The sequence below is a fragment of the Achromobacter agilis genome (assembly GCF_900496965.1).
Classification (GTDB): domain Bacteria; phylum Pseudomonadota; class Gammaproteobacteria; order Burkholderiales; family Burkholderiaceae_B; genus Achromobacter; species Achromobacter agilis.
On sequence record NZ_UFQB01000036.1, the window covers coordinates 1 to 54,558 of the forward strand.

The 54,558-nt window shown below is 67.6% G+C and carries 54 protein-coding genes; 36 read left to right on the plus strand and 18 right to left on the minus strand.

From position 1 onward, the window contains the following. Positions 1-705, plus strand: a 705-nt coding sequence (locus AGI3411_RS27875; protein WP_208748193.1) for a 2-oxo acid dehydrogenase subunit E2, incomplete at its 5' end; no start/stop codon positions are given. A gap of 8 nt (positions 706-713) precedes the next feature. After that, positions 714-2,111: a dihydrolipoyl dehydrogenase gene (gene lpdA, locus AGI3411_RS27880; RefSeq protein ID WP_129530558.1), complete on the plus strand. Its 1,398-nt coding sequence runs from the start codon at positions 714-716 to the stop codon at positions 2,109-2,111. A 43-nt stretch (positions 2,112-2,154) separates the two neighbouring features. Here the strand turns inward: lpdA and AGI3411_RS27885 are convergent, their stop codons facing one another. From AGI3411_RS27885 to AGI3411_RS27895, 3 genes are all read right to left on the minus strand, one after another. Further along, the gene (locus tag AGI3411_RS27885; protein WP_129530559.1) at positions 2,155-3,036 is read right to left on the minus strand and encodes a LysR family transcriptional regulator; all 882 of its coding nucleotides are present in this window, start codon (positions 3,034-3,036) and stop codon (positions 2,155-2,157) included. Between the two features lie 746 nt (positions 3,037-3,782). Continuing rightward, positions 3,783-5,645, minus strand: coding sequence for a dihydroxy-acid dehydratase (gene ilvD, locus AGI3411_RS27890; RefSeq protein WP_129530560.1), 1,863 nt, complete (start codon positions 5,643-5,645; stop codon positions 3,783-3,785). Between the two features lie 106 nt (positions 5,646-5,751). Further along, the gene (locus AGI3411_RS27895) at positions 5,752-6,579 is read right to left on the minus strand and encodes an AraC family transcriptional regulator (RefSeq protein ID WP_129530561.1); all 828 of its coding nucleotides are present in this window, start codon (positions 6,577-6,579) and stop codon (positions 5,752-5,754) included. A 318-nt stretch (positions 6,580-6,897) separates the two neighbouring features. Here AGI3411_RS27895 and AGI3411_RS27900 point away from each other — a divergent pair, with 318 nt between their 5' ends. Further along, positions 6,898-7,962 (plus strand): 2-isopropylmalate synthase, encoded by a 1,065-nt coding sequence (locus AGI3411_RS27900; protein WP_129530562.1) that lies wholly within the window; start codon positions 6,898-6,900, stop codon positions 7,960-7,962. Here AGI3411_RS27900 and AGI3411_RS27905 read toward each other — a convergent pair. Further along, entirely contained in the window at positions 7,883-8,773 is an 891-nt protein-coding gene (locus AGI3411_RS27905; protein WP_129530563.1) for a LysR family transcriptional regulator, read from the minus strand. The two genes, AGI3411_RS27900 and AGI3411_RS27905, sit on opposite strands and share 80 nt — an antisense overlap. 106 nt (positions 8,774-8,879) lie before the next feature. On the opposite strand from AGI3411_RS27905, the gene AGI3411_RS27910 reads away from it, so the two are divergent. Together AGI3411_RS27910 and AGI3411_RS27915 are read left to right on the plus strand one after the other, a co-directional pair. Continuing rightward, positions 8,880-9,425 (plus strand): GNAT family N-acetyltransferase, encoded by a 546-nt coding sequence (locus AGI3411_RS27910; RefSeq protein ID WP_129530564.1) that lies wholly within the window; start codon positions 8,880-8,882, stop codon positions 9,423-9,425. Further along, entirely contained in the window at positions 9,422-10,597 is a 1,176-nt protein-coding gene (locus AGI3411_RS27915) for an MFS transporter (RefSeq protein WP_129530565.1), read from the plus strand. The genes AGI3411_RS27910 and AGI3411_RS27915 overlap by 4 nt, the downstream gene beginning before the upstream one ends. Positions 10,598-10,609: 12 nt before the next feature. Here AGI3411_RS27915 and AGI3411_RS27920 read toward each other — a convergent pair whose 3' ends face one another. Genes AGI3411_RS27920 through queC form a run of 3 tightly spaced genes read right to left on the minus strand, consistent with a single transcriptional unit; the run spans position 10,610 to position 13,261 of the window. Then, entirely contained in the window at positions 10,610-11,203 is a 594-nt protein-coding gene (locus AGI3411_RS27920; RefSeq protein ID WP_129530566.1) for a hypothetical protein, read from the minus strand. After that, positions 11,200-12,501, minus strand: a complete 1,302-nt coding sequence (locus AGI3411_RS27925; protein ID WP_129530567.1) for a YcxB family protein — start codon at positions 12,499-12,501, stop codon at positions 11,200-11,202. The genes AGI3411_RS27920 and AGI3411_RS27925 overlap by 4 nt, the downstream gene beginning before the upstream one ends. 40 nt (positions 12,502-12,541) lie before the next feature. After that, entirely contained in the window at positions 12,542-13,261 is a 720-nt protein-coding gene (queC, locus tag AGI3411_RS27930) for a 7-cyano-7-deazaguanine synthase QueC (RefSeq protein ID WP_129530568.1), read from the minus strand. 193 nt (positions 13,262-13,454) lie between these two features. Between queC and ppc the strand changes: the two genes are divergently transcribed. From ppc to AGI3411_RS27950, 4 genes are all read left to right on the plus strand, one after another. Then, positions 13,455-16,304, plus strand: coding sequence for a phosphoenolpyruvate carboxylase (gene ppc / locus AGI3411_RS27935; protein WP_129530569.1), 2,850 nt, complete (start codon positions 13,455-13,457; stop codon positions 16,302-16,304). Positions 16,305-16,860: 556 nt separating this feature from the next. Further along, the gene (locus tag AGI3411_RS27940; protein WP_129530570.1) at positions 16,861-17,796 is read left to right on the plus strand and encodes a 3-hydroxyacyl-CoA dehydrogenase family protein; all 936 of its coding nucleotides are present in this window, start codon (positions 16,861-16,863) and stop codon (positions 17,794-17,796) included. Between the two features lie 180 nt (positions 17,797-17,976). Beyond that, complete coding sequence (locus tag AGI3411_RS27945; protein ID WP_129530571.1) at positions 17,977-19,317, plus strand: short-chain fatty acid transporter; 1,341 nt, start codon at positions 17,977-17,979, stop codon at positions 19,315-19,317. 185 nt (positions 19,318-19,502) lie between these two features. Further along, complete coding sequence (locus tag AGI3411_RS27950; RefSeq protein WP_129530572.1) at positions 19,503-20,231, plus strand: SDR family NAD(P)-dependent oxidoreductase; 729 nt, start codon at positions 19,503-19,505, stop codon at positions 20,229-20,231. Between the two features lie 47 nt (positions 20,232-20,278). On the opposite strand, the gene AGI3411_RS27955 is transcribed toward AGI3411_RS27950, so the two are convergent. Further along, positions 20,279-21,061 (minus strand): IclR family transcriptional regulator, encoded by a 783-nt coding sequence (locus AGI3411_RS27955; RefSeq protein WP_129530573.1) that lies wholly within the window; start codon positions 21,059-21,061, stop codon positions 20,279-20,281. Between the two features lie 191 nt (positions 21,062-21,252). On the opposite strand from AGI3411_RS27955, the gene AGI3411_RS27960 reads away from it, so the two are divergent. From AGI3411_RS27960 to AGI3411_RS27985, 6 genes are read left to right on the plus strand one after another with little or no spacing between them, the layout of a single operon-like run. Then, positions 21,253-21,942, plus strand: a complete 690-nt coding sequence (locus AGI3411_RS27960; RefSeq protein ID WP_129530574.1) for a 3-oxoacid CoA-transferase subunit A — start codon at positions 21,253-21,255, stop codon at positions 21,940-21,942. Next, positions 21,939-22,583, plus strand: a complete 645-nt coding sequence (locus AGI3411_RS27965) for a 3-oxoacid CoA-transferase subunit B (RefSeq protein WP_129530575.1) — start codon at positions 21,939-21,941, stop codon at positions 22,581-22,583. Before AGI3411_RS27960 ends, AGI3411_RS27965 begins: the two co-directional genes overlap by 4 nt. Positions 22,584-22,640: 57 nt before the next feature. Beyond that, positions 22,641-22,916, plus strand: a complete 276-nt coding sequence (gene catC / locus AGI3411_RS27970; protein ID WP_043546701.1) for a muconolactone Delta-isomerase — start codon at positions 22,641-22,643, stop codon at positions 22,914-22,916. 12 nt (positions 22,917-22,928) lie between these two features. Further along, complete coding sequence (locus AGI3411_RS27975; RefSeq protein WP_129530576.1) at positions 22,929-23,225, plus strand: YciI family protein; 297 nt, start codon at positions 22,929-22,931, stop codon at positions 23,223-23,225. Positions 23,226-23,279: 54 nt separating this feature from the next. Then, entirely contained in the window at positions 23,280-24,059 is a 780-nt protein-coding gene (gene pcaD / locus AGI3411_RS27980; RefSeq protein WP_129530577.1) for a 3-oxoadipate enol-lactonase, read from the plus strand. A 5-nt stretch (positions 24,060-24,064) separates the two neighbouring features. Beyond that, complete coding sequence (locus AGI3411_RS27985) at positions 24,065-25,105, plus strand: cyclase family protein (protein ID WP_129530578.1); 1,041 nt, start codon at positions 24,065-24,067, stop codon at positions 25,103-25,105. Positions 25,106-25,180: 75 nt separating this feature from the next. On the opposite strand, the gene AGI3411_RS27990 is transcribed toward AGI3411_RS27985, so the two are convergent. Continuing rightward, the gene (locus AGI3411_RS27990; protein ID WP_043547174.1) at positions 25,181-25,519 is read right to left on the minus strand and encodes a PsiF family protein; all 339 of its coding nucleotides are present in this window, start codon (positions 25,517-25,519) and stop codon (positions 25,181-25,183) included. A 346-nt stretch (positions 25,520-25,865) separates the two neighbouring features. Between AGI3411_RS27990 and AGI3411_RS27995 the strand changes: the two genes are divergently transcribed. Continuing rightward, the gene (locus AGI3411_RS27995) at positions 25,866-26,204 is read left to right on the plus strand and encodes an FxLYD domain-containing protein (protein WP_043546706.1); all 339 of its coding nucleotides are present in this window, start codon (positions 25,866-25,868) and stop codon (positions 26,202-26,204) included. Here AGI3411_RS27995 and AGI3411_RS28000 read toward each other — a convergent pair. Next, a complete protein-coding gene (locus AGI3411_RS28000; RefSeq protein ID WP_129530579.1) occupies positions 26,191-27,417 on the minus strand; it encodes an MFS transporter in 1,227 nt (408 codons plus the stop codon). The genes AGI3411_RS27995 and AGI3411_RS28000 overlap by 14 nt on opposite strands. A 226-nt stretch (positions 27,418-27,643) precedes the next feature. On the opposite strand from AGI3411_RS28000, the gene AGI3411_RS28005 reads away from it, so the two are divergent. Further along, positions 27,644-28,294, plus strand: coding sequence for a carbonic anhydrase (locus tag AGI3411_RS28005; protein WP_129530580.1), 651 nt, complete (start codon positions 27,644-27,646; stop codon positions 28,292-28,294). A 45-nt stretch (positions 28,295-28,339) separates the two neighbouring features. On the opposite strand, the gene AGI3411_RS28010 is transcribed toward AGI3411_RS28005, so the two are convergent. Continuing rightward, the gene (locus tag AGI3411_RS28010) at positions 28,340-29,017 is read right to left on the minus strand and encodes a GntR family transcriptional regulator (protein ID WP_129530581.1); all 678 of its coding nucleotides are present in this window, start codon (positions 29,015-29,017) and stop codon (positions 28,340-28,342) included. Positions 29,018-29,222: 205 nt separating this feature from the next. Between AGI3411_RS28010 and AGI3411_RS28015 the strand changes: the two genes are divergently transcribed. From AGI3411_RS28015 to AGI3411_RS28065, 11 genes are all read left to right on the plus strand, one after another. Continuing rightward, positions 29,223-30,017 carry an SDR family NAD(P)-dependent oxidoreductase gene (locus tag AGI3411_RS28015; RefSeq protein WP_129530582.1) on the plus strand — a complete coding sequence of 265 codons (795 nt, stop codon included), beginning with the start codon at positions 29,223-29,225 and terminating at the stop codon, positions 30,015-30,017. Between the two features lie 79 nt (positions 30,018-30,096). Beyond that, a complete protein-coding gene (locus AGI3411_RS28020; RefSeq protein ID WP_129530583.1) occupies positions 30,097-31,311 on the plus strand; it encodes an ABC transporter substrate-binding protein in 1,215 nt (404 codons plus the stop codon). A gap of 67 nt (positions 31,312-31,378) precedes the next feature. Beyond that, positions 31,379-32,281 (plus strand): branched-chain amino acid ABC transporter permease, encoded by a 903-nt coding sequence (locus tag AGI3411_RS28025; protein WP_129530584.1) that lies wholly within the window; start codon positions 31,379-31,381, stop codon positions 32,279-32,281. Beyond that, on the plus strand, positions 32,278-33,279 hold the full coding sequence (locus tag AGI3411_RS28030; RefSeq protein ID WP_129530585.1) for a branched-chain amino acid ABC transporter permease: 1,002 nt from the start codon (positions 32,278-32,280) through the stop codon (positions 33,277-33,279). Before AGI3411_RS28025 ends, AGI3411_RS28030 begins: the two co-directional genes overlap by 4 nt. Then, a complete protein-coding gene (locus AGI3411_RS28035; RefSeq protein ID WP_129530586.1) occupies positions 33,276-34,040 on the plus strand; it encodes an ABC transporter ATP-binding protein in 765 nt (254 codons plus the stop codon). Before AGI3411_RS28030 ends, AGI3411_RS28035 begins: the two co-directional genes overlap by 4 nt. Then, positions 34,033-34,752: an ABC transporter ATP-binding protein gene (locus AGI3411_RS28040; RefSeq protein ID WP_129530587.1), complete on the plus strand. Its 720-nt coding sequence runs from the start codon at positions 34,033-34,035 to the stop codon at positions 34,750-34,752. The genes AGI3411_RS28035 and AGI3411_RS28040 overlap by 8 nt, the downstream gene beginning before the upstream one ends. A 17-nt stretch (positions 34,753-34,769) precedes the next feature. Next, positions 34,770-35,522, plus strand: coding sequence for an SDR family NAD(P)-dependent oxidoreductase (locus tag AGI3411_RS28045; protein WP_129530588.1), 753 nt, complete (start codon positions 34,770-34,772; stop codon positions 35,520-35,522). A gap of 9 nt (positions 35,523-35,531) precedes the next feature. Continuing rightward, a complete protein-coding gene (locus tag AGI3411_RS28050) occupies positions 35,532-36,260 on the plus strand; it encodes an SDR family NAD(P)-dependent oxidoreductase (RefSeq protein WP_129530589.1) in 729 nt (242 codons plus the stop codon). 5 nt (positions 36,261-36,265) lie between these two features. Beyond that, a complete protein-coding gene (locus tag AGI3411_RS28055; RefSeq protein ID WP_129530590.1) occupies positions 36,266-37,975 on the plus strand; it encodes an FAD-dependent oxidoreductase in 1,710 nt (569 codons plus the stop codon). A gap of 24 nt (positions 37,976-37,999) precedes the next feature. After that, the gene (locus AGI3411_RS28060) at positions 38,000-38,599 is read left to right on the plus strand and encodes a glutathione S-transferase (RefSeq protein ID WP_129530591.1); all 600 of its coding nucleotides are present in this window, start codon (positions 38,000-38,002) and stop codon (positions 38,597-38,599) included. Positions 38,600-38,775: 176 nt separating this feature from the next. Beyond that, on the plus strand, positions 38,776-39,345 hold the full coding sequence (locus AGI3411_RS28065; RefSeq protein ID WP_129530592.1) for a hypothetical protein: 570 nt from the start codon (positions 38,776-38,778) through the stop codon (positions 39,343-39,345). 80 nt (positions 39,346-39,425) lie between these two features. Here the strand turns inward: AGI3411_RS28065 and AGI3411_RS28070 are convergent, their stop codons facing one another. Further along, complete coding sequence (locus AGI3411_RS28070; RefSeq protein ID WP_129530593.1) at positions 39,426-40,760, minus strand: DUF3100 domain-containing protein; 1,335 nt, start codon at positions 40,758-40,760, stop codon at positions 39,426-39,428. A gap of 257 nt (positions 40,761-41,017) precedes the next feature. Here AGI3411_RS28070 and AGI3411_RS28075 point away from each other — a divergent pair, with 257 nt between their 5' ends. From AGI3411_RS28075 to AGI3411_RS28090, 4 genes are all read left to right on the plus strand, one after another. Further along, the gene (locus tag AGI3411_RS28075) at positions 41,018-41,953 is read left to right on the plus strand and encodes a LysR family transcriptional regulator (protein ID WP_129530594.1); all 936 of its coding nucleotides are present in this window, start codon (positions 41,018-41,020) and stop codon (positions 41,951-41,953) included. Positions 41,954-42,029: 76 nt separating this feature from the next. Then, a complete protein-coding gene (locus AGI3411_RS28080; RefSeq protein ID WP_062683649.1) occupies positions 42,030-42,221 on the plus strand; it encodes a DUF2970 domain-containing protein in 192 nt (63 codons plus the stop codon). A gap of 435 nt (positions 42,222-42,656) precedes the next feature. After that, entirely contained in the window at positions 42,657-44,399 is a 1,743-nt protein-coding gene (locus AGI3411_RS28085) for a nitrite/sulfite reductase (protein WP_129530595.1), read from the plus strand. After that, entirely contained in the window at positions 44,392-44,937 is a 546-nt protein-coding gene (locus tag AGI3411_RS28090) for a DUF934 domain-containing protein (RefSeq protein ID WP_129530596.1), read from the plus strand. The genes AGI3411_RS28085 and AGI3411_RS28090 overlap by 8 nt, the downstream gene beginning before the upstream one ends. A gap of 21 nt (positions 44,938-44,958) precedes the next feature. Here the strand turns inward: AGI3411_RS28090 and AGI3411_RS28095 are convergent, their stop codons facing one another. After that, positions 44,959-45,720, minus strand: coding sequence for an IclR family transcriptional regulator (locus AGI3411_RS28095; RefSeq protein WP_129530597.1), 762 nt, complete (start codon positions 45,718-45,720; stop codon positions 44,959-44,961). Positions 45,721-45,823: 103 nt separating this feature from the next. Between AGI3411_RS28095 and AGI3411_RS28100 the strand changes: the two genes are divergently transcribed. The 4 genes from AGI3411_RS28100 to AGI3411_RS28115 are packed head-to-tail and all read left to right on the plus strand — an operon-like array spanning position 45,824 to position 49,940. Then, entirely contained in the window at positions 45,824-46,804 is a 981-nt protein-coding gene (locus AGI3411_RS28100) for a Bug family tripartite tricarboxylate transporter substrate binding protein (RefSeq protein WP_129530598.1), read from the plus strand. A gap of 27 nt (positions 46,805-46,831) precedes the next feature. Then, entirely contained in the window at positions 46,832-48,349 is a 1,518-nt protein-coding gene (locus AGI3411_RS28105; protein ID WP_129530599.1) for a class I adenylate-forming enzyme family protein, read from the plus strand. Continuing rightward, entirely contained in the window at positions 48,346-49,134 is a 789-nt protein-coding gene (locus AGI3411_RS28110; RefSeq protein ID WP_129530600.1) for a citryl-CoA lyase, read from the plus strand. Before AGI3411_RS28105 ends, AGI3411_RS28110 begins: the two co-directional genes overlap by 4 nt. Continuing rightward, positions 49,131-49,940 carry an SDR family NAD(P)-dependent oxidoreductase gene (locus AGI3411_RS28115; protein WP_129530601.1) on the plus strand — a complete coding sequence of 270 codons (810 nt, stop codon included), beginning with the start codon at positions 49,131-49,133 and terminating at the stop codon, positions 49,938-49,940. The genes AGI3411_RS28110 and AGI3411_RS28115 overlap by 4 nt, the downstream gene beginning before the upstream one ends. Before the next feature lie 12 nt (positions 49,941-49,952). Here the strand turns inward: AGI3411_RS28115 and AGI3411_RS28120 are convergent, their stop codons facing one another. The 5 genes from AGI3411_RS28120 to hemA all read right to left on the minus strand — a co-directional run bounded on the left by AGI3411_RS28120 (position 49,953) and on the right by hemA (position 54,229). Beyond that, a complete protein-coding gene (locus tag AGI3411_RS28120; protein WP_129530602.1) occupies positions 49,953-50,516 on the minus strand; it encodes a UbiX family flavin prenyltransferase in 564 nt (187 codons plus the stop codon). Between the two features lie 7 nt (positions 50,517-50,523). Continuing rightward, positions 50,524-50,850 carry a Grx4 family monothiol glutaredoxin gene (gene grxD / locus AGI3411_RS28125; RefSeq protein WP_129530603.1) on the minus strand — a complete coding sequence of 109 codons (327 nt, stop codon included), beginning with the start codon at positions 50,848-50,850 and terminating at the stop codon, positions 50,524-50,526. 94 nt (positions 50,851-50,944) lie between these two features. Then, positions 50,945-51,769, minus strand: a complete 825-nt coding sequence (prmC, locus tag AGI3411_RS28130; protein WP_129530604.1) for a peptide chain release factor N(5)-glutamine methyltransferase — start codon at positions 51,767-51,769, stop codon at positions 50,945-50,947. A 13-nt stretch (positions 51,770-51,782) separates the two neighbouring features. Beyond that, entirely contained in the window at positions 51,783-52,865 is a 1,083-nt protein-coding gene (prfA, locus tag AGI3411_RS28135) for a peptide chain release factor 1 (protein ID WP_129530605.1), read from the minus strand. Between the two features lie 89 nt (positions 52,866-52,954). Further along, a complete protein-coding gene (gene hemA / locus AGI3411_RS28140; RefSeq protein ID WP_129530606.1) occupies positions 52,955-54,229 on the minus strand; it encodes a glutamyl-tRNA reductase in 1,275 nt (424 codons plus the stop codon). Positions 54,230-54,558: the final 329 nt, after the last annotated feature.

The window sequence follows — 54,558 nt, forward strand, 5'->3', positions numbered from 1 at the left end:
GCCGCGCCCCTGGCCGGCCGCCCCGCGGCCCGCCGCGTGCCGCATACCGGCATGCGCCGCGCCATCGCCCGCCGCCTCACCGAAAGCAAGCAGAACGTGCCGCACTTCTACCTGACAGTGGACTGCCGGATGGACGCGCTGATCGCGCTGCGCGCGCAGGCCAACCAGGGCGGCGCCGTGAAGCTGTCGGTCAACGATTTCATCGTGCGCGCCGCCGCGCTGGCGCTGCGCGAAGTGCCCGAGGTCAACGCCAGCTGGCACGACGACGCCATCGAATACCATGCCGGCGCCGACATTTCGGTGGCGGTGGCTACCGACGGCGGACTGGTCACGCCCATCGTGCGCGACGCCGACGTCAAGCCGCTGTCCGCCATCGCCGGCGAGATCGTCGAGCTGGCCGGACGCGCCAAGATCAACCGCCTCAAACCCGAGGAATTCACCGGCGGCTCACTGACAGTGAGCAACCTGGGCATGTACGGCATCGGCCAGTTCGCGGCCATCATCAACCCGCCTCAGGCCGCGATCCTGGCGGTGGGCGCGGCAGAGCGGCGCCCCCTCGTGGACGAGAACGGCGCGCTCGCCGCCGCTTCCGTCATGACCGTGACGCTGTCGGCCGACCACCGCGTGGTGGACGGCGCCGTGGGCGCGCGCTGGCTGGCGGCATTCCGCAAGCTGATCGAAAACCCCGTGCGCATCCTCCTGTGAGCCCCGCCATGACGAAGACGACGTTTGATCTCATTGTGGTGGGCGGCGGGCCGGCCGGCTACGTGGCCGCCATCCGCGGCGCCCAATTGGGCATGTCGGTGGCGCTGGTAGAGCGCGCCGAGCTGGGCGGCATCTGCCTGAACTGGGGCTGCATCCCGACCAAGGCCCTGCTGCACAGCGCCACCGTGCTGCGCGCGTGCCGCGAGGCCACCCACTACGGCGTGGCGGGCGCGGACGCGGCCCGTCCCGACCTAGCCGCCATGGTGGCGCGATCGCGCAAGGTGGCGGGCCGGCTGGGACAGGGCGTTGCGCACCTGATGAAGAAGAATGGCGTGGCCGTGTTCGCGGCCAGCGCCAAGCTGGCTGGCGCGGGCAAACTGGCGCTGGACAACGGCGCCACGCTATCGGCCCCGCACATCATCCTGGCCACCGGCGCGCGCGCCCGCGAACTGCCGACGCTGCCCGTGGGCGAACGCATCTGGGCCTATCGCCAGGCGCTGGCGCCCACGGAGATCCCGAAATCGCTGTTGGTCGTGGGCGCGGGCGCCATCGGCGCGGAGTTCGCCAGCTTCTACCGCGCCGTGGGCGCGGAAGTCACGCTGATCGACATGACCGCCGACATCCTGCCGCAAGAAGATGCCGAAATTTCACAGCTGGCCCGCAAGGCCTTCGAAAAACAGGGCATCCGCGTGCAGACGCAATGCGCCGTGAAGGCCTCGTCGCCGACCGCCTCGGGCGTGAAGGTCGTGCTGGACCAGCAAGGCCGGCAGAGCGAACAGGAAGTCGACCGCGTCATCGTCGCGGCCGGCATCGTGGGCAACGTGGAAAACCTCGGGCTGGAACGGACTCGCGTCAAGGTGGAGAAGACCCATATCGTCACCGACGGCCTGTGCCGGACGGACGAGCCGGGCGTCTACGCCATCGGCGACGTGGCCGGCGCCCCCTGGCTGGCCCACAAAGCCAGCCACGAAGCCGTCCTGTGCGTGGAAGCCATCGCCGGCAAGACCGCGCATCCCATCGATCCGCTGCGCATCCCCGCCTGCACGTATTCCTATCCGCAGGTGGCCAGCATCGGCATGACCGAAGCGCGTGCGCGCGAGCACGCCCAACGCACGGGCGGCGAGATCCGTGTCGGCAAGTTCACCTTCGCCGGCAACGGCAAGGCGATCGCCATGGGCGAGGATCAAGGCCTGGTGAAGACGGTGTTCGACGCCAAGACCGGCGAACTGCTGGGCGCGCACATCATCCATCCCGAAGCGTCCGAACTCATCACGGGCTATGGCGTGGCGGCTTCGCTGGAAGCCACCGAGGAAGACCTGATGCACACCGTATTCGCGCATCCGACCCTGTCGGAAACCCTGCACGAATCGGTGCTGTCGGCCTTCGGCCGCGCCCTGCACGCCTAGGCAGGAAATCGGGCCGCGCCTGGGCGCGGCCCGGCTTTGCGGATCACATCCGCGCCGCGAAGAAATCCAGGAAGCACGCAATGCGCCGCGACAGCTGCGTGTTGCGGTGATACACCGCGTGCATGGGTTGCAGATAGTCGGTGTGCTCGGATTCCATTAGTTTCACCAGCCTGCCGGCCTTGATGTCCTCGCGCACCACGAAGTCGGACAAGCAGGCGATGCCCACCCCGCGCAGCGCCAATTGCCGCTGCGTTTCCCCGCTGGACGTCGCCAGCGTCGGCACGGCCAGATAGCTCGACCCGCCCCCATGGCGCAAGGGCCACACGTTCAAGCTTTCGGGCTGCGTGAACCCCAGCACCTCGTGCCCCGCCAGATCGCCCACCGTCTCCGGCGCGCCGCGCCGGGCCACATAGTCCGGGCTGGCCATCACCCAGCGCGGCGACGGCCGCAGCGTGCGCGCATGCAGCGTCGAATCCATCAATGGCCCCATGCGCAGCGCCACGTCGGTGCGATGCTCCATGAGATCCACGATGCGGTCGTTGCTGGTCAGCTCGAGCGAAATCCCGGGATACTCGCGCCGGAAATCGCCCACGTGGGGCACGACGCAATGCAACATCACCGGCACCGACGCATCCACCCGCAATCGCCCCGCCGGACGCTGGTGCATCATGCGCATGCATTCCTCGGCCTCTTCCAGCGACGCCACGATCTGGCGGGCCTTGGGGAGGAAGTGCTTGCCCTCTTCGGTCAGCTCCATGCGGCGGGTGGTCCGGTTCAGCAGCGTAACGCCCAGGTCTTCTTCCAGCCGCGACAGGCCCCGGCTGACGCCCGAAGCGGTATGACCCAGCACTTCCGCCGCCGCGCTCAGCGAGCCGGCGTCCACCACTCCCAGGAACAGCCGCAAGGCATCAGAGTTCAGGGACATGGGAAGGGCTCCTTTGTTTGGGGACGGCTTGCGGCCAGTTCTCGAGGCAATGCCGGTTTGGCGTCGCGGGGGGCAGAAACTTGAAGCCACACCGGTTTATCTCGTGGGTGTCAGACACCCGGGAAGCATGGATAGCAACCTGTTCGGGCATCTCGTAAGGGTGTCAGACACTTGGGCCATACCGGTTTATCTCGTGGGTGTCAGACACTTGAGATTCGGCCGCCGCAACAATCGCCACTTTAACTCCGCCGCCGGATGGATGGCGCGCGCGAGGGGCGTTTTCCGCGCAAATAATTCCCTGCCGCGCGGCGGCCAGCGGCGGGCCCCGCAAACCCCGTCACTGACCACCGCGCCAGCAACGCAACAAGCCAAGACGGCGCCAGCCCGTCGGGGCGGGTGGCGGGAATGCGAGCAACCTCGATGCGCCCGAGGGAATCCGAAGGAGTCGCCGAAGGCGAGGACGAGGATGAGGATGAGGACGGGGCAGTCCGGCGCCCGGGCACCGGACCGCGATCGTGAGCGCGAGCGCGAGCATCCCCGCCATCCGCCCCGGCGGGCGACCCACGAACGCCTCCCTTTCCGAGCAGATAAAGAAACAACGCTCCAGCAACGCCCTCCACGCAGACAAGAAAAGACGCCCCCCTCCAAGCAGACAAAAACCTGGCGTCCCAACAATACCCCCGCCCGCGGAGCCCAAAAAAAAACGGCGCCCCAACAAGGCGCCGTTCTTCAAAAGCAGCCAGCAATCAACGCTTCTGCTTCAACTGGGACAAATCCCGTACTGCCCCGCGATCCGCCGAAGTCGCCAACGCGGCATAAGCCTGCAGCGCCTGCGAGACCACGCGCTCGCGGCCCACGGGCTCCCAGCCGTCGGCGCGCGCATCCATCGCGGCGCGGCGGCGTGCCAGTTCCTCGTCGGAAACGGCAAGGTGCATCTTGCGGTTCGGAATGTCGATTTCGATCACATCGCCCTCTTCCACCAGGCCGATCGTGCCGCCTTCCGCCGCTTCCGGCGACGCGTGGCCGATCACCAGGCCCGACGAGCCGCCCGAGAAACGGCCATCGGTGAACAGCGCGCAGCTCTTGCCCAGGCCCTTGGACTTCAGGTAGGACGTGGGATACAGCATTTCCTGCATGCCCGGACCGCCCTTGGGGCCTTCGTAGCGGATCACCACCACGTCCCCCGGAACGATCTGGTCGCCCAGGATGCCGTCGACGGCGGCGTCCTGGCTTTCGAAGACGCGCGCGCGGCCGGTGAAGACCCATTGCGATTCGTCCACGCCGGCCGTTTTGACGATGCAGCCCTTTTCAGCCAGGTTGCCGTACAGCACGGCCAGGCCGCCGTCCTTCGAGTAGGCGTTTTCCTTGCTGCGGATGCAGCCGGTCTTGCGATCGGTGTCCAGCGTCAGGAAGGTTGCGTCCTGGCTGAAGGCCACCGTGGTCGGGATGCCACCGGGCGCCGCGCGGTAGAACTTCTGCGCCTCTTCGCCCGCGCCGCCGGCCACGTCCCAGTTGCGGATGGCGTCGCCCAGCGTGCCGCTGTGCACGTTGCCGCAGGACAGGTCCAGCAGATCGGCGCGCGCCAACTCGCCCAGGATGCCCAGGATGCCGCCTGCGCGGTGCACGTCTTCGATGTGGTACTTGTCGGTCGCGGGCGCAGCCTTGCACAGGCACGGCACCTTGCGCGAAATGCGGTCGATGTCAGCCATGGTGAAGTCCACGCCGGCTTCCTGCGCCGCGGCCAGCAAGTGCAGCACCGTGTTGGTGGAGCCGCCCATGGCCACGTCCAACGCCATGGCGTTCTGGAACGCGCTCTTGGTGGCGATGCTGCGCGGCAGGACCGACGCGTCGTCTTCCTGGTAGTAGCGGCGGCACAGGTCGACGACCAGGCGGCCGGCCTGCTCGAACAGTCCCTTGCGCCACGCATGCGTGGCCACGATGGTGCCGTTGCCCGGCAGCGCCAGGCCGATGGCTTCGGTGAGACAGTTCATCGAGTTGGCCGTGAACATGCCGGAACAGGAGCCGCAGGTGGGGCAGGCGCTGCGCTCGACTTCGGCCACGTCCGCATCCGACACGTTGGGATCGGCGGCCTTGATCATGGCGTCGATCAGGTCGATCTTGGCGACGACCTTGCCGTCGGCGGGCGACTTCACCTTACCCGCTTCCATCGGGCCGCCGGACACGAACACGACCGGGATATTGAGGCGCATCGCGGCCATCAGCATCCCCGGGGTGATCTTGTCGCAGTTCGAGATGCAGACCATGGCATCGGCGCAGTGCGCGTTGACCATGTATTCCACCGAATCGGCGATCAGTTCGCGCGAGGGCAGCGAATACAGCATGCCGCCGTGGCCCATGGCGATGCCGTCGTCCACGGCGATAGTGTTGAATTCCTTGGCGACGCCGCCTGCGGCTTCGATTTCCTTGGCGACCAGCGCGCCCAGATCGCGCAGATGCACGTGGCCCGGCACAAACTGCGTGAACGAATTCACTACAGCGATGATGGGCTTGCCGAAATCGCCGTCCTTCATGCCGGTGGCGCGCCACAGGGCGCGGGCGCCGGCCATGTTGCGGCCGTGGGTCGAGGTGCGGGAACGGTAGTGCGGCATGATTTGTCTCAGGCTGATTCTGTTAGCGTGGGCGGCAAAACGGTAAATAATACGCTGGTTCCGGGCCGTGCCGCTTGCCGGCCGCCCCGGGGGCCCTTCGCGGCCATCAGGCGGACGCCACGCCGCGGGCGGCAAAAGCGCTGGGCGGCTCGCCCACTGCCTTGCGGAACATAGCGGCGAACGCGCTGGGGCTTTCATAGCCCAGGTCCAGCGCCACTTCCAGCACGCGCTCGCCGCGCGCCAGCCGCTCCATGGCCGCCAGCAGGCGCGCCTGCTGCCGCCAGCGCCCGAACGTCATGCCCGTATGCCGCAGGAACAGGCGATGCACGGTCTTCGGATCCACGCCCAGTTCGCGCGCCCAGTCCGCCGCCCCATCCTGGCGTTCCGGATGGCGCACGATGGCGCGGCAGATGCGCGCCAGGCGCGGCTCGGCGGGTTGCGGCAGGTGCAGGGGCAGCACGGGCTCCTGGCGCAATTCGTCCAGCAGCAGCATCATCAGGCGCCCGTCGCGGGTATCCGGCGCCCAGTCCAGCGGCACGTCGGCCGCCGCAACCATCAATTCCCGCAGCAGCGGCGAGATCGACAGCACGCAGCACTCCGCGGGCAGGTGCGCGGCCGCCCCCGGCTCGACGAACACGGTGCGCATGCGCGGCTCGCCGCTCATGCGGATCCCGTGCGGCATCCAGGCCGGCACCCAGACGCCGCGCGTGGGCGGCACCACCCAAATCCCGGCGGGCGTATCCACCACCATCACGCCCGAAATCGCGTAGACCAGTTGGGCGCGCCGGTGCCGGTGGCGGCGGATGCGATGGCCGTCTTCATAGTCCACGGCCAGCCCAGCCACGGGACGTTTCGAGGATTCGTAGGGAAAAAGGTCCAGGTCCGCGGGCTTGCGGGGCCCGCGGACGGAAGCGGCGGAGGCTGGCTTGTCCATTTTGCGACGATTATTGCCCAAATGGCGTTAGACGGTCTTTTCCAGTGTACCTATCATCCTGGCATTCCCTCCCGCATTCCCCCACGCCCGACACGACCATGCCCCGTCAGCCCGAGCCCGCCGCCCTCCTCGCCGCCCTGGCGCCGGCCGGGTACGCGCGGGCGCTGCGACTAGCGCGCGGTTGCCGGGCCTTGCGCTCCGTGGCCGCCCGGCAGCCCTGGGCCCCCGACGGGTCCTGACGCCACCTCCCCAGACTGGCCGTCCCGCCTCCAACTGCGGGCGGCCGCCATGCGCCGCGCGCCGCGGCCGGAGGTTTCCATGCTTGAACAACCCCAGCACAAGTACCGTCCCACCCTGCCCTTCACCCGCGACTATGCCGAACGCGCCTGGCCATCGCGCCGCCTGACCGCGCCGCCGGTCTGGATGAGCACCGACATGCGCGACGGCAACCAGGCCCTGATCGAACCGATGGACGCGGCGCGCAAGCTGCGCTGCTTCGAACAGCTGGTAGCCGTGGGGCTGAAGGAAATCGAAGTGGCCTTCCCCTCGGCCTCGGACACCGACTTCAATTTCGTGCGCACACTGATCGAGGAACGGCGCATCCCCGAAGATGTGACCATCGAGGTGCTGACCCAGTCGCGCCCGGACCTCATCGAACGCACCTTCGAATCACTGCGCAGCGTGCCCCGCGCCATCGTGCACCTGTATGCGCCCATCGCTCCGCAATGGCGCCGCATCGTGTTCGGCATGAGCCGGGCCGAGATCAAGGAGATCGCGTTGGCCGGGACGCGCCAGATACGCGCCCTGGCGGACGCCCGCCCCGGCACGCGCTGGATCTACGAGTATTCCCCGGAGACCTTCAGCCTGGCCGAGCTGGAGTTCGCGCTGGAAATGTGCGATGCCGTCAGCGCCGCCTGGGGCCCCACGCCCGAAGACAAGATGATCATCAACCTGCCGTCCACGGTGGAATGCACCACGGCCAATGTCTACGCGGACCAGATCGAATGGATGCACCGCCATCTGGCGCGCCGCGACAGCATCATCCTGAGCGTGCATCCGCACAACGACCGCGGCACTGCCGTGGCTTCGGCGGAACTGGCCGTGCTGGCGGGGGCCGACCGGGTGGAAGGATGCCTGTTCGGCAACGGCGAACGCACCGGCAACGTGGACCTGGTGACGCTGGCCATGAACCTGGACCTGCACGGCATCCGCAGCGGCCTGGACTTCTCGGACATGGCCGCCGTGCGAGCGTGCATCGAGGCCTGCAACCAGCTGCCGGTGGACGTCTTCCACCCCTATGCGTTCACGCACGCAACGCCAGCAGCGACTCCTGCAGATACCTCAGGCCCCGGCTCAGCGGCTTATCCTTGCGCAGGACGATAGCCAGGCTGCGCGACAGGCGCGGCGCCAGCGGCCGGACCTCGAGCGCCGGGCGCTGGCCGGCGCCGGACACCGACAGCCTGGGCAGCACCGCGCAACCCAGGCCGGCCCCGACGATTTCCTTCATGGCTTCGGTGCTGCCCAGCTCCATGACGGGCTTGGCGGCCACGCCCGCGGCCTCGAACCAGTCGTCCACCAGCCGCCGCGTGCGCGCGCCGGGCTCGAACAGCACCAGCGGCAGCCGCGCCAGCGCCTGCGGCGTGGCGGCGGCCGGGATGGACGCCGGATCGCCGGCGGGAAAGATCGCCACGAATTCGTCCTCCAGCACCGGGGTTACCTGGAACATGCGCCCCGGCGCCGGCAGCGTGACCAGCCCGATATCCAGCGTGTTGTTCTCCAGCCCGCGCAGCATGTCCGCCGTATTGCCCGTGCTGGCGACGATGTCCAAGGCCGGAAAGCGGCGCCGCAGGGCGGCCAGCACGGGCGGCAGCAGATAGGTGCAGGCGGTGGCCCCCGTGCCCAGCCTGACGCGGCCGGACACCTGGGACGCATGCGCCGTCATGGCGAGTTCGGCCTGCGCCAGCGCGGCATCGATGACGCGGACGTGCGTCAGCAGTTCCAGGCCGGCCGCGGTGGGGCCGGCGCGGCGGCCGACACGTTCCACCAGTTTCAGGCCGAAGCGCCGCTCAAGCTGGCGGATCTGCAGGCTGACGGCGGGCTGCGTCACGCCGCCCCGTTCCGCGGCGGCGGAAAAACTGCCCAGTTCGACCACCAGCGCGAAGGTGCGCAGCTGATCCAGATTAAGACCACGCATCGCGGTTACCCAAAGTTTTGCTTATGAAAATCATAATAAACCAAAGCTTTATTAATACATTTGCTTGCGCGACACTGGCATCTCGCCGTTTCCTCTTGTCCTCTCCATGCCATCCCACGCCACCACCGTCCTCGTGCGCAACAGCGCGCCCGCCGATCTTCCCGCCATCAAGGCCATCTACGCCCATCATGTGCAGCACGGCGCGGCCTCGTTCGAACTGGAGCCGCCGTCCATCGAGGAAATGCGCCAGCGCCGCACTGCGGTGCTGGAAAAGGACATGCCCCACCTGGTGGCCGAGATCGCCGGCGAGATCGTGGGCTATGCCTACGTCACGCCCTACCGCCCGCGCCCGGCCTACCGCCACACGGTGGAGGATTCGGTGTACGTGAAAGCCGGCCGCGCCGGGCTGGGCATCGGCGGCAAGCTGCTGGCCGAGCTGATTGCCCGCTGCACCGCCGCCGGCTGGCGGCAGATGCTGGCCGTGGTCGGCGACAGCCGCAACGCGGCATCGCTGGCGCTGCACGCCAGCCAGGGCTTCCATCCCGTGGGCACGCTCCGGTCCGTGGGACACAAGCACGGCGAATGGCGCGACACGGTGCTGATGCAGCGCGCGTTGGGCGAGGGCGACGCGACGCCGCCGCAGCGGCCGTGATCCCGCCCCGCGCCATCGTCTGCCTCGGCCTGACCCAACTGGTCGGCTGGGGCGTTACCTTCTATCTGATCGGCGCCCTGGGCCCGGCCATGGCGGCCGACCTGGGCTGGAATGCCGCCGCCATCTACGGCGGCTTCTCGGCCGCCATCGTGGTGATGGCCATGGTGTCGCCGCTGGCCGGCAAAGCGGTGGACCGCTGGGGCGGGCATCGGGTCATGCCCGTCGGCGCCATCGTGGCCGCGCTGGGCTGCGCGGCGCTGGCGGCCGCGCGCGGCCTGCCGCTCTATTACCTGGCGTGGGTCCTGCTGGGAATCGGCATGCGGCTCTGCCTGTACGACGCGGCCTTCGCCTCCCTGGCGCGGGCAGCCGGCCCGACGGCGCGGCGGCCCATGTCCCAGATCACGCTGTTCGGCGGACTGGCGTCCACGGTGATGTGGCCGGTGGGCCATGCGCTGTCGGGCTGGCTGGGCTGGCGCGGCGCGGTGCTGACATACGGAGGGCTGGCGCTGGCCACGCTGCCGCTGTACCTGGCGCTGCCGCGCGCACGCTACGCCGCCCCGGCCGGCGGCAAGGACAAGGCCTCCACGGGGCTGGCCCGCAGCCCGGCGGAACGCCGCCTGGCGGGAGGGCTGTACGCGATGATCGCCATGCTGACCAACTTCCTGGCGGCCGGCAACGCGGCGCACCTGATCTCGATGCTGTCCGGCCTGGGCCTGGCCGCGGCGGCCGCCGTCAGCGTCGCCGCCCTATGGGGCGTGGGCCAGTTCGCGGCCCGGCTGGCCGACGTGGCGCTGGGCTCGCGGCTGCACCCGCTGACCCTGACGCTGGCGGTCTGCGCGGTCCTGCCGCTGTGCTTTCTGCTGGCGCTGCTGTCCGGCGGCAATCTCTATGCCAGCGCCGCCTATGCGCTGCTCTACGGCGCCTGCAACGGCCTGCTGACCATCACGCGCGGCACCTTGCCGCTGGCGCTGTTCAACTTCCGCAGCTATGGCGCGCTGGTCGGCGCCCTGCTGGTTCCCAGCTTCCTGCTGACCGCGGCCTCGCCGGTGGCTTATGCCTATATGGTGGACGCCCACGGCGCGCGCGGCGCGATGGCGCTGTCGCTGGGCCTGGCCGCGACGATCTGCGCGGCGGCGTTCGCGCTGAGGTGGAAGTTCATTGCGCGATGCTGATCGGTGGGCGCCTCAGTGCGGCGCGGACACCCCCGCGTTCGACTGCATGCTCTTCATGATCTGCAGGCCGCTCGAATGGCGTTCTTCGCCGGTCTCGCAGGACTTGCAGATCACGCCGACATAGCGGCCGTCGATGACGGTTTCGGCATACAGGCCCGACTTGTAGTTGTGCCGCGCATCCGTCTCGACCCGATACCATTCCCGATCGCCGATGCGCACGCGTTCCAGCGGCTTGCGAATCCCGGCATCCGGGCCGGTCGCGCGCAGCACGGCACGCAGGCGGGAATAGCGCTTGAGCGGCGACGCGTACATCTCGCGCAGCTTGCCGGCATCGCCATCGCCTTCCATCTGGCCGTCGCGCGTCAGGATGGTGCAGGTCTCTTGCGTCTGCTCGCAGGCGTCGCTTTCGCAGGCAAACTGCACCCGGCGCAGGCCGGTCTTCGAAACAACGCCTTCCGGCGATCCCTCCAGCACCCAGCCTTCGGGCAGCTGGATCGAGAGCCCAGGAGGCATGGCGATGGTCTCGGCCCTAGCGGCCTTCGTCAGCCCTGAAACCGCCAGCGCCGCGCACAGCGCGGCAAGGTGAATGGCGCCCGGCTTGCTCATACGTTTGTTCCTGTCCGATGATGGCCCCCGCCGGCGCGGCGGCCGATGACGCGCTCGACAATGACCAGTTGGTCGCTGTCGAGCACGCGCAAGGGCAAAAACAGGGGTTCGCTTTCCCGCCGGAATGCGATCAGATGGCTGCCTCGGCGCTCGATGCCGTCGAAGCGGGCCATGTCGAAGCTGCTGCGCCAGCCATCCTGCAAGATGTCGAGCCTGTCGTCGTAGAGCCGGACCTCGCACGCTTCGGCCGGAACCTGCTTCTGCAGCCGTCGCGCCAGCGTCTGTGCGTGGCGGCGCTGCGCCCAGGGCTGCAGCACGACGATGGCGGCGAGCAGCGTCCAGAAGCCGAGCGCATATTGCCAAAAGGTGCTTGCGAACATCTCGATGAAGAGCGGAAAGGCGTAGCGGAAGGGCACCCGGTCGGGATCCAGCAGCCAGAGAAAGCAAAAGAACAGCGGGACGATGAGAGCGGTGAGCAGGAAGGCCAGCATGAAACCGCGGCGGCGCCGCCGCCGCATGCCGGGACGTTCCATTTGCCAACCGAGCGCGATGGCGCGGTCTTCTTCGGTGAACGTGAAGCGGGATGCCAGCAGCGGTTGCGGGTCGCAGGCCGCGTCTGCTTCCGGCAGGCTGCGAGCCGCCACGCCGGCGCCGGCATGGCAGGAGGCGGCCCATCCCTTGATATGCGCGATCTGCTCGGCAGACAGGACACGCAGTGGCAGGGCGTAGGCGTCCTCGATATTCCTGAGCCGGATGAAGAGATGCGCGGGGCCTTGCGCAACGCCCTCGATGCGCGAGCACGCGAGATGGGTTGTCCGCCCTGGCTGAGTCACGGTCAGGCCGTCCGGCTCGAAACGATAGGCCACGGAGACGGGTTGGTCGAGCTGCTCGTCGCGGCACCAGCGCTTCAAGCGGCCCCGGACGAGCGCGGGCTGGATCGCATAGTAGGCCAGAACGGGGATGGCGATGAACAGAATGGAAAGGCCGCCCAGGCCGAACAGATCGTTGAAAAAGCGGGAGGCGAAGCCGTCGATGCCCGGCCGCGCGCTTTTCTGCCAGGAGGAGGCGCCGATCATCACAAGCAGCAGAAGCACCACCCACGCAAGAATGTGCAGCGGGCGCCGCCGCGCTGCCGAAAACAAGTCGGAATAGACGAATTGCGCCGCCGCTACCCGGACCGGCAGGTCGATCGGCGCCACAATCGAGAAAGTGCCGGCCGGCTCCGGGCCGGCGTTCCCGTCCGGGCCTCCGCCGCGCGATGTCTGCTCCCCGTTTCGGACAACGCCCTGTTCAAGCATATGGTCTCCATGGTTGCCGGCTGCGAACGGCCGGATCGCCTCACTCCTGCGCGGCGGAAGCAATCACCCATTTCTCCCAGCCGATCTTCCTGAGTTTGCAGGCCGGGCATTCCCCGCAGCCGTATCCCCAGTCATGCCGCGCGCCGCGCTCACCCAGGTAGCAGGTGTGGCTTTCCTCGACGATGGTTTCGACCAGGGCGTCGCCGCCCAGCCGGTGCGCCAGCGCCCAGGTTTCCGACTTGTCGATCCACATCAGCGGCGTCTCGATCGTCACCCTGGACCCCAGGCCCAGGCCCAGCGCCACCTGTTGCGCCTTGATGGTGTCGTCGCGGCAGTCGGGGTAGCCGGAAAAATCGGTTTCGCACATGCCGCCTACCAGCACATCCAGCTGGCGGCGGTAGCCCAGCGCGGCGGCCAGTGTCAGGAACAGCAGGTTGCGTCCGGGCACGAAAGTATTGGGCAGGCCGTTGGCCTGCATCTCGATGGCGCGGTCGCTCGTCATGGCCGTGTCGCCCACCTGGCCCAGCACCTTCAGGTCCAGCAGATGATCTTCGCCCAAGCGCGGCGCCCAGTCGGGGAAATTCTCGCGGATGTCGCGCAGCACGTTCAGGCGCGCGGACAACTCGATGTGATGGCGCTGCCCGTAATCGAACGCTACGGTTTCCACATGGGCATACCGGTCCAGCGCCCAGGCCAGGCAGGTGGTGGAATCCTGGCCGCCCGAAAACAGCACGAGCGCGCGACGTTGATGGTTTTGCATAGATGGGGCTTTGGGGAATAAGAGGGAAGCGGGACTTGCTGTAGCGTAAACAGGCCTTTAGCGAACTTTAACGCAGCCCCGGCGCTTTGCCGTAAGGAAGCCTGCGTAAAATCGATCAGGTTTTATTTACGGTTTACCTGCAACACCCCTTACTCACCCTTGCCCTCCAGCAGCCCGACGGATCCCCCGCCCGATGAAAGCTATCCGCCAGCAGTCCGATTCAGCAGAACCCTTGCGTCACGATATCCGGCTGTTAGGCCGATTACTCGGAACCGTTATCGAGGAATGCGAAGGCAAGCGCGTCTTCGACACCATCGAAACCCTGCGCCGCACCGCCGTGAAATTCCGCCGCGAAGGCAACGACGCGGACGGCAAGCTGCTGGAGCAGCGCGTCAAGCGCCTGCAGGGCAGCGACCCCAATTCGGTCGCCCGCGCCTTCAGCTACTTCCTGCACCTGGCCAACATCGCCGAAGACCGCGACCAGAACCGCCGCCAGCGCGTCCGCGCCATCGCCGACGACGCCCCGGCGCGCGGCAGCCTGCGCGAAGCGGTGCAGGTGCTGGGCAAGCAAGGCGTGGGCGTGGCGCGCATCCGGCGCCTGCTAGCCGACGCTTGCGTGATGCCCGTGCTCACCGCGCACCCTACCGAAGTGCAGCGCAAGAGCACGCTGGACGTGCACCGCGAAATCGCCGCCGCGCTGATGCAGCGCGAAGGCCCGCTCACCCCGGAAGAACTGGCCGACCTGGACGCCTCGCTGCTGGGCCGCGTGGCCACGCTGTGGCAGACGCGCATGCTGCGCTATACGCGGCTCACGGTGGCCGATGAAATCGAGAATGCGCTGTCGTACTATCGCAGCACGTTCCTGCAGGTCATTCCGCGCCTCTACGGCGACCTGTCCAAGCTGCTGAACCGCGAAGCCGCCAAGCCCTTCTCCGCCCCGCCCCCGCCGCTCGAACCCTTCCTGCGCATGGGCAGCTGGATCGGCGGCGACCGCGACGGCAATCCGAACGTCGACGCCGGCACCTTGGAACGCGCGCTGCTGCGCCAGGCCACCGTGCTGTTCGAGCACTATCTGCAGGAAGTGCATGCGCTGGGCGCCGAGCTATCCGTCACCACCTTGCTGATCGCGGTGGACGCCGAGCTGCTGGCGCTGGCCGAGGCCAGCGGCGACGACTCGCCCCACCGCCGCGACGAACCCTACCGCCGCGCGCTGGTCGGCGTGTACGCCCGGCTGGCCGCCACCGCGCAGCGCCTCACGGGCCAGGATCTCGCCCGCCGCAGCACCGTCGCCGCGCCTCCCTACGGCACGCCGCAGGAGCTGTCCGCCGACCTCGCCACTATCGCGGCGTCGCTGGCCGCCCACCACGGCTCGCCCATCGGCAAGCTGCGCCTGGCCGGCCTGCAGCAGGCCGTGGAAGTCTTCGGCTTCCACCTGGCCACGGTCGACCTGCGCCAGAGTTCCGACGTGCACGAGCGCGCCCTGGCCGAACTGTTCGCACGCGCGGGCGTGCAGCACAACGGCAAGCCGCTGGACTACCTGGCGCTGAGCGAGGACGAACGCGTGGCCTTGCTGCGCGCCGAACTGGCGCAGGCCCGCCCGCTGGCCTCGCCCTGGATCGCCTACAGCGAAGACACCACGCGCGAACTGGCCGTGCTGCGCGCGGCCGCCGCCGGCCGGGCCCGCTACGGCAAGCAGGCCGTGCGCCAGACCATCGTGTCGCATACCGAAACGCTGAGCGATCTGCTGGAAGTCATGGTGCTGCAGAAGGAGGCCGGCCTCATCGCGCCCGCCGGCCAGGAGATCACGGCCGAGGACGGCCTGATGGTGGTGCCGCTGTTCGAGACCATTCCCGACTTGCAGCGCGGCGCCAGCATCATGGCGGCCTGGCTCGACCTGCCCGAAATCCGCCAGCGCGTGAAGCAGGCGCAGAACGGCGCGCAGGAAGTCATGCTGGGCTATTCGGACAGCAACAAGGACGGCGGTTTCCTGACGTCCAACTGGTCGCTCTACCAGGCCGAACGCGCGCTGGTCGACGTGTTCTCGGCCCGCCACGTGCGCCTGCGCCTGTTCCATGGGCGCGGCGGCTCGGTGGGGCGCGGCGGCGGTTCCAGCTTCGACGCCATCCTGGCGCAGCCGCCGGGCACCGTCGCCGGCCAGATCCGGCTGACCGAGCAGGGCGAAGTCATCCAGAGCAAATACAAGGATGCCGAGGTAGGACGCTGGCACCTGGAGCTGCTGGTCGCGGCCACGCTGGAGTCCAGCCTGGCGCCGCGCGCCGAGGCCACCAGCGCCGAAGACGCGCACATGGCCCATCACGGCCCGGCCATGTCCTTCATGTCGGAGGCCGCGCAGCGCACCTACCGCGGACTGGTCTACGACACGCGGGGCTTCTCCGACTATTTCTTCGCCGCCACGCCCATCAGCGAAATCGCGGGCCTGAACATCGGATCCCGGCCCGCATCGCGCAAGAAAGGGCAGCAGATCGAAGACCTGCGCGCCATTCCCTGGGGCTTTTCCTGGGCGCAGTGCCGCTTGATGCTGACCGGCTGGTACGGCATGGGATCCGCCATCGAGGCCTACCTGGAAGCCGGCGCTCCCGGCGCGCCGCGCTCGCGCCGCAGCCGCCTGGCCCAGCTGCGCGAAATGGCGCGCGACTGGCCCGCCTTCCGCACCTTGCTGTCCAACATGGAGATGGTGCTGGCCAAGTCCGACCTGGCGATCGCGGCCCGCTACGCGCAACTGGTGCCGCAGCGGGGCCTGCGCGAACGCATTTTCGGCGCCATCAGCGCCGAGCATGCGCGCTCGCTCTCCATGCTGAAGCTGCTGACCCAACGCGAACTGCTAGCCGACAACCCCACGCTGCAGGCCTCGCTACGCGAGCGCTTCGCCTACATCGACCCGCTGAACTACCTGCAGATCGAACTGATCCGCCGCCACCGCGCCGCGCAGAGAAATCCGCAGGCAGAAGTCGACAAACGCGTGCAGCGCGCGATCCACCTGACGATCAACGGCATCGCGGCGGGGCTGAGGAATTCAGGGTAAAAGGCAGGAATGTGTGGGTGTCAGACGCTACGGCAGTGTCTGACACCCTTACGGCAAATCACCACAGGCTCGCGGTAACTTTTCCCGGGTGTCAGACACCTACAGGGCAGAACATCTTCCCGCCTGTGTCAGACACCCGGCAAGACCTCATCCATCAGTAGCGCCGTCTCGTACGGGTGTCAGACACTTACTAGAGTGCCCCCGCGTCAGGCACCAGGCCCGCGCGCAGTGTCTGACACCCCTACGGCAAACCGCCACAAGCTCGCGGCAATCTTTCCCGGGTGTCAGACACCTGCCCCATCTCGATGGCTGTCAGCCACCCACCCTCCCCACACGCGTCCACCAGACGAACACCCCTAATCCCCGATTTGTCCACCCCCCGCGACTTTTAGTACTATCTCTTTCAGAAATTCTATATACGCACAAATGTTCGTATATAGAACATAAAGATTTTTCTGGCCAGGCGCACAGGAAGGCACATCCGGAAGAGACAGAAAGCACCCTGGTTCCGCACGTGCCCGCCGCAAGCCCGGCGTATCAGCCCAAGCGAACCATCATGGATACTCCCCTCAAGAATCTCGCCATCATCGGCGCAGGCGCCATGGGCAGCGGCATCGCCGCCCTCTTCGCCTCGAAGGGACTGAACATTGTCCTCATCGACCCGATGGAAGGCGCCCTTGAGCGCGCGCTCAAGACCATCGACCGCCAGCTGAACGTCTACGCGCCGGGCGGGGTCCAGGAGGCCATGCAGCGCATCCAGGTTTCCCCCGGCCTGGAAGCGGCCTGCAACAGCGACCTGGTCATCGAGGCCGTGCCGGAGAATCTGGAGCTCAAGCGCGGCATCTTCGCCAAGCTCGACTCCCTGTGCCCCGCGCGCACCCTTTTCGCCACCAACACCTCCGGCCTGTCCATCAACGCCATCGCCAGCGCCGTCGTGCGGCGCGACCGCTTCGTGGGCACTCACTTCTTCACCCCCGCCGACGTCATCCCGCTGGTGGAAGTCGTCCGCAACGACGACACCTCCGAGGACACGGTGGCCCGGGTAATGGCCACGCTGCGCTTTGCCGGCAAGCGGCCGGTGCTGGTGCGCCAGGACATCCCCGGCTTCATCGCCAACCGCATCCAGCACGCGCTGGCCCGCGAGGCCATCTCGCTGCTGGAAAAGGGCGTCGCCAGCGCCGAGGACATCGACGAAGTGGTCAAGTGGAGCCTGGGTATCCGCCTGGCCCTGTCGGGCCCGCTGGAACAGCGCGACATGAACGGCATCGACGTGCATTACGCGATCGCCAGTTATCTCTACAAAGACCTGGAAAACCGCACGGAACCCTCCGAGCTCCTGAAAAGCAAGGTCGAAAGCGGCCAGATCGGCGCCAAGAACGGCCAGGGCTTCTACACCTGGAGCCCCGAGCGCCGCGAGCGCGTGCTGCGCGAGAAGAGCGCCGCGCTCGGCGAACTCGCCGCCTGGCTCAACGGCAAGGCCGGCGGCTCCTGACGGCTGCGCCAGCAAGCATTCACTACATAAGGCGCGGGGCTTCCCGCCACCGGCGCCAGCGGGCCACAAGCCCAACCACACAAAGAAAACCAATCGTCCCACCCGCCCCCGCCGACACCCGGCGCCGGGCGGCGCAAGACACGAGAAAACTTAGCCCGACCGGAGTTTGTAGGAGGCACCATGAATAAACTGGCTTCATTCTTTACGGAGCTGATGCGCAAGTATCTGCCCGATCCCTTCGTCTTCGCGATCGCGCTGACCTTGCTCACCGTGCTGCTGGCCATGGGCATCGAAGGCAAGGGCCTCGGCGACATCACCCGCGCCTGGGGCAACGGCTTCTGGAGCCTCCTGGCCTTCACCACCCAGATGGCGGTGATCCTGGCGATGGGCTACGTGCTGGCCACCGCGCCGCTCACCGACCGCATGCTCAACCGCATCGTCAGCCACGTACACAAGCCGCACACCGCCATCATCGTGGCGACGCTGGTCGGCGGCATCGGCAGCTACCTGAACTGGGGCTTCGGCCTGGTCATCGGCGGCATCGTCGCGAAGAAGCTGGCGCTGAAGGTCAAGGGCGTGCACTATCCGCTGATCATCGCGGCCGCGTACAGCGGCTTCACGATGTACGGCCTGGGCCTGTCGGCCAGCATCCCCGTGCTGGTGGCCACGCCCAACCACCCCACCGCCAAGCAGATGGGCACCATCCCGCTGTCGGAAACCATCTTCTCGGTGCCCATGCTGATCACCAGCCTGGTCATCATCGTAACGCTGCCGCTGCTCAACGCCTGGCTGCACCCGAAGAAGGGCGAGAAGATCATTGAAGTGGATCCGGCCATCGACCGCGACGCCGCCTCGTCCGCCTCCGCCGAAGACATGCTGGAAAAGGGCACCCTCGCCTCCCGCCTGAACAACAGCCGCATCCTGAGCCTGCTGATCGGCGCGCTGGGCGTGGCCTACGTGGTGTTCCACTTCATCGACGGCGGCTCGCTGGACCTGAACCTGATCAACTTCATCATCCTGTTCCTGGGCATCATCCTGCTGGGCACGCCGGCCGCCTACGTGGCCAAGCTGACCGAAGGCATCAAGACGATCTCCGGCATCATCCTCCAGTACCCCTTCTACGCCGGCATCATGGCCATCATGGCCGCGTCCGGCCTGGTGGCCACCATCTCGCAGGTGTTCGTCGACGTCGCAACGCCCGAGACCCTGCCGTTCTGGGGCCTGATCAGTTCCTTCGTCATCAACTTCTTCGCGCCCTCGGCCGGCGGCCACTGGGTCATCCAGGGTCCGTTCATGATCGACGCCGCCAAGGAAATCGGCAGCGCGCTGAACCAGACCACCATGGCTGTCATGCTGGGCAACGCCTGGAACGACCTGGTGCAGCCTTTCTGGATCCTGCCGGCGCTGGCGCTGTCCAAGCTGAAACTGCGCGACGTGATGGGCTATACCGTCATCATGATGCTGTGGGTGGGCGTGATCCACATCACCGCCGTGCTTCTCTGGGGCTACCTGACGCACTGACCCCCCCGTACGCGCTTACGCGCGCCCCCCAGGGGGCGACACCTGCAGACCGGCGGAGCCGGATCTGGCGGTGTCCCGGCTCGGGGGAGACGTAGATAGCTCGGGGGAGACGTAGATATATTGGGACGGTGGTGTACTAGCCCAGGCTAGGGGCCGGAATTTGGGAATTGGAACGGGAAACTGATATGAGCAAACCTACTGCGTATCTCGTGACCGGCGGCAGCGCCGGCATTGGGGCGGCGATTATCCGCATGCTGCTGGAGGCCGGGCACAAGGTCGTGAACATCGACTACAAGCTGCCCGAGAATCCGCCGGCCGGGCTGGTGTCGTATCAGGCCGACCTGACCGATGAAGCGCGCACCAAGGAAGTCGCCCGCGAGGTCACCAGCGCCTACAACATCGTGGGCCTGGTCAACAACGCGGGCGCGACCCGCCCCGGCACGGCCGACACAGCCACGCTGGCCGACCTGGACTACGTGGTGAACCTGCACCTGCGCACCGCGCTGATCCTGGTCCAGGCGGCGCTGCCCGCCATGCGGGAAGCCGGCTTCGGCCGCATCGTGAACATGTCCTCGCGCGCAGCGCTGGGCAAGCCGGACCGCGTGGTCTATTCGGCCACCAAGGCCGGCCTCGTGGGCCTGACGCGCACGCTGGCCATGGAGCTGGGCGGCGACGGCATCACCGTCAACGCCATCGGCCCCGGCCCCATCGCGACCGACCTGTTCACCAAGAGCAATCCTGCCGGCGCCCCGCAGACCGAACGCATCATCAACAGCATCGTGGTCAAACGCCTCGGCACGCCGGAAGACGTGGCGCGCGCCGCGATGTTCTTCCTGTCGCCGGACAACGGTTTCGTCACCGGCCAGATGCTGTATGTCTGCGGCGGAACGACGCTGGGCGTGGCCCCCATCTGAAGCCCGCGATGCGCACGCCGTCCGCCGCCCCGCCCTGCCTGCCCCGCCTAACGGCGCAGCAGGGCGTGGTTGATCTGGTCGGCGGCGCGGCGCAGGGGCGGCAGGAACGCGTCCAGCATCGCTTCGCGCGAAAAGCGGTTGGCATGGCCGCTGACGTTCATCGCGGCGATCACGCGGCCGCTGCGGTCCATGATCGGCACCGCCACGGACTGCAGCCCCGGCTCCAGTTCCTGCGCGACGCAGGCATAGCCGTCGGCGCGCACACCCGCCAGCACACGCTTGAGCTCGGCGACGTCCGTCACGGTATGCGGTGTGTAGGCCTTGATCTGACTCATCGCCAGCACCCGGTCCAGTTCGCCGGCCGCCAGGCCGGCCAGCAACACGCGGCCCATCGACGTCACCCAGGCCGGAAGCCGGCTGCCCACGGCCAGATTGATCGTCATCACCTTGTGGGTGGACAGGCGCAGGATGTAGACGATATCCGCGCCCTCCAGCACCGACACGGAGCAGGATTCCCGCGTCTGCTCGGCAACCTCTTCCATGTACGGCAGAGCCAGGTTCCACAGCGGCGTGCCGGACAGGTAGGCGTAGCCCAGTTCCAGAATGCGCGGCGTCAGGGCGAATTTGCGGTCGTCGACGGTCACGTAGCCCAGGTGTTCCAGCGTCAGCAGGATGCGGCGCGCACCGGCCCGCGTGAGCCCGGTCACCGCCGCGACCTCGGACAAGGTCATCTGCGAGCGGTCGGGGCCGAAGGCCCGGATCACGGACAGCCCGCGCGCGAAGGACTGCACGTAGCTGTCGCTGGGTTGCTGGGTTTCTTGCTCAGCCATCTGTATGCACCAAGAGAAAAAAGCTCGCCGCCGGCGAGCCATCCGTTGCCGTCGCGGCAACGCCAGACAATGGGAATCGGCCTGCGCCGGGCAGCCTTGACGCTATCCGATCCCCATGAAACGATGTTCTTCAGTTGAACGAAAGTTCTACTGAAGAACAAATTATGACACGCCACCTATGAGCAAACATCATGATTTCTAAGCTTGTTGCAAGCGCGGCGGCCGCCCTCGCGGACGTACCCGACGGCGCCACCGTCATGATCGGCGGCTTCGGCACGGCCGGCCAGCCCATGGAACTGATCGACGCCCTGCTGGAGCAGGGCGCGAAGGACCTGGTCATCATCAACAACAACGCCGGCAACGGCACCACCGGCCTGGCCGCCCTCCTGGGCGCCAACCGCGTGCGCAAGATCATCTGCTCGTTCCCGCGCCAGGTGGACTCGCAGATCTTCGACGGCCTGTACCGCAGCGGCAAGATCGAGCTGGAACTGGTGCCCCAGGGCAACCTGGCCGAGCGCATCCGCGCCGCCGGCGCCGGCATCGGCGCGTTCTTCTCGCCCACCGGCTACGGCACTCCGTTGGCCGATGGCAAGGAAACCCGCGAAATCAACGGCCGCCAGTACGTGCTGGAGTATCCGCTGCACGCCGACTATGCGCTCATCAAGGCCGAGCGCGGCGACCGCTGGGGCAATCTGGTCTACCGCAAGACCGCCCGCAACTTCGGCCCCATCATGGCCAGCGCCGCGCGCGTCGCCGTGGCCCAGGTTCGCGAAGTGGTCGAACTGGGCGAACTGGACCCCGAAACCGTCGTGACCCCCGGCATCTTCGTGAAGCGCGTCGTGCAGATCGATGTCCAACCGGCCGCCAAGGAGCAGCAATGAGCACCAAACTGACCCGCGACCAGATCGCCGCCCGCGTTGCGCAGGACATCCCCGAAGGCGCCTACGTGAACCTCGGCATCGGCCTGCCCACGCTCGTCGCCAACCACCTGCCCGCCGACCGCGAAGTCATCCTCCACACCGAAAACGGCATGCTGGGCATGGGCCCCGCGCCGGCCAAGGGCCTCGAGGACTATGACCTGATCAACGCCGGCAAGCAGCCCGTGACCGAGCTGCCCGGCTGCTCGTTCTTCCATCACGCCGATTCGTTCGCAATGATGCGCGGCGGCCACCTGGACATCTGCGTGCTCGGCGCCTTCCAGGTGTCGCAGCACGGCGACCTGGCCAACTGGCACACCGGCGCGCCCGACGCCATCCCCGCGGTGGGCGGCGCGATGGACCTGGCCATCGGCGCCAAAGACGTGTTCGTGATGATGGAATTGCAGACGCGCGAAGGCCAGAGCAAGCTGGTCGAGGCCTGCACCTACCCGCTGACCGGCGTGCGCTGCGTCTCGCGCGTATACACGGACGTGGCGGTGTTCGACATCCGCGCCGACGGGGTCACCGTCATCGATATGTTCGGCGACACCACCGCCGACGAGCTGCTGCGCCTGACCGGCCTGCCGCTGAAGTTTTCCCGCTGAGTTTTTGCCGATACGCCGCCCCGGCGCGTGCCAGGGCGGCATCAAGGAGAGTCCATCATGTTGTTCATGGTTCAAATGCAGGTCAATCTTCCCGTCGACATGCCCGCCGACCGCGCCGACAAGCTGAAGGCCGACGAAAAGGCCCTGGCGCAGCAGCTGCAGCGCGACGGCAAGTGGAAGAACCTCTGGCGCGTGGCCGGCCGCTACGCCAACGTCAGCATCTTCGACGTGGAAAGCAATGACGAGCTGCACACGCTGCTGTCCTCGCTGCCGCTGTTCCCGTATATGGATATCAACGTCACGGCGCTCGCGCGCCATCCCTCCGCGATCTGACAGGAGCCGTCCATGCCGTACATCATCGAGACCTTCGACAAGCCCGATCACCAGGAAGTCCGCCAGCGGCACCGCGCCGCCCACCTGGAGTTCCTGGATGCCAACAAGGGCCTGCTGCTGGCCTGCGGCGCCAAGCTGCAGGATGACGGCAAGGACGCCGGCGGCGGCCTGTACATCGTTGATCTGGACACGCGCGAAGCCGCGCAGCAGTTCATCGATGCCGACCCGTTCTCCAAGGCCGATCTGTTCGACCGCGTGACCATCACGCGCTGGCGCAAGGCCTACGTCGACGGCGTCTGCCACCTGTAATGCCTGCACGGCCGCCTCCGGGCGGCCGTTGCCTTATCCCCTAGGAATTCCCCAATGTCTTACGCCGATCTCAGCCAGGCACGGCTGTATTACGTCATCGATGGCCCCGCCGACGCGCCGGCGCTCGTGCTCTCCAATTCGCTGGGCACTTGCTCCGACATGTGGGCCCGCCAGATCCCCGAACTGAGCAAGCACTTCCGCGTGCTGCGCTACGACACTCGCGGCCATGGGAAATCGTCGGTTCCCGAAGGCGAATACAGTTTCGAGCAGCTAGGCAACGACGTGGCCGAGCTGCTGGCGCACCTGAACATCGAACGCGCGCATTTCTGCGGCCTGTCGATGGGCGGCCCCACCGGCCTGTGGCTGGCGCTGGCGCGCCCCGAACTCGTCGGCAAGCTGGTCCTGTGCAACACCGCCGCGCGCATCGGCTCGGCCGAAGGCTGGAGCGCCCGCATCGCCGCGGTGGCCGAGCAGACGCTGGAAAACATGGCGCCCACGCTGGTCGAGCGCTGGCTCACTGACGGCTACCGCGCCGCCGAGCCCGGCCTGACCCAGGTGCTGATCGACATGCTGCGCCGCACGCCGGACGCGGGCTACTCAGGCAATTGCGCCGCGCTGCGCGACGCCGATTTCCGCGAACAGGTGGCCTCCATCTCGGCGCCCACGCTCGTCATCAGCAGCACGCACGACCTCGCGGCCACGCCCGCGCAAGGCCGCGAGCTGGCTGGCGCCATCCCGGGCGCGCGTTATCTTGAATTGAATACCTCCCACATCTCGAACTGGGAGCAACCGGAAGCCTTCACCCGCGCGGTCGTCGACTTCCTGACGGAGTAGACCTCATGCAGCGCTGGAAACACCGGCCCGAAGGTTCCAATTGGGGCGACTTCGGGCCCGACGACCAACTCGGCCGCCTGAACCTCATCACCGAGGAACAGGTCCTGAAAGGCGCGCGCGAAATCCGCGCCGGCAAGACCTTCTGCCTGTCACTGCCGCTGGACCTGCCGGGCGGCAACGTGCTCAACCCGCGCCGCCATCCGCCGCAGCTGAGCCCCACCCGCCTCGCGGACACGCCCTACCTGAACTTCCCGCTGCGCAACGTCAACCCGGACGCGGTGGACGTGCTGAGCGACGACCAGGTGCTGCTGTCCATGCAGTACTCCACGCAATGGGACGCGCTGGCGCATGTGGGCGCCCTGTTCGACGCCGATGGCGACGGCAAGCCCGAGCTGCGCTACTACAACGGCTTCCAGGCCGGCGTGGACGTCGTCGGCCCGGCCGATGCCGAACATACCGGCTGCGGCTGCAATAGCGGCGGCCCGTCCGCCGCGCTGAAGCTGGGCGTGGAAAACCTGGCGCAGAAAGGCATGCAGGGACGCGGCGTGCTGGTGGACCTGTTGCGCCACTACGGCCCCGGCCGCACGCTGATCGGCCACGCGGAGCTGATGCGCGTCCTGGATGCCGATGGCATCAGGGTCGAACCCGGCGACATGCTGGTGCTGCGCACGGGCTATGCCGAGGCGGTCGTCGCCATGAACGGCGCGCCCGACGCGGAGGTGCTGCACAGCTACGGCGCCGCGCTAGACGGCACCGACGCCGCGCTGCTGCAGTGGATCACCGACAGCGGCATCGCCGCCATCTGCGCCGACAACTACGCGGTGGAAGCCTACCCGGCCCGCGAAAAGACCGGACCGCGCGCCATGCTGCCGCTGCACCACCACTGCCTGTTCAAGCTGGGCCTGCCGCTAGCCGAACTGTGGTACCTGAAGGACCTGGCCGACTGGCTGCATGCCAACGGCCGCCACCACTTCATGCTGACGGCGCCGCCGTTGCGCCTGCCGCACGCGATCGGCTCGCCGGTGACGCCGATCGCGACGGTGTAGATGGGTGTCTGACACCCCTGAAACGCCCGTTGAATACAACGTGCAATCCCGTGGGTGTCAGACCCCGGCCAAGTGCTAGCCCTTCAGGCAGGTGCTCATGAAGGTCTTGCGCTTGTCGCCGGTCAGCTTCTGCTCTCCGGCCTGGGCGTTGCAGTCCTTCATCTTCTGCTGCTGCGGCGTCAGCTGTTTGGCTGGCGCCGCGGTCTCGCCCTTCAGGCAGCTGCTCATGTAGGCCTTGCGCTCGTCGCCCTTTTTGCCTTCCGCGGACTTGTTGCAGTCCGCCATGCGCTGCTGTTGCGGCGTGGGCGTCTTGGCGGGAGCGGGCGTGGCGGCGGGGGTCTGGGCATAGGCGGCCCCGGCGAAGCAGGCGGACAACAGGATGGCAGAAGCCAACTGGCTGGTACGGGAAAGCATGGTTCCTCCCTTGGGCGTCCGCGCGCCCGGAATCTGGCGCGATGGCGGGCCGCACGATCCGCCGGCCAATTCGCCGGCCCGGTCATCATCGAACAAACCGGACGCCCGCGCAAGATCCCCGAAAGTCAAGAATCGCCAAGGCTTACGCCGCCCTGAAGCGCCTGCGCGCAAGCCATCGCGGCAGGCCGAAAACCCGCGATTGCGCGATATTCCCATGCTCCTGCCGCATTCGCCGCCGAATTTGCGGCCAAGGCATGCAAGCCGTTACCCATTCATCCGTTTGACCCGTTGTGCCGGCGGCCGGAAAGGTGTGAGATACACATGCCTGCCTACACGGGAGACCGCCATGAAAACCGCCCTAGCCGCTTTCGCCCTGCTCGCCGGCCTGTCTTGCGCCGCCAGCGCGCAAGGCCCGGTCTATGGCGTCACGCTGGGCAATGTCCAGGCCGTGCGCGACGTCAACCAGAACGTGTCGGCAATCACCGGGCTGCTCGCCAACCAGTCCGCCCGCCCCATCAATAGCGTGCTGCTGACCTTCGTGCTTTACGACGAACAGGGCCGCGAGGTGGGCCGCGTGCGCGACGGCATTTCCGGCCCTCTGGCGCCCGGGCAAATCAAGCAGATCAGGGCGGTGACGCCCCTGCAATTCACCCGGGTCACGGCGCTGGACGTCAACGCCTGGTAGCGGTGCCCAGCGGCGCCGCCGCCCTGGCGCGGGCCGGCCAGACCGCCGCCAGCGCCAGCAGCCCCGCAATCAGCGCATAGGGCGCGCCGGGGTCTGCGTCGTACACCAGCGTGCCGGCCAGCGGCCCCGCGATGATGCCCAGGCCCTGGGCGGCGGCGACAGTGCCGGCCGCGGCGCCTTGCTCGTTCGTGTTCACGGCGTTGGCGGCCAGAGCCGTCACCGAAGGGAAGACCCAGCCCATGCCCGCCGCCGCGACGAAATAACCTATCCACAGGAACGGCTGCGTCGCCGCAAACAGGATCGAGCCGAAGCCAAGGGCGGAAACCGCGCAGCCGATGCGGATCAGCCGCTCCGGCGGCCAGCCCAGCCGGCGGACCAGCAACTGGGCCAGGATCAGCGCCACCCCGACCGCCGTCAAGGCAATGCCCGCGGCGCGCGCGGCGGCGGCCGCATCCAGGTGCAGGCGGTCCAGCGCGAAGAAGCCCACCACGACCTGCGCAACGATGACGCAGAACATGGACGTGAACGCTACCGCCATGGGACGGCGCAGGCGCGCGTCGCCGATCTTCAGCGAGGCCGCGTCCGGCGCGGCATGGCGCTCGGCGCGCGGCAGCCAGCGCCACAGGACGGCCAGGGACGCCACCGGCAGCACCGTTGTGATGACCAACGGCAATTCCAGACCATGGACAGCGAGCATGCCCGCCACGCCAGGCCCGGCAACCATGCCCAGACCGCTGGCGGCGCCCAGCATCGCCAAGGCGCCTGCGCGCTGCCCGGGCGGCACGTAGTCGGCGATCAGCGCCGCCCCGGTCGCCGGCACGGCCGCGTAGAAGCCGCCGACCAGGCCCCGCAGGACCACCATGCCTGCGAAGGCCAACCAGACCGGCAGCGGATTGCGCAAGGCGAAGATCAGGAATGCGCACAGGGCGGCATAGGACAGCACGAACCCTCCCAGCCCTTGGAGAATGATGCGCCGGCGCCCCAGCCTGTCGCTGGCCGCCCCCCAGCGGCGGGCAAACAGCACCCAGGCGATGCCTCCCACCGTCACCGCCAGGCCCGCTTGCCAGGGCGCCAGCCCGAGCGACCGCGCTATCGGTCCTATCAGCGCCACGAAAGACATCAGCGCCAGCGTGCACGCGAAGGTCTCGAACATCAGGGGCTTGATGCTGAAAGCGCCGGCCACCGGCGCCCGCTCATCGGATTCAAGACTCATGGAGGGTTCACCATATAAATAATGATAATCATTCTCGTATATAGCGTATGGCTTGCCTTGTCCAGGCCAAAAACCCTTGCCGCTTCAGGGTCTAGCCCCGGGAACACCGGGCCAAGTGTGGGAAAATCCTATGTCGACTCGATGAAAAGGGGCTTCCAAACGAAGCCCCTTGTTGCGTGTGTCGGCGCGCCAGCATGCCTGGCTCCGCTACGAGGACGAAAAGATCATGTTTCCAAAAAGACTCTCTGAAGGCTACCAATCATTCCTGCAGGGCCGCTTCCACTCGGAAAGCAGCCGATACAAGAAGTTGGCCGAAACTGGGCAAAGCCCGGAAATCCTGATCATCGGATGCTGCGACTCCCGCGTCTCGCCCGAAGTGATCTTCGATGCCGGCCCCGGCGAAATGTTCGTGATCCGCAACGTCGCGAACCTGGTCCCGCCCTGTGATCCCGACTCCGAATCCTCGTACCACGGCACCAGCGCCGCCATCGAATTCGCCGTCAACGGCCTGAACGTCAAGCACATCGTGGTGCTGGGCCACGCCTCCTGCGGCGGCATCCGTTCCTTCTTCGACGACGCCAAGCCCCTGTCCAAGGGCGATTTCATCGGCAAGTGGATGTCGCAGATCGAACCCGTGGCCGAACGCCTGGGCCCCGCCACCGGCGACCGCCAAGCCAATCTGAAGCGCCTCGAGCTGGCGACGGTGGAACACAGCCTGAACAACCTGATGACGTTCCCGTCCATCCGCCGCCGCGTGCAGAAGGGCGAGCTGGAGCTGCACGGCACGTACTTCGGCGTGGCCACGGGCGTGCTGTTCCTGCGCGACTCCAAGACCGGCGAATTCAATCCCTGCCTGGAAACCGGCATCGTCGGCTAGGTGCGGCCGGCTAGGTGCGGCCGGCCAGGCGCGGCCGCGCGGGCCTCACACCCGGTAGGCCTGCGCCAGCCTCTCGTAGTTGTTCTTCAGGATGATGCCCGCGTAGTACACATGCTCGCGCATCAGGTCTTCCGCGCGCGCGCCGTCCCGGGCGATGATCGCGCTGACGATCCGGTGGTGGTCGTCGTGCGAGCGCAGGATGATGCCGTGGTCCTCCCACAGGATGATGCGGTCCGATGCGTAGGGGATGGCCTGCGCCTGGGTGGCGAAGCGCTTCACCCACGGGTTGCCCGCCGCCTCAAGAATGCCGTTGTGCAGCGTGATGTTCACCTGCTGGTACGGCAGGTGGTCTTCGGGCAGCAGCACCCCCTTGCCCAGGATCCGGTCGCCGTCGTCCAGGCAATTCTTCAGCACCGCCACCGCGTCGTGCGATAGCCCGCGCAGGGCAGCCTGGCGGCAGGCCAGCCCCTCCAGCGCGGCGCGCACCTCGTAGGCGGCAACGATCTCCCCGATGTCGTAGGCGCGGACGGTGTATCCGCGCTTGGGCAGGTGCTCCAGCAAGCCTTCGTTGCCTAGCGTCGCCAGCGCGGCGCGCACCGGCGTGCGCGACACCCCCAGCTTCTCGGCCAGCGGGATTTCTTCAAGACGGGCGCCAGGGTTGAATTTGCCATGCAGCACCCAGTCCCGCAGCGTATCGGTCACGTGTTGAGATAGCGTATCCATGCCTTCATTGTATACATGAAGAATACTTGCGCCACCTTGTCAAGAGTCCGCTCTCTCGCTTTCCCTAAGGTTTCTGTCCTAAATCAAACGGCGTTCAGGGTAAGCCCCTATACCTCGCAGCACTCCATGTATACATAATCGCAAAAAATTAACGATAGCGGCCATGCCACCCCCAAGGCTTGCGGCACGCCACCGAGGAGACAGCATGTCCAATGTATCCACGCCCGCCGAATCCGGCGCCACTCCCCGTCTCGCGCTGGTAACCGGCGGCGGCGGCGGCATCGGAGCCACCGTCTGCCAGGAGCTGGCGCTGGCCGGCTTCCGCGTCGTGGTCTCGGACGTGGATGCCGGGCGCGCCGGCCGCGTGGCCGACGAACTCGGCGCGCCGCACGCCGCCCATGCCTTCGACGTCAGCGACGAAGCCTCGGTCGAGCGCGCATTCGACGAGATCGAAACCCGGCATGGCCCGATCGCCGTCCTGGTCAGCGCGGCCGGCCTGCTGCTGTTCCAGGAAAACGGCGAGCGTCCGCTGATCAAGGACACCACGCTGGACATCTGGGAACGCAGCTTCGCCGTCAACGCGCGTGGCGTCTTCCTGTGCGGACGCGCCTACTTGCGCCGGCGCGAAGCCGCGCCGGTGGCCCATGGCCGCATCATCACCTTCACGTCGGTGGCCGCGCAGCTCGGCGGCTATCGTTCCAGCGCTTCGTACATCGCCGCCAAATCCGCCGTGCTGGGCCTGACCAAGGCCATGGCGCGCGAATCCGCGCACCTGGGCGTCACCGTCAACGGCATCGCGCCCGGCCTGATCGACACGGACATGCTGCGCAGCACGGTCACCAGCAGCGGCGCGCTCGCCGCGGCCGCCCAGGCGATTCCGCTGGGCCGCATCGGCACCGTGGACGACGTGGCCGCCGCCGTGCGCTTCCTGGCCTCCGAAGCGGCCGGATACATCACCGGGAGCGTCATCGACGTGAACGGCGGCTACCGCATGCAGTAGGAAATTCCGGCGGCCCGCCCGCCTACGCAGCAAAGCGCCGCACCAACACAGGCGCGCATCCAGAAACGGGAGACAAAGCATGAATCAACGTAGTCGCTACGCGACGGCTGCCGCGCTGTGCGCGTGGGCCCTATCCGCAGGCGCGCAGGCGCAGCAAGCGCCCGGCGTCACCGACAAGACCATCAGGATCGGCATGTTCGCGCCGCTGTCCGGCAGCGGCATGGCCTACGGCTTCGACGTCGTGAACGCCGCCAAGATGTGGTACGCCAAGGTCAACAAGGACGGCGGCGTGAACGGCCGGCAGATCGAGCTGGTCATCGAAGACGACCGCTGCAACGCCAACGACCTGGTCGCCGCCGTGAAGAAGCTGAACGAGCAGGACAAGGTGTTCCTGCTGAACGGCGGATCCTGCTCGGCCGCGGTGGTCGCCTCGCGCGAATACGTCGAACGCGAGAAGGTGCCGCTCGTCATGCTCAACGCCTCGGGCGACGGCGCCCTCTATCCGCCCTCCAAATACATCTACGGCGCCTTCTCGATTTCGCAGCACGCGGTGGGCGGATCGATGGTGCAGTTCGCATCGGAACACCTGAAGGCCAAGAAGATCGGCTACATCAATCACGACGACGCGTATGGGGGCTGGAACCTGGAGGCCGCCCAGGCCCAGGCCAAGCAGCTCGGCGATCCGGTCCTGCAAGTGCAGTCAGTGAACCCGAACATCACCGACGTCACCGCCCCGATGCTGAAGATCCGCGCGGCCAACCCGGACGTGCTGCTGCTGACCACCTACGCCCGCCCCGCCGCTCTCATCATCAAGAAGGCGCAGGAACTGGGCTGGAACAAGCCCATCGTGCTGGCGGTGAACGGCACGGCCGACCTGAAGCAGCTGGTGGAGAACGTGGGCAACAAGGACGCGTTCAAGAACGTCTACATCCAGGACGTGCTTTCCGACCTGCCGGGCGGCCCCAAGCTGACCTGGGTGTACGACATGTACAAGCAGTCCTATCCCGACCTGGCCGCCAAACCGGGCCATCCGCAGTCATACATGCCCTATGGCCTGCCGCCGGCGATGGCGGTCGTGAACGCGCTGAAGGCCGCCGGCCCGCAGCCCACGCGCGAAAAGGTGCTGCAGGCGCTGGAGACGATGAAGTTCGACTCCGAGGTCATGGCAGGCCCCATCGAGTTCGGCCCGGGCGACCGCGCCGCGCAGGAATCCGCCATCTATATCAAGTTCGACGGCACCAATATGTCGCTCGTGCCCGGCGCATTCAAGAGCACCTGGCAATACCAGAAGTAGAACCTCGGCCCGAAACAGGTCCGGCCCGCGCGGCGGCGCAGCGCTGCGCGGGCGGCCGGAGAACATCATGAGCTTTGCCGATATCTGGCTGTTCCTGCAGCAGGGGGTGCTGTCGGGACTGGTGACCGGCAGCGTGTATGCGCTGCTGGCGGTCGCCGTGGTCATCATCTTCAAGACCACCGACGTGCCCAATTTCGCACAGGGCGAAATTTTCATGGTCGGCGGCTACATCGCCCTGTTCCTTACGCTGGTGATGGGCTGGCCCTACCTGGCCGTCATCCCCGTCACGCTGGCCATGGTCGCCCTCGTGTCGGGCCTGTTCCAGCGCGTAGTGATGGAACGCGTCATCGCCTCGAAGGGCGTGGGCGTGCAGATGGTCATCGCCACGCTGGGCCTGGCCTACGCGCTGAAAGGCATGGTGCGCCAGACGGGCTTGGGCGACACACCTCGCTCGCTGCCGCCGCTGGCGCCGACAGACGCCGTCATCATCGGCGATGCGGTGCTGACCCAGCTGGATATGGTGATCTTCGCCGTGGCGGTGGGCGTCATGCTGCTGCTGTTCTTCATGTTCACCTACACCCGCGTCGGCCGCGCGATGCGCGCCGTCGGCATGAATCCGAAGGCGGCCCGTCTGGTGGGCGTGAACCTGGCGCGCATCCGCATGATGGTATGGGCGCTATCCGGCCTGATTTCGGCAGTGGCCGCGCTGCTCATCACGCCCAAGATCCTCATCACGCCGGACATCGGCCACATCGCCATCCTGGCCTATGCCGCCGCGATCGTAGGCGGCATCACCAGCCTGCCCGGCGCGGTGGTGGGCGGCTTCGTGATCGGCGTGGCCGAAAACCTGGTGGGGCTGTTCATCTCGACCAACGCCATCGTGGTCGCGCCGTTCGTCGCCATCATGGTGGTGCTGCTGCTGCGTCCCCAGGGCCTGTTGGGCGGAAAACTGCAGGTGAAGAAAGTATGAGCAACAAGATCGACCGCATTCTCCTGGCGCTGATGGCCGCGGTGCTGACGGCCCTGCCCTTCGTGGCCAGCGGCTACGTCATCTATGTCGTCAACCTGCTGATGGTGTTCGTCGTGCTGGCCCTGGGCCTGCATGTCGTCATCGGCGAGACCGGCCAGTTCGCGCTGTCGCACGCCGCCTTCTATGGCGTGGGCATCTATACCGCCGGCCTCATCAACAACCAGTGGCACCCGCCGTTCTTCATCTCCATCATCGCGGGCGGTCTGCTGGCCGCGGCGCTCGGCTACCTGATCGGCGCGCTGGCGCTGCGCATGCGCGACATCTATCTTGCGCTGTCGACGTTCGCGTTCGGCGAAGCCATGCAATGGGTATTCCTGAACTGGCAATCGGTCACCAACGGGTCGAACGGCTTCCGGATCTCGCCGGCGACGCTGTTCGGCTACGAACTGGCTACCGATCTCAAGGCCTACCCCTTCGTGGTGCTGATCGCCGCGCTCCTGCTGGCGGCAACCATCGCCCTGTCGCGTTCGCAGCTCGGCTCGGCCTTCCGGGCCGTGCGCGAAAGCGACGTCGCGGCGCAGGCCATGGGCGTGAACATCAATGCCATCAAGCGCACCGCCTTCACCATTTCCGCCGCCTATGCCGGCATCGCGGGCGGCATGTACACGACATTCGCGTCGTTCATCCATCCCGAAAGCCTGGGCTTCCAGACCACCATCCTGATCCTCACGATGGTCGTCGTGGGCGGCATCGGTTCCGTGCGCGGCGCCATTGCCGGCGCGATCGGCTTCGGCCTGATCTCCGAGCTGCTGCGCCAGGCCCTGTCATTCCAGGAGATCATTTACGGCTTCATTCTGATGGGCTTCATGATGTTTGCGCCGAAGGGTCTGTTCGCCGGCCGCGATGCGCGCCGCCGCGCCCCCTCCCCCGCAGCGCCCGCCACGGCGCAGCGCCCCGCCGCCGGCACCGCCAAATCGACGCAAAGGAGCGCGGTATGAGCACCCATCCCTATCTGGACGTGCAGGGGCTGACCGTGAAGTTCGGCGGGCTGACCGCCATCAATGGCCTGTCGATGCAGGTGGAGCGCGGCCGCATCCACGCGCTGATCGGCCCCAATGGCGCCGGCAAATCCACCACCTTCAACTGCATTTCGCGCTATTACCGCCCAAGCAGCGGCAGCATCCGGTTCGACGGCGCCGACATCACGGCGAAGAAGCCACACGAAATGGCGACGCTGGGCGTAGCGCGCACCTTCCAGAACCTCGAACTCTTCGGCGCGCTCAGCGTGCGCGAAAACGCCTTGCTCGGCACCTACGCCCACGGCGCGAACACCCCGGGCAAGCTGCTGCGTCCGGCGATGGCCGAAACGCGCGAGCGCGTCGAGCACCTGCTGGAACGCGTGGGCCTGGCCGATTTCCTGGACACCCCCGCATGCAGCCTCGACTTCGGCAGGCAGAAGATGCTGGAGCTGGCGCGCGCGCTGGCCATTTCCCCCAAGCTGTTGCTGCTGGACGAACCCGCGGCGGGCCTGCGCAACCGCGAGATCGAGACGCTGGACCGCCTGCTGACCGAGCTATGCGAACGCGACGGCATCACAGTGCTGCTGGTGGAACACGTCATGCAGCTGGTGATGTCGATCTCGGATCGCATCACTGTCATGTCCTTCGGCGAGAAGATTGCCGAAGGCACGCCCGCGGAGGTGCGCAGCAATCCCCGCGTGATCGAGGCCTATCTGGGCAAGGGAGCCGCCGGTGCCTGAAATTCTGCTTGAAGTCGAGGCGGTATCGGCCGCCTACGGCAACATACGCGCCCTGCAGGACGTATCGCTGAAGGTACCGCAAGGCGCCATTGTCGCGCTGCTGGGCGCCAACGGCGCGGGCAAGTCCACCACGCTGAACGTCGTTTCGCGGCTCGTCGCCGCCACCGCGGGCAGCGTGCGCTTTGCCGGCGAGCCCATCCACCGCCTGCCGGCGGATGCGGTCGTCGGCCGCGGCATCGTCCAGGTTCCGGAGGGCCGCGAGATCTTCCGCGAAATGAGCGTACGCGAAAACCTGGAAATGGGCGCGTATCTGCGCGACGACCGCGCGGCCGTCAGGCAGGACCTGGACATGGTCTGCGACACCTTCCCGCGGCTGCGCGAACGTTTCGAGCAACGGGCCGCCACGCTCTCGGGCGGCGAGCAGCAGATGCTGGCCACCGGCCGCGCCATGATGGCCCGCCCGCGCATGATCCTGCTGGACGAGCCGTCGATGGGGTTGTCGCCGCTGGTGGTCGAACAGATCTTCGACATCGTGCTGCGGCTCAACCGCGAGCAGGGCATCACCATCCTGCTGGTGGAGCAGAACGTGAAGCTGGCGCTGTCGGTGTCCAGCTACGCCTACATCCTGGAGAACGGCGAAATCGCGCTGGAAGGAGAATCCTCCGCGCTCGCCAGCGACGAAGGCGTGCAGCGCGCCTATCTCGGCGCCTAGCGCCACAAGGAAAATCCATGATTTCGATGCAAGAAAAACGGGTCCTCGTCACAGGCGCCGGGCGGGGCCTGGGCGCCACCATCGCGCAGGGCTTCGCCCGGCAGGGCGCCATGGTCATCGTCGCCGACGTGGACGCCGCGCTGGCCGCGCGCGCCGCCCAGGCCATCCGCGCCGAAGGCGGCCAGGCCTGCGACGCCGTGCTCGACGTGACCCAGGCGGATGCCGTCCGCGACTTTGCCGCGCAATCCGCCGCGCGCCACGGCAACCTGGACGTCCTGGTCAACAACGCCGGCATCTCGGCGCGCGCGCCGTTCGACGACCCGCGCACGCCCGAAATCTGGGATCGCGTCATGCAGGTGAATCTGCAGGGCACCTTCAACGTCACCCATGCCTTTGTCGAACAGCTCAAGGCGACACGCGGCGCCATCGTGAACCTGTGCTCCATCGTGGCCTATGGCTGCAGCATTTCCACGGCGGGCTATGTGGTGTCCAAGGGCGGCGTGCGCTCGTTCACGGAAGTGCTGGCACGCGACCTGGCGCCGCATGGCGTACGCGTGAACGCGGTGGCGCCGGGCCTGATGGAAACCGAGATGACGGCGGGCCAGCGCGCGCAGGCGCACGGCACCGACTGGTACATGCAGCGGGCGCCCATGGCGCGCGCGGGCCGGGCCGATGAAATCGTCGGCCCCGTGCTTTTCCTGGCCTCTGACATGGCCAGCTACGTGAACGGCGTGGTGCTGCCCGTGGACGGCGGCTACCTCGCCGTATAGGGAGATACCATGAATCTGGGTACGGCATTGGTCACCGGCGGCGCCAGCGGCATGGGCCTGGCGATTGTCGAACGCTTGGCGCAAGACGGCTTTCACGTGGTGATGGCGGACCGCAATGCGGAACTCGCGGAGCGGGAATCGCGCGCGCTCCGCCAGCTGGGGCTGGCAGTCGAATACCGCGTCGTCGACCTGACGGACGAGGCCGCCACGCGCGCGCTGGTCCGCGAGCTCGTCCCGCTGAGCGCGCTGATCAACAACGCGGGCGTCTTCGACGAGCGCAAATTCTTCGACGTCGACAGCGGCGACTACCGCCGCGCGTTCGAGATCAACCTGCTGGCGGTGGCGACGCTGACGCAGGAAGCCGCCCTCGGCATGGCGCCGGGTGCCAAGATCGTCAACATCGCCTCGCGCGCCTACCTGGGCGCGAAGAACCATCCCCATTACGTGGCCTCCAAGGCGGCGCTCGTGGGGTACACGCGCGCCGCGGCCATGGAGCTGGCGCCGCGCGGCATCCTGGTCAACGCCATCGCCCCCGGGCTCATCGATACGCCGCTCCTGCGCAACCTGACGTCCGAGCGCCTGGCCGCGCAACTGGCCTTGCAGCCCACCGGCCGCGCGGGCCAGCCGCGCGACATCGCCAATGCCGTGTCCTTCCTGGCCGCGCCGCACATGGACTTCATCACGGGCCAGGTCATTTTCGTGGACGGCGGCAAGTCGCTGGGCGGATCGGGAGCGTAAGCCGCATGGACAGCATCAATTGGGACAGGGAAGTCGACGCGCTGATCGTCGGCGCGGGCGCGGGCGGCATGACGGCGGCGCTGACGGCGCATGAGGAAGGGCTGGACGTGCTGCTGGTCGAAAAGACCGGCCGCATCGGCGGATCGACCGCCATCTCCGGCGGCGCGCTGTGGATTCCGCTGAACGCACAGACGGACGCGGCCGGCCACCCCGACAGCTTCGAGAAGGTCTGGACCTATCTGGAAGCAACCGTGGGCGCCGCGGCGTCCGACGACATGAAGCGCGCCTATCTGGACGCCGGTCCCCGCATGATGGACTACCTGGCTTCCCGCGGCCTGCTGCAGGTCGCCGCGCGCACCGCATCGCCGGACTACTACCCCGACCGCCCCGGCGCCGCGATGGGCGGACGCTCGCTGGACCCGGTGGAGTTCGACGGACGCAAGCTGGGCCGCCGCTTCCGCGATCTGCGCGACCCCTTGAAAGAATTCACCGTGCTGGGCGGCATGATGGTCAACATCACCGATGTGCGGCACCTGCTGCGCGCCACCCGGTCCTTTTCCGCCTGGCGCCACAGCATGAAGCTCGTGCTGCGCTACGCGGCCGACCGGGCACGCGGCTATCACCGGGGCACCCGGCTGTTGCTGGGCAATGCGCTGGCCGCGCAGCTTTTCCATGGGCTGCTCGCGCGCGGCGTCGAATACTGGCTCGGCGCCCCCGTCCAGGGCCTGATCCGGGACGCCTCCGGCCGCGTGCTGGGCGCCGCCATCACGCGCGCGGGCAAGAGGCTCAACATCCGCGCCCGGCGGGGCGTGGTGATGGCCACCGGCGGCTTTCCCTGGGATGCGAAGCGCCGCGCCCGCGCCTATCCGCAGCCCACCGGCGACTGGTCCATGTCGCCGCAAGACAACACGGGCGACGGCATCCGCCTGTCCGAGCAGGCAGGCGCCGCGCTGGGCTCGGGCTATGCCAGTCCCGCGTTCTGGGCCCCCGTCTCCATCCTGGAATCCCGCGACGGCCGGCGCCAGCGCTATCCGCATCTGGTGTGGGACCGCGCCAAGCCCGGCCTCATCGCCGTGAATGGCGCCGGCGAACGCTTCGTCAACGAATCGACGTCCTACCATGAGTTCGTTCAAGCCATGTACCGCAGCCACGAGACGGCGCCCAGCATCCCCGCGTTCCTGATCTGCGATCAGCGCTTCATCGACACCTGGGGCCTGGGCCTGGCGCTGCCCGGCGGTCGGCCGCGGCAGCACCTGATCGACCAGGGCTACCTGATCCAGGCGCCCACGCTGGCGGCGCTGGCGGGCAAGCTCGGCGTGCCCGCCGATGCCCTGCAAGCCACGGTGCGCCGCTACAACGCCCAGGCGGCGCAAGGCCAGGACCCCGATTTCGGCAAGGGCAGCACCGCCTACAACCGCTATCTGGGCGACCCGGACCACCAGCCCAACCCTTGCCTGGCGCCGCTCGCCGGCGACGGTCCTTGCTATGCCGTCAAGGTGTATGCCGGCGACATCGGCACCGCCTGCGGCATCGCGGCCAACGCGAACGCCCAGGCCGTGGACGCCGGCGGCGCGCCCATCCCCGGCCTGTACGTGGCCGGCAACGACATGCAGTCCGTCATGGGCGGCGCCTATCCCGCTCCCGGCATCACCCTGGGCCCGGCCCTGACTTTTGGCTGGGTGGCTGGACAACACATGGCCCATGCTCAACACTGAGACTTTCCACCGACAAGGACATCCATGAAAATCTTTTTCTCGCCCGCCTCGCCGTTCGTCCGCAAATGCATGGTCATCGCGCATGAACTCGGCCTGGCCGACCGCATCGAAAAGCTGCCCAGCGCGGCCGGCCCGGTCGCCCGCGACCAGACCATCATCCCCAGCAACCCGCTGGGCCAGGTGCCCACGTTCATCACCGACGACGGGCAAATCCTGTTCGACAGCCGCGTGGTCTGCGAATACCTGAACGAGCTGGGCGGCGGCGCGCTGTTCCCCGCCGGCAAGACGCGCTGGCAGGTGCTGACCGAACAGTCGATGGCCGACGGCATGCTCGGCGCGGCGCTGCTGGCCCGCTACGAAGCCGTGCTGCGGCCCGAGGAGCTGCGCTGGGACGATTGGGTCCAGGGGCAGCTGGGCAAGGTGCGCGATGGCCTGGCCCTGATCGAGAAGAATGCGGCCGCCCTGGCAGGCCGCCTGGATATCGGCACCATCACCATCGGCTGCGCGCTGGGCTACCTGGATTTCCGCTTCCCCGACCTGGACTGGCGCGCGGCGCACCCCGCCACCGCGGCCTGGTACGAAACCTTCAGCCAGCGTCCTTCGATGCAGGCTACCAAGCCCTGACCTTGCGGCCCGAGGCGCTATGCAGCCCCCTGGCGCCCGCCCGGGGGCTGTTCTTTTGGCAGGCCGACCAGGGCGGAAGGACGGCGGCGTTTTCATTGCGGCCATTCCTGTTACATTGAAGCTGTCACTCCGCTGGACCGGCCCGCCGACAGGCCAACCACGACAGGGAGCACAGCATGAACGTTGCCGCAATCTCCGCCATTCCTCGCGTCGCCGCGCCCTACCCGGCGCGCATTCCGATGCTGGAGGAAACCCGCCCCGCCTGGGAAACGGAATGGGCCGCGCGAAGCGGCGCGGCTCGCCGGGCCGGCCGCGGCACGCCGGCCGCCTGGGAAGCCCAGCGCCTGGCGCGCGCCGGCCAGGTGCCGCCAGCGCCATTGGCCGGGGTCGCCGCTGCGCTCGTCCGCGACCACGCCGACGCCGTGCCCGCACGCAGCGCCATCCCCCCGGCCCTCGACACCCTGCGCGACCAATACGCCGATACCCGCATGCGCCGCGCCATCGCCGACTACGCGGCGCAATCGGCCGCGCCGGCGCAAGGCGCCAACGCAAACGACCTGGGCACGATAGAAGGGCTGATGCCGCTGCAGCCCTACCGCGTCGCCATGGGCAACCCGCAAGTCCACGAATGGCAGGCCGCCGCAACCGTCAAGGCGGGCGGCGCCGGCATTCCCAAGGTCGCCAACATCGGCGCCACGGAGAACGCCACCGACAACGCCCGCTACCGGCCGGGCTTCGCGCCCTGACCGCCGCCCGCTGGCCGGCCAGGAATCGCCGCGCATGAAAAAGCCCCTAGAAGGGGCTTTTCATCGGGTGCGGCGCATCTTCAGTGGAAGAACTCGGCGATCATCGTCGCGCCCAGGAACGTGCCAGCGTTGGCGGCCAGCGACACCACCACGATTTTCCAGCCCAGCTTGCGGAAGGCAGGCAGGTCCTTCAGGATCGACAGGCCCGCCATGGCCAGGATCACGGTCGTGAACGGCAGGAAATTCACCTTGCCGACCATCGCGATGATCTGGTCCGAATACGGCAGCACGCCGGGGCAGCCGGCCGTCATGGCGATCAGCGACAGCACGAACACGGCCGGAAGCTTGGGCACCACGCGCAGCACCAGATCGGTGATGACGACCAGCAGGATGATGATGCCCATGCCCGGCAAGGCGTCCGCGAACGGCACGCCATAGCCCAGGCGGTTGCCCACCAGCGCGAACAGGCCGCACACGGCGTAGGCGGTCAGGCGGTCGCCGAAGCCCAGCTTGGCGCTGTGGGCCGGCACGTCTTCCGACACGCTGTTGTCGACGGCCGCTTCGGCCTTGCCGCGCGAGAAGCGGCCCAGCACGGGTTCCAGCTTGCCGTACAGGAAGATCGTCGTCGGCAGCGAGATGAACAGGGTGAAGTACACGCCCACCACCGTGGTCAGCAAGTTGGCGGCGGCGGCCAGCGCGGCTACCTGATGCGCGACTTCCGGCGTCTGCTGCGAGGCGATCGCGCCCACGCCCGCGGCCATCATGCTGCCCGAGCCCACGCCGGCGCCCATGGCGAGCGAGCGCGGATCGAAGATATTCAGGCTGGTGATGAAGCCCGCCATCAGCGCCACGAACAGCGCGCCGATCACGGTGCCGGTGATGTACTCGGCCATCACGCCGCGGCCTTCCGGCGAATTCATGCCGTAGCGCTCGCCGATGATGGCCAGGCTGGGCTCGCGGCCCACCGAGAAGGTGGCGCCGATGGCTTCGCGCTTGATGCCTAGCAGCAACGCCAGCGGCAGGCCGATGACCATGGTGCCGAAGAAATGCCCGAACTCCTGGAACACCAGGGCCCAGCCGGCTTCGCGCACCTGCGGCAGGGCCCCGCCTACCATCAGGCCCAGCTTAGCCAGGAACGGCAACAGCGCGTATTGCAGGTAGCCGCTGATGCGGGTCTGCATGGCGGTGTCGATGCCGGCGCCAGCGGGCAGGCGCTGGCCGAAGGCCGCCACGACCGCGCCGATGAAGATGGCCCACAGCATCGGCTGCAGAATGATCTTGCCCGGGCCCACCGTGAACGTGACGCTGCCGATCGCTTCCGAAATGATCACCACCAGTAAAATGGCGGCGAGCATGCGGATGCGGCCGGAGAGCGGCATGGAAGGCGTGGCCAGACTGGCGCTGGCGTGAGACATCGGATAACCCCTGAGAACGTGAATAATCGTCGTGGCGGCTTGCCGCGGGCCCGTGGGCCGGCGTCGCGCGCGGAAGGGCCGATTTTCGCCGGGGGGCCGGCGGGCAAACCATGACAGGACAGGCCCATTAGCGTTGCGTAAAATGCAACACATAAGCTTTTCCAGGGAAATTTTTGCATGAACTTGTTCAATGCAAGGGTAAACCCTAGTGTTTATCTGTGGACCTCCCGCCGCAGTCCCGTCACGGAACCCCCGCCATGGACGAAAAACTGGACGCCCGACGCACCCATTACTTCATGCAGGTCATGAGCCGAGGCTCCGTGCGCGGCGCCGCCGAAGTACTGGACATGGACCCGTCGGCCGTCAGTCGGGCCATCGCGGCGCTGGAGCGCGATTGCGGCATGGCCCTCTTCGAGCGCCGGGGACGCGGCGTGGTTCCCACCGACGCGGGCCACATCCTGGCCCGCTACGTCAAACGCCAGCAGAACATCCAGGAGAGCTTCTTTTCGGAGATCGACAGCCTGCGCAATGCCGAGCGCGGCCATATCGACCTGGTGCTGGGCGAAGGCTTCGTCGAAATGATGTTCGACCAGGTGCTGCCCGGCTACTGGCGCAGCCACCCCGAAGTCACGCTGGACATCGATGTCGCCCGCACCTCCGAGATCGTGCAGCGCATCGTCGATGACCGCGCCTATATAGGATTGGTGTTCCAGCCGCCCAACGACGCCCGCCTGCGCACCCACTACGCGCGGCCCGAGCCCATCCGGGCCATCGTCCGCCAGGACCACCCGCTGACCCGCTTGCGCCGCCCCCTGCTGCTGACGGACCTGGCGGACTATCCCGGCGCCTCGATGCAGGAGGGTTTCGGCGTGCGCCAGCACATCCAGGCCGCCGAAATCAGCGAGCAGGTGCGGCTGCGCAACGTGCTGACCACCTCGTCCTTCAAGGCGCTGTGGCAGTTCGCCGCCGCGGGCATCGGCTATGCGCTGACGCCCCCCATCGCCGTGACGGCCGACATGCGCGCCCAGCGCCTGGCCAGCCTGCCGCTGGCCAACCCCATCCTCAACCAGGGCAGCCTGCAGGTGCTGAGCCGCGCCGGCCGCCATATCTCGCCGGCCGCGCGCGAGCTGCTGGACCACATCGTGCGCGGCATCGGCACGCCGTCCGCGCCGCCATCTGATACGGTCGAGTAAGGCGAATCTGCATCTGTTTTCCCTGTTCGCCGCAGCCTACAGTGCCCGCATCCGCCACGACGCCAGGAGAATAAACATGCTCGGTTTCTTGCGCACGGTCAAATCCGTGCTGTGGGGATTCTTCGGCGTACGCCGAGGCAAGGGCTACGATGCAGACATCGCCAACAACAAGCCGGCCCCGCTGATCCTGACCGGCCTGCTGATGGCGTTGTGCCTGGTCGTCATCCTGGTACTGGTCGCCCGCTGGGCCGTGAACGCCGCGTTGTAAAACACTGCGGCAAGTTCCTCCCCGCAGCGGCTGCACCCCGCGCGCGTTTTCGAAGCCCCGCCCACGAAGCCCGCAGTCCATAGAGGAGGCCTGCTGTACGAAGATCTCGGTCTAGTTAGTATGCCAACGAGCCGCCTCAAGGCAACGCAGCTGAGCAGCAAGCACAAAGCATGCGAAGTGGAATCCAACACTGGTCGAGGTCTAAAACCTCCGCAAAAATAGCCGCGCCGCCGCCGGGCCGCCCCAAGGCGGCGCAGCCCCCTTGGGGGGCAGCAAGCGAGCGAAGCGAGTGCAGCGTGGGGGCACTCATTACCTTATTACCAGAATGACTTAGACGGTCGCGGCGGCTGCCTGTTACGGTTATGAATCCCCTCTCTGGCGCGTAGCGCCAAGCGACCGCAGGGGCCGGACCGAGAAGATTTCAAGGGCAGTGACATGTACGTGTATGACCCCGTCGACCAGCAGCTCGTCGAGCAGCGCGTCGCGCAGTTCGCAGACCAGACCCGCCGCTTCCTCGACGGCCAGCTGACCGAAGACGAATTCCGCGTTCTGCGGCTGCAGAATGGCCTGTATATCCAGCGCCACGCGCCCATGCTGCGCGTGGCCATTCCGTACGGCATCCTGGCATCGCGCCAGCTGCGCACCCTGGCGCACATCGCACGCAAGTGGGACCACGGCTACGGCCATTTCAGCACCCGCCAGAACATTCAGTTCAACTGGCCCAAGCTCGAAAACGTGCCCGACATCCTCGCCGAACTGGCCACGGTCCAGATGCACGCTATCCAGACCAGCGGCAACTGCATCCGCAACACCACCACCGACCACTTCGCCGGCGTCGCGCCGGACGAACTCGTCGATCCGCTGGTCTGGTGCGAGATCATCCGCCAGTGGTCCACGCTGCACCCCGAATTCGCCTTCCTGCCGCGCAAGTTCAAGATCGCCGTCAGCGGCGCCGTGCAGGACCGCGCCGCCGTCGGCGTACACGACATCGGCCTGCAGGCGGTCGAGCGCGACGGCAAGCTGGGTTTCCGCGTCTGGGTGGGCGGCGGCCTGGGCCGCACGCCCATCGTCGGCAAGCTGATCAACCCCTTCGTCGAGTGGCAGGACCTGCTGACCTATTTGCAGGCCGCGCTGCGGGTCTACAACCTGCACGGCCGCCGCGACAACAAGTACAAGGCACGCATCAAGATCCTGGTGAAAGACCTGACGCCGGAAGTCTACGCGCAGCAGGTCGATGAACAGTGGCAGCTGATCAAGGGCGGCCCCGACACCATCACCCAGGAATTCGTCGACACGATCAAGGCCCGCTTCATCTGGCCGCAATACGACGCCGCAGCCGAGCAGGACGCGGACAACACCGCCGAACTCGCGGCCGCCGACCGCCGCTTCGCCCGCTGGCTGCGCACCAACGTGCATCCGCACAAGGTTCCCGGCTATGCCGCCGTGACCGTGTCGCTCAAGGCCACGGGCGTGCCGCCGGGCGACGTCACGGCCGACCAGATGGACGCAGTGGCCGACCTGGCCGACGGCTACGGTTTCGGCGAACTGCGGGTCTCGCATGAACAGAACCTGATCCTGGCCGACGTCCGCCGCGCGCGCCTGCACGAACTCTGGACCGCGCTGGAAGCGCTGAACCTGGCCACGCCCAACGTCGGCCTGCTGACCAACATCATCGCCTGTCCGGGCGGAGACTTCTGCGCGCTGGCCAATGCCGTCTCCATCCCCGTTGCCGAAGCGATCCAGCGCCAGTTCGACAACCTCGATTACCTGTTCGAGATCGGCGAGCTGGACTTGAACATCTCGGGCTGCATCAATTCCTGCGGCCATCACCATGTGGGCCACATCGGCATCCTCGGTGTCGACAAGGCCGGCGAGGAGTGGTACCAGGTCACGATCGGCGGCCGCCAGAACGGCGCGGCCAAGCCGCTGCCCGATATCGAATCGACGCGCGGTGGCGGCGCCGCGATCGGCCGCATCATCGGCCCGTCGTTCGCGCGCGACCAGGTCGCGGGCGTGGTCGACCGGCTGATCCGCACTTATCTGGGCCTGCGCGACAGCGAGGAAGAACGCTTCATCGACGTGGTGGACCGCGTCGGCATCGACCCCTTCAAGCAGGACGTCTATTCGGACCCCGCCTTCGCCAAACCCACGCAGCTCGCGGAGCCCGCCCATGCCTGATATCTACGCCCACGACGCCCCCGGCCCGCACCTGATCCGCGACGGCCGGCTGGAAGCCGACACGTTCCGCCTCTTCACGCCCGAACCCGAAGTGGCCGCCGAAGGCCAGGTGCCCGGCGACGCGCCGGGCTGGATCGTGCCGCTGTCCACCTGGAAAACGTCGCACGCCACCCTGCGCCGCCATCGCCATCCGGTCGCGGTCCTGCTGGAACCCGACGCCGACCTGCGCGACCTGGCCGAACCCGACGGCACGCTGGACCCCGCCGGCATCGCCTTCATCGCCGTGGACTTCCCGGTCTATACAGACGGCCGCGGCTATTCGCTGGCGCAGCTGCTGCGCACGCGCTACCACTGGCAGGGCGAACTGCGCGCGGTGGGCGACGTGATGATCGACACCATCCATTACCAGGCACGCGTCGGCTTCGACAGCTTCCTGGTCAAGCCCGGACATGACCCGCACAAGGCCCTGGAGGCCTTCAAGACGTTCACGGTGCACTACCAAAAGACGTACCGGGTGCCGGTGGCCGCGGCCGCCTAGCGTACCCTAGGCCCGTTCCCGCTAGAACGGCGGGACGGGCGCCAGCTGCGCGCGGATCAGGTCGGCGATGCTGCGCTGGCGCGGCGCCTGCATGCGGCTGATCAGGCTGGACACACTGACGGCCAGCCGCGGATACCCCGCGGCATCGCACAGCGCCACTCCCACGCCCAGCACGCCAGGCACCGCGGCATTGCCCACCACGGACCAGCCCCGGCCCCGGGTATTCTCCACCAGGCGGCGCATCTGGGCGACCGTCATGCCCCCGTAGGCGCGCAGCGCCTGCTCGTTCTGCGCCATCACCTCTTCGGCCTCATCGGGCGGCAGCGCCGCCAAGAGCGCGAGCCCGGCCGCGCCCACGCCCAGCGGCTGGCGATGCCCCACCGTCACCGCCAGCACCTGCACCGGATAGTTGCCCACTTCCCGGTGCAGGCAGAGCGAATCGTTCCCCGCCCGGCAGATGAGAAAAGCGGAATCGCCGCTCACGTCGCTGATCTGGCGCAGCACCGGCCGCAGGCCGCGCACGGCCTGGGCGTGCGGGTCGCCAGCCATCATCACGCCCAGTTCGGCCACGCGCCAGCGCGGCGCCTCCGACTCGCGCAGCGCATATCCCTCCTGCACCAGCACGTCGAGATAGCGGTAGACGGTGGACCGCTGCATGCCCGCCGCCCGCGCGATATCGACGACGTGCATCCCCGCCGCGCCGGCCTGGCGCAGGACGCCCAGCACGCGCAAGCCGCGGCGCAATACGCGCGGCCCCGCCTCTTCCGATTCTGGTTTGTTCAATTTCTGGACACGTTGCGTTGATGAGGGCTCTATCAAAGCCCAATATGAAGCGGGACAGACAAAGAGCTGTCCAAATATTAGACAAAACAGGACGGAGACAACAATGAAGACTCTCAGCAAGCGGTGGGCCGCGGCGACGGCCCTGGCCACGGTTATCGCGGCCCCTGCCCTCGCGGCCAAGCCCTATCCCGAGCGTCCCGTGACGCTGGTCGTCGGCTACGCCGCCGGCGGCGCCACCGACATCGTGGCGCGCCTGGTGGCGAAAACGCTCTCGGAAGAACTGGGCCAGACCTTCCTCGTCGAGAACAAGACGGGGGCCAACAGCAACATCGGCGCGGAAATCGTCTCGCGCGCCGCGCCCGACGGCTACACGCTGTATGTCGGCTCGATCGCCAACACGATCAACCGTTCGCTCTACAGCCAGTTGAACTACGACTTCGTGAAGGGTTTCGAGCCCGTCGGCCTGCTGGCGACCATTCCGAACATCCTGGTGGTCAATCCCAAGCTGCCGGTCAAGACCGTGCAGGAATACATCGCCTACGCCAAGGCGCACCCCGGCAAGCTGACCTGCGCGTCGTCCGGAAGCGGCTCGTCCATCCACCTGTCCTGCGAGCTGTTCAAGATGCAGACCGGCACCGACATCCTGCACGTGCCGTATCGCGGCAGCGGCCCGGCGGTGGCCGACCTGCTGGGCGGCCAGGTGGATTCCATGTTCGACAACCTGCCCTCGTCCCTGCCGCACGTGCAGGCCGGCAAGCTGCGCGCCATTGGCGTGACCTCGCCCCAGCGCCTGGACTCCGTGCCTGGCGCGCCCACCCTGGCGGAATCCGGGCTGCCCGGCTTCGACGTGGAGTCCTGGTTCGGCCTGGTCGCGCCCGCGGGCACGCCCAAGCCGGTCATCGACCGCCTCAACCAGGCCCTGAACAAGGCGCTGGCCAGCCCCGCGCTGCAGGCCTCGTACAAACAGTCCGGCTTCTACGCGCCGCAACCGCCCAATTCGCCCGAATCGTTCGGCAAGAAGATTGCCAGCGAAATCGACAAATGGGGCGCCGTCGTCAAAAACGCCAATCTCAAAGCCAACTAGGGCCTGTCCACACGCCAAGGAGCACAGGTGTACCCGATCGATTTTTTCTTCCGCGCCGCCGAGCAGCACCCGGAGCGCATCGCGCTGGACGGCCCCGAGGGCCAGGTGACGTACGCGCGGCTGGCCGCCGACACGCGCGCGCTGGCGGCCGCGCTGCAGGACCTGGATCCCGCGCCGCAGACGCGCGTGGCGATCTGCGCCGGCAACTCCGCGCGGCACATCCTGGCGCTGCTGGCCGTGCTGGCCAGCGGCAAGGTCTGGGTGCCGCTGAACTATCGCAGCACCGAGCGCGAGCTCGGGCGCATCCTGGATGCCACCGAGCCGTCCATCGTGATCGTCGACGGCGTGGGCGCGCCGCTGGCGCCCGCGTCCCAGGCGCCTGAAGGCCGGCGCTACGTCCACCTGGACGACGCGTCGGCCCCGCTCGCGCTGGACGCGCTGCTCGCCCGCCACGCCGGAAGCGCGCCGCGGCGTCATGCGCTGCCGCGCGACGCCACCCAGGCCATCAAGTTCACCGGCGGCACCACCGGCCTGCCCAAAGGCGTGATGCAGCCCTACCATGCCTGGAATGCCGGCATCATCAACCAGATATCCAGCTGGGAGCTCACGCACGAAGACCGCTACGTCGTCGCCGCGCCCATCACGCACGGCACGGGCACCTACCTGCTGCCGGTGCTGGCCCGGGGCGGCGCCCACCTGCTGCTGGACACGGTCAACCCGGCCAGCATCACGGCCGCCTTCCGCGAACGCGGCGGCACGCTGAGTTTCATGCCCCCCACGCTGATCTACATGATCATGGCGCAGCCCGGCGTTTCGCGCGCCGACTTCCCGCGCCTGCGCAACCTGATCTATGGCGGCGCGCCCATGCCCGTGGAAAAGATCGACAAGGCGCGCGCCTTCTTCGGCCCGGTGCTGGGCACCACCTACGGGCAGACCGAGGCGCCGCAGATCGTCACCGTGCTGCGGCCCGCCGACCTCGAAGTGCCGGAGAACCGCGCCTCGGTCGGCCGCGTCACCTGGCTGTCGGACGCCGCCATCATGGGCGCGGACGGCGCGTTGCTGCCGCGCGGAGAAATCGGCGAGGTCGTCGTGCAGGGCGATCTGGTGATGTCCGGCTACTGGCACCTGCCTGAGAAAACCGCCGAAACAGTGGTGGACGGCTGGCTGCATACCGGCGACACGGGCCTGATCGACGCGCGCGGCTACCTGTTCCTGAAAGACCGGCTGCGCGACGTCATCATCACGGGCGGCTTCAACATCTATCCGGTCGACGTCGAGAACGCCCTGTCGGCGCATCCCGCCGTGTATGAATGCTCGGTCTTCGGGCTGCCCGACGAAAAATGGGGCGAGGCCGTCCATGCCGCCGTCCAGTTCCATCCCGGCGCGCAGGCCAGCGAGGACGAGCTCAAGGCGCACGTGCGCGCCCTGCTCGGCCCGGTAGCCGCGCCCAAGCAGTTCCACATCCACGACAGCCTGCCGCGCTCCAGCGTGGGCAAGGTCCTGAAAAACGCCGTGCGCGACGCGGCCCGGAAGGAGACTTCATGAAAACGCCCGAAACCCGCCTCTGCGCCCATCACCTCACCGGCATGTCCTATCGCGACGTCGATCTGGTCGAGGACCTGATCGGCAAGAAGACCTTCACCGAAGTCATGATCATGCAGATCCTGGGCCGAGAGGCGCGGCCCGTCGATCTGCGCATCGTCGACGCGGTGCTCGTCACGCTGATGGAACATGGCATGACGCCCAGCGCCATCGCCACGCGCCTGATCTACATGAGCGCGCCGGAAAACCTGCAGGGCGCGGTCGCCTCCGGCCTGATGGCGGTGGGCAGCCAGTTCGTCGGCACCATGGAAAACTGCTCGCGCCTGCTGGACCGCATCCGCCAGGCGGCGGACGGGCAGGCCGAGGCGCTGGCCATCGCCCGTGAGTTCCGCGAGTCGCGCCGCGCCCTGCCCGGCTTCGGCCATCACCTGCACAAGCCCGACGACCCGCGCTCGATAAAGCTGCTGGCGCTGGCGGAGGCCGAGCCGGACCTGGCGGGGGATGCGGTCAAGGCGCTGCGCCTGCTCGCCGCCGCGGTAGACACGACCTACGGCAAGCACATCACCATCAACGCCACCGGCGCGGTGGCCGCGCTGCTGAGTGAAATCGGCGTGCCCACCGACCTGATGCGCGGCTTCGCCGTCATCTCGCGCGCCGCCGGCCTGGTGTCTCATGTGGCGGAAGAACAGCAAAGCCCGTCCGGCCGCTACATCTGGGAAACCATCGACCACGCCATTCCCTACGTCGGCGCCGGCAAGACGCGCGAGCAGGGCGAAGGCCAGCCATGACGGCCGGCAGCGATATCCGCCTGGCCGGCAAGATCGTCCTGGTGGCCGGGGCCGGCTCCTCGGCAGCCGGCTGGAGCATCGGCAAGGCCAGCTGCGTGACGATGGCGCGCCAGGGCGCTTCGATCGTGGCGCTGGACGCCAACCTGGACGCCGCCGAAGAGGCCGCCCACGAGGTCGAACAGGCCGGCGGCAACGCCCTGCCCTTGCGAGCGGACGTTGCCGATCCCGATGGCATGCGGGCTGCGGTGGACGCCGCGCTGCGCCGCTATGGACGCATCGACGTCCTGCAGGCTAATGCGGGCATCGGCAAGGTGGGAGGGCCGGAGGACATTGCCCTGGAAGACTGGGACCGCATTCAGCAGGTGAACGTGACCAGCCTGCTCATCGCCACGCGCCTGCTCGCGCCGCTCATGCGCGAGCAAGGCGGCGGCGCCATCGTTGCCGTGTCGTCCGTGGCGGGCATCCGCTATACGGGGTATCCGCACCTGGCGTACAGCGTGAGCAAGGCGGCCGTGATCCATTTTGCGCGGATGGCGGCGCAGCAATATGCCGCCGACCGCATCCGCGTGAATACGGTCATTCCGGGCCTGATCGATACGCCGCGCGTGGCGAAGAATGTTGCGCGCATGTTCGCTGCCGACGCCCGCGCCGCCAGCGCGGCGCGCGACAGGCAGGTGCCGATGGGCCGCATGGGCACGCCGTGGGAAGTGGCCAACGCCGTGGCGTTCCTGGCCTCGGACGAGGCATCCTATATCACCGGCACCGAACTGGTCGTGGATGGCGGCCTGACGGGCAGGTACGCGTGAGCGGCGTACGCGCTATTTCATGCCTTCCCAATGCGGGCCCGGCACCACGATATCGAAGAGCTCCAGCACGCGCGCCACGGTGTGATCCACCATCTCCTCGATGGATGCCGGCCGGTGGTAGAACGCCGGCAGCGGCGGAAACACGATGCCGCCCATCTCCGTCACGGCCGTCATGTTGCGCAGGTGCGCCAGGTTGAAGGGCGTCTCGCGCACCATCATCACCAGGCGCCGGCGCTCCTTGAGGGTAACGTCGGCGGCGCGCGTAATCAGGTTGTCTGACAGGCCGTGCGCCACCGCCGCCAGCGTGCGCATCGAACACGGCACGATCACCATGCCCGCGGTCTGGAACGCACCGCTGGCCAGCGTGGCGCCCACGTCGCGCACGCTGTGCACGTGGTCGGCCAGGGCGTAGACGTCGTGGCGGCTGACGTCCAGTTCGTGCTTGATGTTCAGCACGCCGGACGCCGACACCACCAGATGCGTCTCCACATCGTCCACGCCACGCAATGCCTGCAGCATGCGCACGGCGTAGAGCGCCCCGGTGGCGCCCGTGATGCCGATGACAAGCCGCCGCATGGGCCGCTTAGGCCATCGCGCCGGATTGCTCCAGCAGGGTCTTCAGTTCGCCGGACTCGTTCATCTCGTTCATGATGTCCGAACCGCCGACGAACTCGCCGCCCACGTACAGCTGCGGGATGGTGGGCCAGTTGGAGAATTCCTTGATGCCCTGGCGGACTTCGTCGTCCTCGAGCACATTGACGGTGACCAGCTTCTTCACGCCACAGCCCTTCAGGATCTGGATGGCCTTGCCGGAAAAGCCGCATTGCGGGAACTGGGCGGTGCCCTTCATGAACAGCACGACGGAGTGCTGGGTCACGGTTTCGCGGATGAATTCTTGAACGTCGCTCATGGTGGTCTCTTGGACAGGCGTAGGGGAATACGCCAATTATAGGTACAGCAAGAAAATTCGCCCGGATACCCCGGGCGCGGCACCGGGAATCCCCTCAGCCGGGAAGCCGGCCGCCGGAGATCCGTTCGATGCCGGCGAGGTCCCGACGGCTGTGCACGGCGTCGAATCCCGCCTCGGCCAGCAACTCCCGGACCGCCTGCGCCTGGTCCCAGCCGTGTTCCATCCACAGGGCGCCGCCCCGTTTCAGGTGGCGGCGGGCGCCCTGCACGATGCGGGCCAGATCTTCCAGGCCTCCCGCGCCGTCGGTCAGCGCGCCCCGCGGCTCGAAACGCACGTCGCCCTGGTCGAGATGCGGGTCGTCGCAGGCCACGTAGGGGGGATTGGATACGATCAGGTCGAAGCCTTCGCCCGCGGGCACGGCTTCGTACCAGCTGCCTTCGACCAGGCGGACGGACGCGGCCAGATCCCAGGCGTTGGCGGCCGCCACGGCCAGCGCGGCCGCGCTGACATCGGACGCCATCACCCGCGCGTCGCGGCGCGCCAGGGCGATCGAGATCGCGATGGCCCCGCTGCCCGTGCCCAGGTCCAGCACGGCGGGCGCCGCCAGCCCGGCCAGGCATTCCAGCGCGGTCTCGACCAGCACCTCGGTATCCGGGCGCGGGATCAGCACGTCGGGGCTGACGCGGAAGCGGTGCCCCATGAACTCGCGGTGGCCCAGCAGATAGGCCATGGGCTCGCCGGACAGGCGCCGCTGGGCCAGCGACTCGTAGGCGGCGGCCACCTCGGGCAGCAGCGGGTCGGTGTCATGCGCCAGCAGCCAGGCGCGCGGCTTTCCCAGCACATGCTCCAGCAGCATGCGCACCTCCAGCCTGGGCAGGCGCGTGTCGATCAGCAGGGTCTTCAGCTGGGGCGGCGTCATGGCGAGCGCCGCTTCAGATGTCGTCGCCCAGCGCCGCCAACTGCTCGGCCTGGTGCTCGGCGATCAGGGCGCCGGTCAGCTCTTCCAGATCGCCTTCCATGATCTGCTGCAGCTTGTACAGCGTCAGGTTGATGCGGTGGTCGGTCACCCGACCCTGGGGGAAGTTATAGGTGCGGATGCGCTCGGAACGGTCGCCCGAACCGATCAGGCTCTTGCGCTCGGCCGCTTCTTTGCTCTGCCGCTCGCGGACTTCCTTGTCCTTCAGGCGCGCGGCCAGGACCTGCATGGCCTTGTCCTTGTTGCGGTGCTGGGAACGGTCGTCCTGGCATTCCACCACCAGCCCGGTCGGCAAGTGGGTGATGCGCACGGCCGAGTCGGTCTTGTTGATGTGCTGCCCGCCCGCGCCGCTGGCGCGGAAGGTATCGATGCGCAGGTCGTTCGGGTTGATGACGATGTCCGACATCTCGTCCGCTTCCGCCATGATCGCCACGGTGCAGGCCGACGTATGGATGCGGCCCTGCGCCTCGGTGGCGGGCACGCGCTGCACCCGGTGCGCGCCGGATTCGAATTTCAGGCGGCCATAGGCGCCGTCGCCGTCGATGCGCGCGATCACTTCCTTGTAGCCGCCCAGCTCCGACGCGCTTTCCGACATCAGTTCGACGCGCCAGCCGCGCTGTTCCGCGTACCGGGTGTACATGCGCAGCAGGTCGCCCGAGAACAGCGCACTTTCGTCGCCGCCCGTGCCCGCGCGGATTTCCAGGAACACGCTGCGCCCGTCGTTGGGGTCGCGCGGCAGCAACAGCAGCTGCAGCGCACCTTCCAGTTCCTCCAGCTTGACGCGCCCGGACTTGATCTCGTCTTCGGCCATGGCCTTCAGATCAGGGTCGGACAGCATCTCCTGGGCGGCCGCCAGGTCCTCTTCGGTACGGGCGAAGGCAGTGAACGCCTCGACCACGGGCTCCAGTTCGGCGCGCTCACGCGAGAGCTTGCGGAAACGATCCATATCGGACGCGGTTTCCGGTTCGGCAAGCAAGGCGTCGACCTCGATGAGGCGGTGGCACAAATGCTCCAGCCGGCTGCGCATGGAAGATTTCATGGGGAATGACCAAAAAGAAAGCGGAAAAGCGGAGCGGACGCCCAAAAAACGAACGCCCGCCAGAGAGGGCGGGACGTGGGACAGCGTCGCTAACGGCGGGAATCGCGGCCGGGAAACAGGCGCGGCATCCAGGCAAGCAGCTGCTTGCGGTCGTCGCCTTCGCTGCGGTTCAGGGCCGCCAGCGGGCCGTGCAGATATTTCTGCGTCAGGCCATGGGCCAGCTGCTCGAGCACGGCTTCGGGCGATTCGCCCCGCGCCAGCAGCTTACGGGCGCGCTCCAGCTCGGCGCTGCGGACGTCCTCGGCGGCCTGGTGCAAGTCGCGGATGACGGGAACCACTTCGCGGGACTGCATCCAGTGCATGAAGCCCTGGACGCGGGTTTCGATGATGGCTTCGGCCTGCACGACCGCGGCGCGGCGCGCATCCGTGCCGGTCTGCACCAGGCGGCCCAGGTCGTCCACCGAGTACAGGTAGACGTCGTCCAGGCGGCCGACTTCGGGCTCGATGTCGCGCGGCACGGCCAAGTCGATCATGACCATCGGACGGTGGCGGCGCAGGCGCGTGGCCCGTTCCACCATCCCCAGGCCGAGGATGGGCAGCGAGCTTGCCGTACAGGACACGATGACGTCGAACTCGGACAGTCGGTCGGTCAGGTCGGACAGCTTCATGGTGCTGGCCGAAAAGCGGTTGGCCAGGATTTCGGCGCGCTCGGCCGTGCGATTGGCCACCACCATGCTGCGCGGACGCTGCGCGGCGAAGTGCGTGGCGCACAATTCGATCATTTCGCCCGCGCCGATGAACAGCGTGCGGGCCTGGTCCAGGTTGCCGAACACGCGCTCGGCCAGGCGGACGGCGGCGGCGGCCATGGATACCGACTGCGCCCCGATGGCGGTCTGCGACCGCACTTCCTTGGCCACCGAGAAGGTGCGCTGGAACATCTGGTGCAGCAAGGTGCCCAGGGCCCCGGCTTCGCCGGCGGCGCGCACCGCGTCTTTCATCTGGCCCACGATCTGGGTTTCGCCCAGCACCATGGAGTCCAGGCCGCTGGCCACGCGGAAAGCGTGGCGCACGGCGTCGTCCTGGTGATGGCGGTACAGGTGCGGGCGCAGCGTGCCGGCGTCCAGGCGGTTGTGTTCAGCCAGCCAGGCGGGCAGCTGATCCGCCACGTGGCCGTCGGCCGCGCAATAGATCTCGGTTCGGTTACAGGTGGACAGGATCGCGGCTTCGCGCACGGAGCCGCCGAACGCCGAGCGCAGGCCTTCCAGGGCGGGCTTTACCAGATCGACGGGCATGGACACGCGTTCGCGGACCGAAACCGGCGCGGACGTGTGATTCAGACCGAAGGCAAGGACAGCTACCGACATGGGGAAGGGACGGCCAGGCCATCCGCGCGTAAGCGTTAAAACTGCCACCAGAAACAACTGCGCCACAGGAAAGGCCCGTAGCGGCAGACCGCTAATGATTATACCCCTGCGGGTTATCCCCAGGCCAGCCCGCCGCCCAACCGCGCCCCTGAGCCGCACCTTTCGTGCCCTCTAACCAACACTTGGGGCGATTCCGGCCGCGGCGAAGCATGTTCAGGCATTTTTAACCACGGCTGGCACAAGCCCGAAAAATTGTGTATAGTTGCGGACTTCGTTGGCCTGGTAGCTCAGTCGGTAGAGCAGAGGATTGAAAATCCTTGTGTCGGTGG

Bases quoted from the DNA above. Each gene is read 5' to 3' on its own strand.
- AGI3411_RS28080 (WP_062683649.1), top strand. From the start codon at position 42,030: ATGCTCGGTTTCTTGCGCACGGTCAAATCCGTGCTGTGGGGATTCTTC.
- AGI3411_RS28025 (WP_129530584.1), top strand. From the start codon at position 31,379: ATGAGCTTTGCCGATATCTGGCTGTTCCTGCAGCAGGGGGTGCTGTCG.
- AGI3411_RS27995 (WP_043546706.1), top strand. From the start codon at position 25,866: ATGAAAACCGCCCTAGCCGCTTTCGCCCTGCTCGCCGGCCTGTCTTGC.
- AGI3411_RS27990 (WP_043547174.1), bottom strand. From the start codon at position 25,519: ATGCTTTCCCGTACCAGCCAGTTGGCTTCTGCCATCCTGTTGTCCGCC.
- AGI3411_RS27945 (WP_129530571.1), top strand. From the start codon at position 17,977: ATGAATAAACTGGCTTCATTCTTTACGGAGCTGATGCGCAAGTATCTG.
- AGI3411_RS28050 (WP_129530589.1), top strand. From the start codon at position 35,532: ATGAATCTGGGTACGGCATTGGTCACCGGCGGCGCCAGCGGCATGGGC.
- AGI3411_RS27885 (WP_129530559.1), bottom strand. From the start codon at position 3,036: ATGTCCCTGAACTCTGATGCCTTGCGGCTGTTCCTGGGAGTGGTGGAC.
- AGI3411_RS27975 (WP_129530576.1), top strand. From the start codon at position 22,929: ATGCCGTACATCATCGAGACCTTCGACAAGCCCGATCACCAGGAAGTC.
- AGI3411_RS28120 (WP_129530602.1), bottom strand. From the start codon at position 50,516: ATGCGGCGGCTTGTCATCGGCATCACGGGCGCCACCGGGGCGCTCTAC.
- AGI3411_RS27895 (WP_129530561.1), bottom strand. From the start codon at position 6,579: ATGGACAAGCCAGCCTCCGCCGCTTCCGTCCGCGGGCCCCGCAAGCCC.
- AGI3411_RS28060 (WP_129530591.1), top strand. From the start codon at position 38,000: ATGAAAATCTTTTTCTCGCCCGCCTCGCCGTTCGTCCGCAAATGCATG.
- AGI3411_RS27965 (WP_129530575.1), top strand. From the start codon at position 21,939: ATGAGCACCAAACTGACCCGCGACCAGATCGCCGCCCGCGTTGCGCAG.
- AGI3411_RS28090 (WP_129530596.1), top strand. From the start codon at position 44,392: ATGCCTGATATCTACGCCCACGACGCCCCCGGCCCGCACCTGATCCGC.
- AGI3411_RS28045 (WP_129530588.1), top strand. From the start codon at position 34,770: ATGATTTCGATGCAAGAAAAACGGGTCCTCGTCACAGGCGCCGGGCGG.
- AGI3411_RS28015 (WP_129530582.1), top strand. From the start codon at position 29,223: ATGTCCAATGTATCCACGCCCGCCGAATCCGGCGCCACTCCCCGTCTC.
- AGI3411_RS28005 (WP_129530580.1), top strand. From the start codon at position 27,644: ATGTTTCCAAAAAGACTCTCTGAAGGCTACCAATCATTCCTGCAGGGC.
- queC (WP_129530568.1), bottom strand. From the start codon at position 13,261: ATGCAAAACCATCAACGTCGCGCGCTCGTGCTGTTTTCGGGCGGCCAG.
- AGI3411_RS28110 (WP_129530600.1), top strand. From the start codon at position 48,346: ATGAAAACGCCCGAAACCCGCCTCTGCGCCCATCACCTCACCGGCATG.
- AGI3411_RS27960 (WP_129530574.1), top strand. From the start codon at position 21,253: ATGATTTCTAAGCTTGTTGCAAGCGCGGCGGCCGCCCTCGCGGACGTA.
- AGI3411_RS28035 (WP_129530586.1), top strand. From the start codon at position 33,276: ATGAGCACCCATCCCTATCTGGACGTGCAGGGGCTGACCGTGAAGTTC.
- lpdA (WP_129530558.1), top strand. From the start codon at position 714: ATGACGAAGACGACGTTTGATCTCATTGTGGTGGGCGGCGGGCCGGCC.
- AGI3411_RS27920 (WP_129530566.1), bottom strand. From the start codon at position 11,203: ATGAGCAAGCCGGGCGCCATTCACCTTGCCGCGCTGTGCGCGGCGCTG.
- AGI3411_RS28065 (WP_129530592.1), top strand. From the start codon at position 38,776: ATGAACGTTGCCGCAATCTCCGCCATTCCTCGCGTCGCCGCGCCCTAC.
- ilvD (WP_129530560.1), bottom strand. From the start codon at position 5,645: ATGCCGCACTACCGTTCCCGCACCTCGACCCACGGCCGCAACATGGCC.
- AGI3411_RS28115 (WP_129530601.1), top strand. From the start codon at position 49,131: ATGACGGCCGGCAGCGATATCCGCCTGGCCGGCAAGATCGTCCTGGTG.
- hemA (WP_129530606.1), bottom strand. From the start codon at position 54,229: ATGTCGGTAGCTGTCCTTGCCTTCGGTCTGAATCACACGTCCGCGCCG.
- pcaD (WP_129530577.1), top strand. From the start codon at position 23,280: ATGTCTTACGCCGATCTCAGCCAGGCACGGCTGTATTACGTCATCGAT.
- grxD (WP_129530603.1), bottom strand. From the start codon at position 50,850: ATGAGCGACGTTCAAGAATTCATCCGCGAAACCGTGACCCAGCACTCC.
- AGI3411_RS28010 (WP_129530581.1), bottom strand. From the start codon at position 29,017: ATGGATACGCTATCTCAACACGTGACCGATACGCTGCGGGACTGGGTG.
- AGI3411_RS28075 (WP_129530594.1), top strand. From the start codon at position 41,018: ATGGACGAAAAACTGGACGCCCGACGCACCCATTACTTCATGCAGGTC.
- catC (WP_043546701.1), top strand. From the start codon at position 22,641: ATGTTGTTCATGGTTCAAATGCAGGTCAATCTTCCCGTCGACATGCCC.
- AGI3411_RS27900 (WP_129530562.1), top strand. From the start codon at position 6,898: ATGCTTGAACAACCCCAGCACAAGTACCGTCCCACCCTGCCCTTCACC.
- AGI3411_RS27940 (WP_129530570.1), top strand. From the start codon at position 16,861: ATGGATACTCCCCTCAAGAATCTCGCCATCATCGGCGCAGGCGCCATG.
- AGI3411_RS28055 (WP_129530590.1), top strand. From the start codon at position 36,266: ATGGACAGCATCAATTGGGACAGGGAAGTCGACGCGCTGATCGTCGGC.
- prmC (WP_129530604.1), bottom strand. From the start codon at position 51,769: ATGACGCCGCCCCAGCTGAAGACCCTGCTGATCGACACGCGCCTGCCC.
- AGI3411_RS28020 (WP_129530583.1), top strand. From the start codon at position 30,097: ATGAATCAACGTAGTCGCTACGCGACGGCTGCCGCGCTGTGCGCGTGG.
- AGI3411_RS28085 (WP_129530595.1), top strand. From the start codon at position 42,657: ATGTACGTGTATGACCCCGTCGACCAGCAGCTCGTCGAGCAGCGCGTC.
- AGI3411_RS28000 (WP_129530579.1), bottom strand. From the start codon at position 27,417: ATGAGTCTTGAATCCGATGAGCGGGCGCCGGTGGCCGGCGCTTTCAGC.
- prfA (WP_129530605.1), bottom strand. From the start codon at position 52,865: ATGAAATCTTCCATGCGCAGCCGGCTGGAGCATTTGTGCCACCGCCTC.
- AGI3411_RS27910 (WP_129530564.1), top strand. From the start codon at position 8,880: ATGCCATCCCACGCCACCACCGTCCTCGTGCGCAACAGCGCGCCCGCC.
- AGI3411_RS27950 (WP_129530572.1), top strand. From the start codon at position 19,503: ATGAGCAAACCTACTGCGTATCTCGTGACCGGCGGCAGCGCCGGCATT.
- AGI3411_RS27955 (WP_129530573.1), bottom strand. From the start codon at position 21,061: ATGGCTGAGCAAGAAACCCAGCAACCCAGCGACAGCTACGTGCAGTCC.
- AGI3411_RS28070 (WP_129530593.1), bottom strand. From the start codon at position 40,760: ATGTCTCACGCCAGCGCCAGTCTGGCCACGCCTTCCATGCCGCTCTCC.
- ppc (WP_129530569.1), top strand. From the start codon at position 13,455: ATGAAAGCTATCCGCCAGCAGTCCGATTCAGCAGAACCCTTGCGTCAC.
- AGI3411_RS28030 (WP_129530585.1), top strand. From the start codon at position 32,278: ATGAGCAACAAGATCGACCGCATTCTCCTGGCGCTGATGGCCGCGGTG.
- AGI3411_RS28100 (WP_129530598.1), top strand. From the start codon at position 45,824: ATGAAGACTCTCAGCAAGCGGTGGGCCGCGGCGACGGCCCTGGCCACG.
- AGI3411_RS27925 (WP_129530567.1), bottom strand. From the start codon at position 12,501: ATGCTTGAACAGGGCGTTGTCCGAAACGGGGAGCAGACATCGCGCGGC.
- AGI3411_RS27905 (WP_129530563.1), bottom strand. From the start codon at position 8,773: ATGCGTGGTCTTAATCTGGATCAGCTGCGCACCTTCGCGCTGGTGGTC.
- AGI3411_RS27985 (WP_129530578.1), top strand. From the start codon at position 24,065: ATGCAGCGCTGGAAACACCGGCCCGAAGGTTCCAATTGGGGCGACTTC.